Origin of the sequence: Geothrix sp. 21YS21S-2, assembly GCF_030846775.1 — a bacterium.
Taxonomy (GTDB): domain Bacteria; phylum Acidobacteriota; class Holophagae; order Holophagales; family Holophagaceae; genus Mesoterricola.
Genome location: NZ_CP132910.1, coordinates 838424 through 893417, shown reverse-complemented (window position 1 = coordinate 893417; position 54994 = coordinate 838424). Strand labels below are relative to the sequence as shown.

The window sequence follows — 54994 nt, the reverse complement described above, 5'->3', positions numbered from 1 at the left end:
CGGCATAGGCCGTGTTGGCCGCCACCACCAGGACGGCGAAGGTGAAGCCCTGGGTCAGGTAGTACATCAGCTTGGGCAGGCCGTGGGTCACGTCCCCGTAGATGGCCTTGCTCAGCTTGGAAAGAAGGGTCTCCGCCACCTGGCTGGCGTCGGCGCTGTGCGTGTAGACCACCCCGAGCCGGGAGGCCAGGAAGGTGATGCCCAGGAACATGATGCCAAGCAGCGCGATCATCCAGACCATGGTCTTGGCGGCGTTCTTGGCGGCGGGCTCGCGGAAGGCGGTGACGCCGTTGGAGATGGCTTCGACCCCCGTCAGGGCGGTGCACCCGGCGCTGAAGGCGCGCATGAAGATCCACACCATGGCGAAACTGCCCAGGTGCGTGGCGTGGCGCACGGAGTCATGCACCATGACGGGCGTGGGCCCGCCGATCAGGATGGCCCGCACGACGCCGGTGGCGAGCATCACCATGATGAGGAAGACGAAGCCGTAGGTGGGTACGGCGAAGAAGGCCCCCGACTCCTTCACGCCGCGCAGGTTCAGCACGGCGATGAAGCAGATGGCCAGGATGGTGATGGGCACGTTGTGCTCGCCCAGGGAGGGCATGGCCGAAGTGATGGCCGCCACGCCCGAGGAGACGCTGGCGGCCACGGTGAGGATGTAGTCCGTGAGAAGGGCGGCGCCGGCGGTCTGGGCCGCGAGCTCGCCCAGGTTCTCCTTGGCCACGATGTAGGCGCCGCCGCCGCCGGGATAGGCCATGACCGTCTGCCGGTAGCCGATGCCCAGGATGACCAGGAGGCCCGCGATGCCCAGGGCCACCGGGATGGACATTCCGTAAAGAGCGGCTGCCGCGGCGGCAAGGCTGACCCCCGCCAGGCCATGCAGGTTGCTGGACAGGCTGGCCATGATCTCCTGGGTGGCGTAGGCCACCGAGGAGAGCGCGTCGGAGCTGAACACGGAAAGCCCGACGAAATTGCTCACCTTGGTGTGCTGCGTCTCGTCACTGGCCAGTCGGCGCCCCAGGATGAGTCTTCGGAATGGCTGCATGGGGTGTTTCCTTGGCAGAGGTAAGTTATCAGACTATCCAGGAAGGGACCGCCATTCCACACCGGACAGGCCCGGACCTGCGGCACGGCTGCGTGGCGTTAAGATTTCGTATAGATTTGCCCTGGGTATCCCCAGGGGGGGCAGCCGCAACTTCCAGAAATGACTATCCCATCGCCTTGAGCACCAGGTCCGGAAAGCAGCGCACCACGGTCTCCCGGTCACCGGCGCCCAGCACGGCCAGGAAGGCCATGCCGTCCACGGTGGCCGTGGCTCCGTGGGTCCCGCCCCGCAGGTAGGCCCCCAGGTCCACGAAGCCCTGGGGCAGGCTTTCGGGGGTGACGGTCTCCACGCCTTCCCCCCGCTCCAGGCGCAGGGCCCCGGCCATGAGCTGGTGCAGCTCCCCGGCGGGCTCGCCCTGGCGGAAGAGTACCTCGCCGTCCTGGGCCATCCGCCGGCCCGGGTTCAGGGCGAACCGCGCCTGGAGCCTCGACAGGGACTGGAGGGTCTCCTGGAGGCGCCGGGAGAACTGCATGCAGATCACCCGGGTGAGCATGGGGAAGCCTTCGATGATGCGGTCGATGTGGGCCGGTTCCAGGCGCAGCACCCGGCTCATGCCGGCGCTGCGCACCGAGGCGGTGCGCCGCAGGGCGCCCAGGTAGGCCATCTCGCCCACGATGGCCACCCCGTCCTCGGCCGTGAGGCAGGCCAGGACCGCCGGAGGGCCGCCGGGCAGGGCCGGGGCCCGCTCCACCACGAGGCCGCCGGTGAGGAGCACGAAGATCTCCTGGGATTCCTCGTCCTCCCGAACGAGGAACTCGCCGTCCCGGTAGACGCGCGCTTCGATGTCAGGGGCGCTCGCGAGCAGCTGCCCGATCTCCGGATGCAGATCCAGAGGGGTGCCGGCGAGGTCGAAGGGCTCGGGCATTTAGTCCTGGGCGACGGATTCCGCGGGGGGGTGGGCCAGGCGATGGGTGCGCTCGAAGCGGGCCACGTCCGACAGCGAGCACTTCTGCAGCTCGTTGTAGATCCGGGTGCGCTCCTCGGTCCAGAAGGCGTGCACGGGGCAGGCGCGCTCGTCGGAACAGACGGTCAGGCCCAGCAGGCAGCTGGTTCTCCACTCGTCCCCGTCCATGGCGTTGGCGATCTGCTCCAGGGTGATCTCGCGGGCCGGGCGCACCAGGATCACGCCGCCCTTGCGGCCGCGCTTGGTGTCCACGAGCCGGGCCTTGCCGAGGGCGTGGAAGACCTTGGAGAGGTAGGGGCCGGGAGCGCCGATCCACTGGGCGACGTCCTGGACCATGATGGGCTCGCCTCCGGGATCATCGAGGCAGCTGAGGGCGAGAATGGCGTAACCGGCGGATTGGGAAAGTGGGTGCAAGGTCGAGTCCCGGGAAGGAGGCGTGAACGCCTAACATAAACGATGGGAGCGTCCTCATTTGGATGCAAGGACTTCTTAGCGGAATAATCCCTTTCCCATACGGGAATTTCCCCACCGAAACGGCTCCGGCGCGCTCGGGACTACTTCATTTTCACCAACTTGCCTTCCCGGCGGGCCTTGGCGAGGGCCCACTGGGTGAAGACGGCCCCGGCCGCCAGCCAGGGAAGCAGGGTGGCCAGGAAAACCACGGGTTCGGCGGGGGCCTGCCCAAGGGTCGACTTGAGGAGGTTGAAGGCGTGGGTGGTGGGCAGGATCTGCGCGAAGGCCTGCACGGGCCGGGGGAACACGGTGACGGGGTAGAAGACCCCGCTGAGCACCGCGATGACGTCCGGGAAGGCGAAGATGAAGGCGAAGGCGTCGCCCCGCTTCAGGAAGGCGACCCCCATGCTGAACACCGCCAGCACCAGCCCGCAGGCCGCACAAGCAAGCAACCCGACGAGTGTGGCGAGGGGCGCGCGCACCGTGAAGCCGAACAGGATGCGGCCCAGGAGCAGGAAGGAGAAGGCGATGACGAGGATCTTCACGACGGCGCTGACGGCCCCGCCCAGGACGAACTCCCACCACTTCAGGGGGGCGATCATCACGTGCTCGATCATCCCCTGCCAGTAGTTGTCCATGTAGAGCTGAACGGCCTCCATCTGGAAGTGGTAGATGATCCGCCAGCCCAAAGCCCCCAGCACCACCAGGCCGATGACCCGGGGATCCTTCGTGAAGGACTGGGCGAAGAGCCCCATGCTCAGGAAGAGGACCAGGGGCCACAGGGTGACGTCCAGCAGCCGGAACGCGTCCCGGCGCATGCTCAGGGTGATGTGGTAGGCGTGGGCGTAGACGCGCCGGCAGGGGGCTTTCAGCTCAAGCACCTTCCACCTCCAGGGTCTGGCGGGTCAGGCGCAGGAACACGTCCTCCAGGGTCGGCTCCGGCAGGCCCGGGCCGCGCACCAGGGCCTTGAGGGCGGCCGGGGCGCCCTCGGCCACGATGCGGCCCTCGGCGATGAGGGCGATGGTGGAGCACAGGTCCTCCGCCTCGCGCATGTAGTGGGTCGTCAGGAGGATGGTGCAGCCCTGGCGGTTGATGTCGCGCACCAGCTCCCGCACGGTGAGGGCCGCGTCCACGTCCAGGCCCACGGTGGGCTCGTCCAGGAAGAGCACCCGGGGCCGGTTGATGAGCCCCTTGGCGATGAAGAACCGCTGGCGCCAGCCGCTGGAGAAGTGGGCCACCTCCTGGTTCCGCCTTTCCCAAAGGCCCGTGAGGCGCAGGACCTCCTCCACCCGGGCCCTGGGGGCGTCGTACAGGTGGGCGTAGTAGGTCAGCAGCTCCCGGGCCGTGACCTTCTCGATCACGCCGCTGAAGCCCCGCACCATGTTCACGAGCATCTGGACGCGATGCAGGTGCCTGCCCACGTCCAGCCCGCACACCTCCACGGTGCCCTCGTCGGGGGCCGTGAGGCCCACCATCGTGGCGATGAGGGTGGTCTTGCCGGCCCCGTTGGGCCCCAGGAGGCCGTGGATGGCCCCCTCGCGAATGGTGAGGTCCACCCGCGAAAGGGCCCGGCGCCCCCTGGCGAAGGACTTGGAAACCTGTCGTGCCACCACCGCATCCATGGAACTCCCCGATAGGAACGATCCTACCTGGGTGCGGAGAAGGCGCCTCGGGTTCCTAACGCGTCCTCCTCCCCACATGGATGGCCCGGAAGGCCTTCCCCACGGCCTGCATCTCCGGGCCGCCGTCGCCGTAGAGCTCTTTCGCGCTCTGGAGCGCGCCCTCCCGGGCCTGGCGGTAGCCGCTGGCGGGGGTGAGGCGGGTGCTGAGGGTCCGCCACCAGATGCGCAGGGCCTTGTCGTTGCCGATGCCCTCCATGCCCCCCGGCAGCCGCGGGCTGAAGGCGGGACTGTCCGGATCCGCGCTGGCCCCCTGGGCCAGGAAGTAGAAGGCCCGGTTCATGGGGCCCGAGGCGTGGTGGGGGTCCAGGTCCTTGAGGCCGGGGCTCCACTCGTCGGGGCTGTGGCCGTCCAGGCTGGGGCGGTCCAGGTGGCGGAAGGGGGTGTCGCCCAGGTCGGCGCCGATGGTCCAGGGGCCCCGGGTCTCCGGGACCCGGGAGCCGAGGCCCTGGCCGTCCCGGCCGTAGAAGCGGATCAGCACCCCGAAGATGTCGGAGTTGGCCTCGTTGAGCCCCCCGGACTCGCCCTGGTAGTCCAGGTCCGCGGTGGCCGTGCACAGGCCGTGGGACACCTCGTGGCCCACCACGTCCAGGGACGTGAGCACCCCCAGCCTCAGCCCGTCCCCGTAGGTCATGCAGAAGCAGTCGTCGGACCAGAAGGCGTTGTCGTAACCCTCGGCGTAGTGCACGTAGTTGACGGGCGCCGTGCCCTTGCCGTCGAGGCCGTCCCGGCCCAGGACCTGCTGGTAGAAGTCCCAGGAGGTCTGCAGGCCGTAGTGGGCGTCCACGGCCGCGGTCTGGCCGTTGGGGGAGGCCGGGCCCCGCCCGGGGTCGTAGTTCCGGCCGTCGCCCCACGTGCGGGTCGGATTCCTGAAGGGCTCCCCCGGTCCGGAGGTGGACCCTGCCAGGTTGCGGGTGGCGAGGCCCCCCCGGGTGGGGTCGGTCAGTTCGAAGCCGTCCAGCGCCTGCATGATGTGCAGGGGCACCAGGCCGCTGTACTGGGAGTTCCCGAGGCCGTGGGCAGGGCGCCCCGGCAGGGCGGCGGAGCGCCTGCGCCGGGCCGTGAACAGCGTGGACCAGGCCTTGAGGACGGCCCCGGTGTGGGCGTCCACCAGGAGATCCTCGCTGCGGGTCTCCCCGGGGCCGTTCTCCAGGGCCGCGTGGAGGTGGTACGCGAGGTGGTGGCCCAGCACCACCTGCGCCACGGAGGGGTCCGTGGCGTCCGGCGCGTCCCCGGCGTCCGCGGGCGTCGCGGTCTCGGACCAGATCACCAGCTCCGCCCGGGGCGGGTCCGCATAGGCGCCCTCGGGGGCCAGGCGGTCCTGGGCCACCGCCAGGGCCTCCGCGGGGGCCAGGTTCGGGGTGGGCTCCACCCGTATCCCCCGCACCAGGGCGTCGGTCATGGGCGGCGCGTCCCCCGCGGGGGCCATGTGCACGATGGCCTGGCCCCCCCATACCGGGAGCCCGCGGTAGGTCTGCCGGAGCCGCACATGGACCTGCCCCAGCTCGTCGCGCATCTCGTCCTTCACGACGAAGTCGTCGGACGCCCCCAGCCCCAGGGCGGACCGTGCCTCCCGCAACCGGGCGATGACCTCGCCGGAGACCTCCGCGGCGCGGGAGGGAAGGGTCCCCAGGGCCAGAATGGGGAAAAGGATGAAGAAGGACTTGAGCATGCACACTCCTTCCTGCCCGGGTGGCCAAGGCGGCCGGCCTTGATTCGGGTGAGCTGCTGTTCTGATGCCCGGGCGCGAGGTCCCGTGCCCAAAGGCAAATCCATAAATTGACGGTAGTTATATTCACCATTCCTAATCAATCCTGGCTTCAGGCGCCGGCCTGGATATCCTTGAACCCATCAACAGGAGGGAGTTCTCCATGTGCCTGGGCATCCCGGGGAAGGTCGTGGACGTGGAGGAGGGCCCCCTGCGGCTCGGGCACGTGGCCTTCGGGGACGTGGTCAAGGAGGTCTGCCTGGCCTTCGTGCCCGCGGCCCGTCCCGGGGACTACGTGGTCGTGCACGCGGGGTCGGCCATCGAGGTGATCGACGAGGAGAAGGCCCTGAGGGCCTTCGAGGCCTTCAGGCTCATGGAGGGCCCTTGAGGTTCGTGGACGAGTACCGGGACGCCGCCGCGGCGCGGCCCTGGATCGAGGCCATCCGGGCCCTGGTGACCCGCCCCTGGGCCATCATGGAGGTGTGCGGGGGCCAGACCCACAGCATCGTGCGCTTCGGCATCGACGAGCTGCTGCCCCCGGAGATCCGCCTCATCCACGGCCCGGGCTGCCCCGTGTGCGTCACGCCCGTGGAGCTGGTGGACAAGGCCGTGGCCATCGCCTCGCGGCCGGACGTGATCTTCTGCAGCTTCGGCGACATGCTGCGCGTGCCCGGCAGCGGGTCGGACCTGCTGGAGGTGAAGTCCCGGGGCGGCGACGTGCGCATCGTTTACTCGCCGCTGGACGCCCTGAAGGTCGCCCAGGACAACCCCCTCAGGAAGGTGGTGTTCTTCGCCGTGGGCTTCGAGACCACGGCCCCCGCCAACGCCATGGCGGTGGCGGAGGCCCGGCGGCGGGGGCTGTCCAACTTCTCCGTCCTGGTCTCCCACGTGCTGGTGCCGCCGGCCCTGGAGGCGGTGCTGTCGTCCCCGCAACGGCAGGTGGACGGCCTCCTGGCGGCGGGCCACGTGTGCGCCATCATGGGCACCGGGGAGTACGAGCCCATCGCGAAGCGCCACAGGGTGCCCATCGTCGTCACCGCCTTCGAGCCCCTCGACCTGCTCCAGGGCATCCACATGGTCATCCGGCAGCTGGAGGAGGGCCGCCACGAGGTGGAGAACCAGTACGACCGGCTCGTGCGCCCCGAGGGGAACCTGCCGGCCCGCGAGCTGGTCCGGGAGGTCTTCCGGGTGAAGGATCGCGCCTGGCGCGGCATCGGCGTCATCCCCATGAGCGGGCTGGGCCTGCGCGAGGCCTACGCCGCCTTCGACGCGGAGCGGGTCTTCGACGTGGAGGGCGTGGGCGGGCCGGAGTCCCCCCACTGCCGCAGCGGCCTCGTGCTCCAGGGGATCATCCGGCCCCGGGAGTGCCCGGCCTTCGGCACCCTGTGCACGCCCGACAACCCCCTGGGGGCCACCATGGTCAGCAACGAGGGGGCCTGCGCGGCCTACTACCGCTACCGCCGCCACGCCACGGACTGAGGACGGAGAACGCATGGACTTCCAGCTGAACTGCCCCGTCCCCCTCCGGCACGACACGATCCAGATGGCCCACGGCGGCGGGGGGCGGATGATGCGGGACCTGCTGGAGGCCGTGATGCTCCCGGCCTTCCGCAGCGAGGCCCTGGACGCCCGCCACGACGCAGCGGTCCTGTCGGTGGACGGCTGCCGCCTGGCCTTCACCACCGACACCTACGTGGTGCGGCCCCGCTTCTTCCCGGGCGGGAACATCGGGGAGCTGGCGGTGTACGGCACCGTCAACGACCTGGCCATGGCCGGCGCCCGGCCCCTCTACCTCAGCGTGGGGATGGTGCTGGAGGAAGGGTACGCCATCGAGGAGCTGCGCCGGGTGGTGGCCTCCATGAAGGCCGCCGCGGACCGCTGCGGCGTTTCCATCGTCACCGGGGACACCAAGGTGGTGGACCGGGGCAAGGGGGACGGCCTCTACCTCAACACCGCCGGCATCGGCGCCGTGCCCCGGGGCCTCCAGGTGGGACCCGCCCAGGTGCGGCCCGGGGACGCCGTGCTCGTCAGCGGCGACGTGGGCCGCCACGGCGTGGCCGTCATGTCCGTGCGGGAGGGCATCGCCTTCGGCACGCCCGTGGAGAGCGACTGCGGGCCGCTCCACGGGCTCGTGCGGGCCCTGCTGGACGGGGGCGTTGCGCCCACCTGCCTCCGGGACGCCACCCGCGGAGGCCTGGCCGCCGTGCTCAACGAGATCGCCACCGACGGGCGCGTGGGCGTGGAGGTGCTGGAAGCCGACATCCCCGTCATCCCCGGCGTCGAGGGCGCCTGCGAGATGCTGGGCCTGGACCCGCTCTACGTGGCCTGCGAAGGGCGCATGGTGGCCTTCGTGCCCGGCGACGCCGCGGCCCGCGCCCTGGAGATCCTCCGCGCGACCCCCGGCGGCGAAGGCGCGGCCCGCATCGGCACCGTCACGGAAAAAGGCCCCGGCACCGTGATCCTGCGCACCCGGCTGGGGACGAGGCGGATCCTGGACCTGCTGTCGGGCGAGCAGCTGCCGAGGATCTGCTGAGGCACTACACTGGGTCATGCGCCTTCCGGTCCTCCTGCTTTTCGCATCCCTCCTCCAGGCCCAGTCGATCGCCCTCAGCTTCGACGACGGCCCCGCCCCCGGGCAGAAGGTCGCCCTGGACGCGGCCGGGAAGAACCGGGCGATCCTGGCCGCGCTGGAGGCCGCCAAGGTGCCCTCGGTCCTCTTCGTCGCCGGGAGCAGGTGCCTCGATGACCCCGCCGGGCGGGCCCTGGTCAGGGCCTGGGGCGAGGCGGGGCACCGCATCGCGAACCACAGCTACGCCCACGCCTACTTCCACGCGAAAAAGGCCACGCTGGAGGCCTTCGAGGCCGACTTCGAGAAGAACGACGCCTTGATCCGGGGGCTTCCGGGCTACGCGAAGTGGTTCCGCTTCCCCTACCTCAAGGAGGGCGACACGGCCGCGAAGCGCGACGGCGCGCGGGCCTTCCTCAAGGCCAGGGGCTACCGCAACGGCCACGTCACCATCGACGCCAGCGACTGGTACTACGACCAGCGGCTCCATGCCAGGCTCGCCAGGGAACCCGCGGCGGACCTCGCCCCCTACCGGCGGGCCTACCTGGACCACCTCCGTGACCGGGCGGCCTACTACGACGGCCTGGCCCGCAGGGTCCTGGGCCGGGACGTCCGGCATGTCCTCCTGCTCCACCACAACCTGATCAACGCCCTCTTCCTGCCGGACGTTATCGGGATGTTCAGGGACCTGGGGTGGACGTTCATCTCCCCCGCGGAGGCCTACGCCGATCCCGCCTATGCCCTCGAACCCGGTGTCCTGCCCGCGGGCGAGAGCCTCGTGTGGTCCCTGGCGAAGGAGAAGGGCGTCCAGGACTTGCGGTCCCCGGGCGAGGATGGCGCCTACGAGCAGCCCAAGCTGGACGCGCTGGGGCTCTAGGAAAAAAGCGGGACAGGGTGTATGCTGGATCCCCACGAACGACAGGACCGCGCATGCCCCTGGATGGCCAGACCAAGACCCCCGACCGCCACCTCCGCCTCGAAGGCGTCCGCAATTTCAGGGACCTGGGCGGCTACCGGGCCCATGGCGGGAGGACCGTGGCCTGGGGCCGGCTCTTCCGGTCGGGGCGCCTCTCGGGCCTCACCGGCGGGGACCGGGCCCGGGTGGGGGCCCTCGGGCTGGACCTGGTGGTGGATTTCCGCCAGCGCTCCGAGTGCGACCTGGAGCCCTCGGCCTGGGCTTCCGGGGCCGCCCCCCGGACCGAGAACCTGGAGATCGTCCCGGGCAGCCTGGAGGGGTTCTTCGCCCCGGACGGCACGGCGCGGACCGCGGCCTTCATGGAGCAGCTCTACCGGGTCCTCGCCCTGGAGCACGCGGAGGTGTACCGCGCCATGTTCGCCCACATCCTGGCGATCCCCGACGCCCGCGTCCTGCTGCACTGCGCGGCGGGCAAGGACCGCACGGGCTTCGGCAGCGCCCTGCTGCTCCTGGCCCTGGGCGTGTCGCGGGAGGACGTCATGGAGGACTACCTGCTCACCTCCCGGTGCCTGGATGTCGATGCGGAAATGGACACGGTGCTGGCCGTGGCGCCGCACCTGCTGAAGCCGCCCATGACCCGGGAGGGCGTCCGGCCCATGTTCGAGGTGCGCAGGAGCTACCTGGAGTCCGCCTTCAGCGCCATGGGCGGCGTCGAAGCCTACCTGGAAGGACACTTGGGCCTGGGGCCGGACGAGCGCGACAGCCTGCGGGAGCGCTACCTGAGGGCCTGATCCCCCCGGGATTTTCCAGGCTGATACACTGGGGCATCCAAATCACAAGGAGCCACCATGGAGTTGGTGTCAGGGATTCCCGTCTTCCAGATCCTGGCCTGGGCCGTCGCGGCCCTGGTGCTGCTCCTCCTGCTTTCCAAGACCGTGCGCTACATTCCCAACACCCGCGTGGGCATTGTGGAGAAGCTCATCAGCAACCGGGGGTCGGTGAAGTCCGGCTTCATCGCCCTCTCCGGGGAGGCCGGGTTCCAGCCCGAGGTGCTGCGCGGCGGCTGGCACCTCTTCATGCCCTTCATGTACCGCATCCACAAGGTGCCCCTGGTCACCATCCCCCAGAGCAAGATCGGGTACGTCTTCGCCCGGGACGGCCATGACCTGCCCCCCACCCAGACCCTGGCCTCCAACGAGGCGACCGACGGCTTCCAGGACGTGCGGGCCTTCCTGAGCGCGGGCGGCCAGAAGGGCCCCCAGCGCGGCCTTCTGCGGGAAGGCACCTACGCCATCAACCTCGCCCAGTTCGTGGTCCTCACGGAGGACCAGATGTACTACCTCCCCATGGACCGCAGCGAGCTGGACTCCTTCACCAAGATGTCGGCCGTCATCGCCGAGCGCGGCGGCTACCGCCCCGTGATCATCCGCGGCACGGACGACGCCGTGGGCATCGCCACCGTGCACGACGGGCCCTCGCTGCCCTCCGGCGAGATCATCGCGCCCACCGTGGGCCAGGACCTGACCAAGACCGCCAGCTACCACAACAACTTCCAGGACGCGGACAAGTTCCTCAAGGCGGGCGGCTTCCGGGGCCGGCAGTACCAGGTCCTGGTGGAAGGAACCTACTACATCAACCGCCTCTTCGCCACGGTGGAGCTGATCCCCAAGACGGTGGTGGAAGTGGGCAACGTGGGCGTGGTGGTGTCCTACACCGGCGAGGCCGGCCTGGACATCAGCGGCACGGAGTACCGCCACGGCGAGCTGGTCACGCCGGGACAGCGCGGTGTCTGGAGCGAGCCGCTCCTGCCCGGCAAGTACGCGTTCAACACCTACGCCGGCAAGGTCCTCGTGGTGCCCACCACCAACTTCATCCTCAAGTGGAACAAGTCCGAGGTGGGCTCCCACAAGTACGACGAGAACCTCTCCGAGGTGAGCCTCATCACCAAGGACGCCTTCGAGCCCAGCCTGCCGCTGTCCGTGGTGGTGCACATCGACTACCGCAAGGCGCCGCTGGTCATCCAGCGCTTCGGCGACGTGAAGAAGCTCGTGGAGCAGACCCTCGATCCCATGGTCAGCGCCTATTTCAAGAACATCGGCCAGACCCGCACCCTCATCCAGCTCATCCAGGACCGCTCGGCCATCCAGGACCAGAGCGGCGTCCAGATGAAGGAGAAGTTCGTCCAGTACAACCTCGAGCTGCAGGAGGTCCTCATCGGCACCCCCACCAGCGGCGCCGCGGGCGGCCAGATCGAGCAGATCCTCATGCAGCTGCGCAGCCGCCAGATCGCGAACGAGCAGGTGGAGACCTACGAGCGCCAGGAGAACGCGGCCGTCAAGGAACGGGAGCTGCGCGAGGCCGAGGCCAAGGCCAAGCAGCAGACCCTGCTCACCGAGTCCGAGATCGCCATCAACGTGCAGAGCAACGCCGGCAAGGCCGACTACGCCCGCGCCCAGCAGCAGGCCGCCCAGATCCAGACCCTGGCCTCGGCCGAGGCCGAGAAGCTCCGCCTCATGGGCGAAGGCGAGGCCAAGCGCATCAAGTCCCTGGCCGAGGCCGAGGCCGAGAAGGCCGCCCGCGTGGGCATCGCCCAGGCCATGGCCATCGAGGAGCAGGTGCGGGCCTACGGCGGCCCGCAATTCCAGCTGGTCCAGCAGGTGATGAACCGCTTCGCCGAGGCCATCCAGTCCTCCCAGGTGGACGTGGTGCCCAAGATCAACATGGGCGGAGCCGGCGGCGGCGGGAACCTCATCGAGAGCCTCCTGGGCGTGCTGCTGTCGGACAAGGTGGGCGAGATCGTGGGGGTCGCCCCCACCGCCCCCCGGGACCCGGCCGCCCTGGCCCTCAAGGAGGAAATGATGAAGAAGATGGGGAAGAAGGACTGAGCCCGAAGGCCCTCTTCAACAATCTTTTCTCGGCGAACCTCGGCCCCTCGGCCACCTCGGCGAGGAAAGCGGGACGGGCCTTCTCAGGCCTTTTCCGCCAGGTGGGCGAACTCCGCCCGGAACGCCTCGTAGGAGGGCAGGGGGTCCTCCCGCTGCAGCTTCCACCCGGTGGTGATGGGCTCCCAGCCCAGGTGCGCGTAGTAGTCCCTGGCCAGGGGCGAGGCCGAGAGCACCCACTGGATGCCCGGGCCCAGGGTCCGGGCCTCCTCCAGCAGGCCCCGGCCCACCCCCCGGCCCTGGTAGGCGGGGTGCACGGCCAGGTCGCAGATGTAGCCGTCGAAGGCGTGGTCCGTCCAGCCCCGGGCCAGCCCCACCAGGCGCTCCCCGTCCCAGGCGGAGATCACCACGTTGGCATGGTCGAACATGGCCCCGAGGCGCGCCGGGTCGCCGATGGGGCGGCGCAGGGGGGAGGCGGCGTAGAGCGCGGCGATGGCGTCCAGGGCGGGGCGGGGGTCGTGCTGAAAGCGGATCACGTGAGGACCTCCAGGCGGTCCTTGCCAGGGTAATGGACCCGGCCCGGGGCCGCCAGGGCTTCCCGGGCGCGGGTCCGCCCCGGGTCAGTCCCACGCCCTGGAGATCTGGATCACCTGCGTGGTGGCCGTGCCGAAACCGGTGGCGTCCGTGAGGGCGGGGCCCTCCCAGCGGGTGCGGTCGCCCTCCGCGCCGAAGACGTAGGCGTGGCCGTCGGGGCCGTGGAACCGTCCGGACCAGGTCTGGAGGTCGTCGAAGGAGGAGGCCCAGGTGACCGCCAGGGGCACCGGCACCAGCGCGGGCGCGGGCGGCGGCGCTCCGGTGGGGACCATGAAGGTGCGCATGTCCACGGAAATCTGGACGAGGGTGGCGGTGATCTCGCCGATCTTCACGCCGCGGTCGAAGGAGTCGGCCTCGTCGAACCTGGCGCCGGGGTTCTCGTGGTACCAGATGGTCCAGGTGGCCTTCTGCTGCATGACGAGCTGGGCGCCCTGGGGCACGACGGAGGGAAGGCCGTCCCGCTTGAAGCGGAAGGTGAAGTAGGCGCGGGTCTCGGGGGACTCGGCCCCGTCCTTGAACATGGGGCCTGGGTACCCGGCCAGGTAGGTGAAGTAGCCCAGGCCCTCGCCGCCGTCGGCGGTGATGCGCTGGGTGAAGGCCATGGCCACGGCGTTCCCCCGGGTCTGGGCGATCACCTTGGCGCGCCACGGGGCCCAATCGCCCTGGCCTCCCAGGAGGATGCTCCCGCCCGCCGCCAGCGCGATCGCGATTCCGGTCATCCTGCGGTTCCTGCTCATGTCCTGCCTCCTTGGGGGGGCGCCACGGGCGCCCGGATCCTTCGGCAGCAGGGTCGGCCCGGCCCCCCGGGAAAGCCTGACGAAAGTCTCCAGACTTTCTGAAGCCGCATGGGAAAAATGCTATATTCATGGAATGCCCGCAGGACAAATTCAGGGGGAGCGGTTCCGCATCGGCGACCTGACGCTGGACGTCGCCTGCGGCAGCCTGCAGAGGGCCGGAGAACGGGTGCCGCTGGCCCCCAAATCCCTCCAGCTCCTGGCGGAACTGGCGCGCCAGTACCCGAAGGTGGTGCGCCGCATCGACCTCATCGAGGCCGTGTGGGCCGACGAACTCATCACCGACCAGACCCTCTCCCAGCGCGTCTCGCTCCTGAGGCGGGAACTGGGGGACACCGCCGGCGAGCCCACCTACATCGGCCGCGCCTGGGGATGCGGCTACCACCTCATCGCCCCCGTGGAGGCCATCGCCGACGGCGAAGTCCCGGTCCCGGCCAGGACCACGGTGCTGGTCCTGCCCTTCGACCACCTGGGAGCCGAAGGGGACCCCGGGTTCGGGGAAGGGCTCGCGGAGGAGATCACCGCGGGCCTCGCGGCCCTGGGGGGCCTGGCTGTGGCCTCCCGGACCACGGCCCTCCAGGCCAAGCGCCTGGACCGGCCCCTGCGGGACTTCTGCCGGGAACTGGGCGTCGATTTCCTCCTGGAAGGGACGGTGCGCTGGGCCCCGCTGCCGGCGGGGGGCCTGGAGGGGCGGTTCACCGCCCAGCTGATCCGGGCCGCCGACGACACCCACCTCTGGGCCATGCACCTGGACATCCCCCCGGGGCCCATCCTGGAAGCCCAGGCCTCCCTGGGCCAGCGGGTGATCCTGAAGGTACGGGAGAGCGCCGCGGAGGCGGCCGTCACCGCGGGCGGCCTGCGCCTGGCGGTCATGCCCTTCCGGGGCGAGGGCGCGGCCCCCGGGGACGCCTGGCTCGAAGCCTGGCTCGCGCACGCCCTCGGGTTGGAGGCCCGGGACCGGGGGGCCGCCCTGCCCGGGTCCCATTCCGCCGTCGCGAACCTGCTGCCCGTGCCGGGCGGGGACTGGGCCCCGGAGGACCTGGCCCGGGCCGCCGGGCTCCTGGAGGTCCAGTGGGTGGTCTCGGGGAGCTTCGTGCGCATCTCCGGGGGCCTGCGCCTCACGCCCCGGCTCTACGACGCCGTCTCGGGCCGGGCCTACGCATGGGAGCCCCTGACGGGCACCTGGGACGACCTGGGCGGGCTGCTGGCCCGGGTCATGGACCGGCTCCAGGAGGCGGTCCGCGGACCGGGGCGCGATACGGGGCCGGACCGGCTGGGGGCCTTCGAGGCCTATGCCAGGGGCAGGAAACGGTTCTTCGCCAAGGGCAAGAACGCCCTGGAAGAGACCCGGCGGAACTTCCAGCAGGCCCTGCGCCTGGATCCCGGCTACGCCATGGCCCACTCCGGCCTGGGTTCCGTCCTCGCCCTGGGGTACATCCAGCGCACCGACCCCGCCTGCCTCGCCCAGGCCGCGGACCACCTCCACCGGGCCCTCGTCCTGGATCCGGAGATCACTGAGCCCTACCCCTGGCTCTGCTACGTGCTGATGCGCCAGGGGAACCTGGAGGAGGCGGTGCTGATGGGCCGCAAGAGCGTCCTGCTGCAGCCGGACTATGTCTACGCCCACTACTTCCATGGCCTGGCCCACCTGGTGCTCGCCGAGCGGGATCCGGGGGGACTGGAGGAGGCGGAAACCTGTTTCCGCGCGGCGGTGGAGGTGGACGCCACCCACATCCCCGCCTGGATCTGCCTCTCCTCGTGCGCCCTGCAGCGGGGCGACTACGCCGGGGCCCTGGAGACCGGGATCCGCGCCACCGCCCTGGAGCGCGGCGGCGTCACGGTCAGCCTGTTCCCCGGCAACGAGGCCTTCCTGGGCCAGGTCCACCTGCGCCTGGGCGACCTGGACACCGCCGAGCGCTGCTTCCGCACCGCCGCCGAGGTGATGGAGCGCACCGACCACGCCCTCCGCGAGGCCATGCTGGGCCTGTGCGCCTGCGGCGTGGGGGAGGCGCTCCTGCGCAGGGGGGATCCCTCCCGGGCCCTGCCGGCCTTCCGCAAGGCGTGGCAGCTGGCCTCGGAATTCCCCTCCATGCTGGGCGCCGGGCGCCTCCGCCTCCTGGCCGGCGCCGGCCTGGCCTCGGCCTACGCAATCACCGGGTCGCGGGACAAGGCCCTCGGGCTTCTGCGCGCCGCCTCCGTGGAGGAGGTGCGGCCCGAGACCTGGCTCGCCGGGGCCGGCAAGGCCCAGATCGCCTACGGCCTGGCCCTGGCCTGGCTCCGCTGCGGCGAGACGCAGGCCGCCCTTGACGGCCTGGCCTCGGCCGTAGCGTGCGGCTGGCGGGACCAGGCGTGCCTGGCCGGGGATCCGGACCTGGCCCCCCTGCGCGGCCTGCCGGGGTTCCCCGGGGGCCTCCTGAATACGTAGACAGGCTCCCTAGATCATCGGCCTGACGCCCTCCCAGGTCGTCACGAGGCGGTCCGAGATGGCGCGGATGCGCTCCACGGCCTCGGCCACGTCGGCCAGGGAGAGGTCGCGGTGGGTGATGAAGCGCAGGGCGCCGCCCACGGGCAGGACGCGGACCTTGGCCTCCTCGAGGATGGCCAGGGCCGAGGGCGCGTCGGGCACGGGGACCAGCAGGATGTTGGTCTCGGGCACGGGCACCTGGAAGCCCATGGACCGCAGGCCGTCGGCGAGGACCCGGGCCTTTTCGTGGTCCTCGGGAATGCGGGGCAGGTAGTCCAGGGCCTCCAGGCCCGCCGCGGCCATGACGCCGCCCTGGCGCACGCCGCCGCCCAGCATCTTGCGCAGGCGCCGGGCGCCTTCAACCGCGTCCCGGCTGCCGCAGAGCACGGAGCCCATGGGGGCGCCCAGGCCCTTGCTGAGGCAGACGCTCACGGTGTCGGCGCCCCAGGCCATCGCCTCGAGGGAGGCGTTCTGCGCCGCGGCGGCGTGCCAGAGGCGGGCGCCGTCCAGGTGGACCTTGAGGTCGCGGCCCTGGGCCTGCTCCACCAGCGCCCGGTGCTCGGCGGCCGAAAGGCAGGTGCCCCCGGCGAAATTGTGGGTGTTCTCGAGGCAGAGCAGGGAGGTGCGCAGCGAGTAGTAGGGCCCGGGCGCGCCCGCGGCCTTCCAGACCTGCATGGGGGTGATCCTGCCGGGGCCGCCCTCCCAGGGCAGGGCCTCGGGCATGCCCTGGGCCAGCCAGGCCGCGGTGCCCAGCTCGGAGCCCAGCACGTGGGCCTGGGCGGGGGCCAGGAACTTCCCGCCCCGCCCCAGGTGGAGCATGAGGGCGATGGCGTTGGCCATGCAGCCCGTGGGCGTCCACAGCCCGGCCTCCTTGCCCAGGAGCCCGGCCACGCGGCGTTCCAGGCGGTCCATGGTGGGGTCGCGGTCGAGGACGTCGTCGCCCACCTCCGCTTCGGCCATGGCCTTCCTCATCCCGGGGGTGGGCCGGGTCACGGTGTCGGAGCGGAAGTCCAGGGATCTCATGGTCCCGATTGTAGCCCTTTTTTTTGCTACCCTGGACGCTACGGAGCCTCCATGACCCTTCTCATCGCGATCCTTCTGGGCCTCATCCAGGGCCTCACCGAATTCCTGCCCGTCTCCTCCACGGCCCACCTGACCCTCGCGGAGAACCTGCTCCTCAGGCAGAGCATGCCCCTGGCCTTCGACGTGCTGCTCCACGTGGGGACCCTCCTGGCGCTGATCGTCTACTTCCGTTCCGAGATCCTCCACATGCTCCGCGGCATCGCGGGCAAGGATGCCGAGGGCCTTCGCCTGGCGGGGTGGATCCTCCTGGCCATGGTGCCCACCGTGGTCTTCGGCTTCGCCACGCGCCACCTGAAGGAGACCGCCAAGGCCCACATCTGGGTCTACGGCGTCTGCCTCCTGGTCACCGCGGCCCTGCTCTTCGCCGCCAACAACCTCAGCGAGAAGAACGACGAGGCCCGCGGCCTGGAGGAGATGGGCCCCTGGGACGCCCTGGCCGTGGGCACCATCCAGGGCATCGGCGGCGGCTTCGGGCTCTCCCGCAGCGGCTCGACCATCGCCATGGGCGTGTTCCGGGGCCTCAAGCTGCCCAGCGCCACCCGCTTCAGCTTCCTGCTGGGCATGCCCACCATCCTGGGCGCGGCGGTCCTCGAGGGCACCCACATCCTCAAGCCCCTGCTGCGCCACCAGCCCCTCCCCGCGGAACTCGCCTTCCCGGCGGGCTCCATCAGCCCGGCCGTGGCCTGCGCCGTGGGCGTGGCCGTGTCGGCCGTGTCGGGCTACTTCGCCATCGGGCTCCTGGACCGCTTCACCCGCAGGCCCCGGCTCAACCCCTTCGCGTTCTACTGCCTCTGCGCCGGCGTGGCCCTGATCATCCTGGGGACGGTGGGGAGCAAGGGCTTCTTCTACGCCCAGGGCGTCTCGCTGCCCTGAAGTGAGTCAAGCATGCTTGACATGCCCCGCGGATGAGCCTAGCTTGGTGTCAAGTTGAGTTGACACTTCCCGGGAGCCCCATGGCACGTTTCGTCGTGCACAACCGAGTCCGCGAGTCGAGGCAGAACCTCGGCATGACGCAGCAGGACCTGGCCGACGCCGTGGGGGTCTCCCGCCAGAGCATCAATTCCATCGAACAGGGGAAGTACGTCCCCAGCCTCCCGCTGGCCCTGCACCTGGCCCGGGTCTTCGGCGTGGCGACGGACGCGCTGTTCGAACTGAAGGAGAGCTGACGATGTTCGACGAGCGCATGATCCTCCACCGGTACAAGGCGACGAGCCACGCCGCCATGGCCGGCGCCCTCGCCACCGGGTTCCTGTATTTCCGCAGCTACTACCGGGGCGAGGGCTTCCGCAAGGACCTCTTCTTCATCCTCTGCGCCATGGCTGTAACCAAGGTCGCCGCCCTCGTCTACTTCCGCCTCAGGGACTAGAGCCCCTGCTAGAATTTCCGCAACCTGAACCCCGAAACAAGGAGATGGCTTGATCCAGATCACGGACATCTATAAATCCTTCTATGTCAAGGACAAGAAGTCGCGATCCAAGATGCGGATCGAGGCGGTCCGGGGCATCTCGCTCACGGTGAAGCCGGGCGAGATCTACGGCCTCCTGGGCCCCAACGGCGCGGGCAAGTCCACCACCCTGCGGATGATCGCGGGCCTCATGGTCCCCGACGGCGGCACCATCGAGGTGTGCGGCATCGATTCCACCCGGGAGCCCGAACGGGCGCGCTCCACCATCGGATACCTCTCCACCGACCTGAGCGTCTACAACCGCTTCACGCCCCGGGAGCTCCTGAAGCTGTTCGGGGAGTTCCAGGGCGTGGACGCGGCCGTGGCCGAGCGCCGCGGCCTCCACCTCCTGGACCGCCTCCACATGGCGGAGTTCGCCGACGTGAAGATGGAGGGCTTCTCCGGCGGGCAGAAGCAGAAGGTGTCCATCGCCCGGGCCCTGCTCCACGACCCCAAGGTGGTGATCTTCGACGAGCCCACCACGGGCCTGGACGTGCTCACCGCCAAGACCGTGCTCGACCTCCTCCGGATCATGAAGGCCGAGGGGCGCTCGGTCATCGTCTCCACCCACGTCATGCCCATGGTGGAAGCCATCTGCGACCGCGTCGGCATCATCTTCGAGGGCACGCTCCACGGCGACGCCTCGCCGCGGGAGATCCTGGACCGCTGGGGGGTCAAGACCCTCGACGAGGTGTTCTTCCAGCTTGTGGCCGACAAGGAAAGGGGCGTGGCATGAGGGGGGCGCTGCTGATCGTGAAAAAGGAGTTCATGGAGCTGTCCAAGGACCGCAAGACCATGTTCTTCACCTTCGTCATGCCCCTGGTGCTGTTCCCGCTGCTGTTCGGGATGATCGGCAAGCTCGGCAAGAGCGACAAGGCCGAGCGCACCGGGCGCCCCAGCCGGGTCTGCGTCCTGGACGCCTCCGGCGCCCTCGCCGCCGTCCTGGGGGCCAGCCCCAAGGAGTTCCAGGTGGTGGAGCGGCCCTCCGGGGACGTCAAGCAGGCCATCCGCGACCAGAAGCTGGAGATGGCCCTGGAGATCGAGCCCCAGGCCGCCGACAAGCAGCGCCGGCAGGAGACCTGGTCCGTCAAGGCCGTCTACGACCGCAGCGACGAGTCCTCCGCCCTGGCCCTGGACCGGCTGAAGAAGGCCGTGTCCAGCCGGGACAAGATCGTGGTCCAGGAGCGCCTCAAGGCCATGGGCGCCTCCGCGCAGCTCGCCGTGCCCACCCGCATCGAGCCCGACGACGCCGGGGGCGCGAGCCGCGCCCTGGGCAAGGCCCTGGGGTCCTTCCTTCCCTACATGGTCATGATGATGATGTTCGCGGGGGCCATGCAGCACGGCATCTACGCCACGGCGGGCGAGAAGGAGCGGGGCACCCTGCTCAGCCTCCTCTCCACCAGCATCCCCCGCAGCCAGATCATCATCGGCAAGCTCCTGTACGTCTTCTCCATCGGCATCATCGTGGCCATGATCAACCTCCTCAGCATGGCCTTCGCCGTGACCCGCCTGGTCGCGGCCGAGGCGGCCTCGGCGGGGCAGGCCGGTCACGCCATGCCGGGCCTGGGCGCCCTGGCGTCGCCGGCGACCCTGGGCCTGACCTTCATCCTGATGGTGCCCCTGGGGCTCTTCTTTGCGAACTTCATCATCCTGGCCGGCATCCAGGCCAAGAACACCGTCGAGGCCGGCACGGCCATCATGCCGGGCATGGTGGTGGTGATCTTCCTGGGGGTCTTCTCCATGGCCCCCGGCATCGAAAAGATGGCTTTCCTGCCTTACGTGCCGGTGGTGAACGTCAGCCTCGCCATCCGCAAACTCTTCAGCCAGCAAGCCAACTACTGGGAATACACGGTTGCGCTCCTCATGACCATCGGTCTGGCCTGCCTCATGACCTGGCTATCCACCCGCCTGCTCAAGCGCGAATCCGCTATATTCAAGGTTTAGGGTATAGTTGAATTCCGTCGATCATTCCGAGGTATCAAGCATGGCAACAAAGCCCAAGACATCCGAAAGCCAGGCTCCCGTGAAGGACGCATCGCTTGACGTGTTGCTCGCCAAGGCGCTGGAGCAGTTCAACGCCGGCTCGCTGAAGGAGGCCTCCGCGGCCTTCGGGACCCTCCTGGAAGAGGCGATCAAGCGGGAGGAGCTGCGGCTCGGCCGCACCGCCCAGGGCTACCTCAAGGCCATCCAGGCGCGCCTTGAGAACCTGGACGCCAGCCTCCCCCAGACGGCCGAGCTGTCCGTCCAGGTGGAGCTCAACCGGCGCGAGCCGGAAGCGGCCCTGACCCTGGTCGAGGAGGGCCTCAAGGCCCACCCCGGCCACGCCGGCCTCCACTACCTCAAGGCCCTCGCCCTGGCCCAGCTGGACCAGGCCCAGCCCGCCGCCGACGCCCTGACCCAGGCCACCACCCTGGAGCCGGGCCTCATCTACCAGTTCCGGCTGGAAGCGGACTTCGACGGCCTCCGGCACAGCGCCCCCTTCGCCGCCTTCAACCGCGGCTGATGCGCCCGTGGAAGGCGGGAGGGGCCTCCACGCCGACCAGCCCCTGAAGGTCGTCGCCATCGGGGGCGGTACGGGTCTGGCCGCCCTGCTCCGGGCCCTGAAGCCCGAGGCCGGCCGCACCCGGGACCCCTGGCGGCTCACGGGGATCGTGACGGTCTCCGACGACGGCGGCTCCAGCGGGCGCCTCCGGGACGAACTGGGCGGCATCCCCCCCGGGGATCTGCGCAACTGCCTGTCGGCCCTCACCCGCGAGGAGTCGGTGCTCTCCGAGCTCCTCAACTACCGGTTCTCGGGGGACGGGTCCCTGGCCGGGCACTCCCTGGGCAACCTGATGCTCCATGCCATGGCCGACCTCACCGGCGACTGGGTGCGGGCGATCCGGGCGCTCTCCAACGTCCTGGTGACGGTGGGCCGCCTCTACCCCTCCACGGTGGTGCCGGTGGTGCTCAAGGCCGAGGACATGGAGGGCCGCCGCTACACCGGCGAGACCAACGTGAACTCCTGCACGCCGCCCCTGGCGCGGTTCTGGGCGGAGCCCCTGGACGCCGAGCCCCTGCCCGAAGCCATCCTGGCCATCCTCCAGGCCGACCTCATCCTCCTGGCCCCGGGCAGCCTCTACACCTCAACCATCGCCTCCCTCCTGGTCACCGAGCTCCGGGAGGCGGTCTTCCGCACCGGCCACCCGGTGGTGTACATCGCCAACCTCATGACCGAGCCCGGGGAGAGCGCCGGACTGGACCTGGAGGCCCACCTCGCCGCCATCCAGTCCCATGCCCACCTGGCCGTGGCCGCCGTCATCGCCAACACCGCGCCCCTGCCGCCCAACCTCATGCGCCGCTACCAGCAGGAGGGCGGGACGCCCCTGGTCGCCGACGCCCGCGTCATCTGCGGCGTGCCGGTTTTTGCCTATGCCCTCCTGGACCCGGAGGCGGAGATGGTCCGGCACCATCCCATCCTCCTCAACCGGGCCCTGCGGGACGTCATCGCAACTTTGTAGCCGCAGGCCCGAATACAGATAACATTGGGTACCGGAGTCGAGGAATGGGCATAAAAGGCGATCTTTCCACCATGGGCCTGGAGGACATCCTCCAGTGGCTGTCGGTGGGCAAGAAGACCGGCATCCTCGAACTCAAGGGCTTCCTCCACACCAAGCGCGTGGCCTTCTCCGACGGGCGCATCACCAGCGTGTGGTCCTCCGACCCGCGGGAGTACCTCGGCCAGTACCTGCTGGCCTACAACCGGATCACCGAGGAGCAGCTGCGCGAGGCCCTGGCCACCCAGGAGGACGAGAACCAGCTCCTGGGCCGCATCCTGGTCAACCGCCAGCTGGTCACCGAGGCGGAGATCCGCCGCATCGTCCAGCTGAAGGTGGAGGAGTCCGTCTACGACACCTTCCTCTGGGACACCGGCACCTTCGAGTTCCATGACGGCCAGCCCCCGCTCCAGAAGTCCATGCTGCTCAGCCTCGAGGTGACCGGCATCGTCCTCGAGGGCGCGCGCAGGACCGACGAGTGGAAGCGCATCCGCAAGGCCATCAAGGGCGGGGACGCCGTGGTGGTGGGGGTCTCGGAGGCCATCGCCGAGATGCTCCCCCTGGCGCCCGAGGATGCCGACATCCTCACGCGCATGGACGGGCACAAGACCATCGACCAGCTCGTCATCGAGATGCGCGTGCCCGAGTTCAAGGCCAACAAGCTGATCTTCGACCTCTCCGAGAAGGGCATGGTGCGCATCCTCCACCCGGGCGGCAAGCTGGGGGAGCAGTCCAGCCTGCAGCTGCAGCGCGCCCGGCAGCTGGTGGAGCGCCAGAAGCTGCAGGAGGCCCAGGTCGAGCTCCGCAACCTCCTGGCCGAGCAGCCCCGGCTCCAGGAGGCCACCCGCATGCTGCAGGTGGTCGAGCACATGATGGAGGAGAACACCATCGACGAGACCCTGGTGCCGGAGCTCGCCGTGAGCATCGAGGAGCTCATGCAGGCCCAGCTGGGGCCCAACGAGGCGTTCCTGGCCACCCGCGTGAACGCGGTGTGGAGCATCCATGACATCATCTCCATCTCCCCCTTTCCCCACGACGAGTGCCTGGCCATCTTCTCCAAGCTGCTCAAGCGTGGGATCCTGAAAGTGCAGAAATCACCTGGGGGCGCCCAGCCCGGCTACCGGCGCTAGGTCCCCCGAGCCCCGGAGGCCCTGTGCGAATGCCTAACCCCTGGATCTACGCCATCCTGGCCCTTGCCCTGTCCGTGCCCGCGGCCGCAGCCAAGCCCAAGCCCGCCCCCAAGGCCAGCCCGGCCCAGGCCCAGATCCGGAAGCTCACCCAGGAGCGGGACGAACTCAAGGAGCGCCTCGCGGCCACCGAGAGCATGCAGGAGGACCTCGCGGCCGCCAAGAAGAGCCGCGACCTGGCCCGCCAGGAGACCGAGGCCGTCAAGCGGCAGCTGGACCAGATCAAGGGCGCCCTCGCCGAGAACCAGGGCAGCTCGGACACGATCCTGAAGGAGCTGCAGAAGGCCAAGGATGAGGCCGCCGCGGCCCAGGCGACCATCGAGACCCTGAAGGACGAACTGGCCAAGGCCAACGAGCGCAAGGCCGCCGACGCCAGCAAGGCCGTGGTGCCCATAACCCCCGACATCACCCCCGCCAAGCCCATGAACCTCAACAAGGTGACCCCGTCCCCGAAAAAGGTGAGCGGCGTGGTCGTGGTGAACGTCCTGGTGAGCGAGAACGGCGAGGTGCTGGACACGCGGCTTCTGCAGGGCCTGCCCGGCGAGGGCGAGTGGGTGACCAAGGCCCACGAGGCCTGCCTGGAGGCCGCCAAGCGCATCGTCTTCGACCCCGCCCGGGGTGCCGACGGCACGACCCGCGTGCGGGTCTGGCAGGGCGTCGGATTCAGACTGGACTAGCCCTCCCGGCGATCCCCGGCCACGCGGCCATCCAGGTGGAAATAGCCCAGGGCCCGGAGGCCCAGCCGCTTCCTGCGGCAACCCCGGCCCACCAGGCGCAGGCCGGCCTTTTCCGCGAGGCGGATGGAGGCCACGTTCTCCTCCTGGACCAGGTACCAGAGGGTCCGACCGCCGTGCCGGCGCAGGATCGCTCCCAGGGCCAGCAGTCCCAGGCCCCGGCCCCTCAGGGCGGGATGGGTCCAGAGGCCGGCGATCTGCAGGTCCCCCGCGGCCATGAACGGGAACCGGAAATGGGCCGGGAAGAGGCACGCCCGGTGCACCAGCAGGCTCCCCTGGGAGATCAGGAGGACGCTGAAGTCGCGGTTGGCGAAGATGTGCAGGAGGTGGAGGAGGCTCCAGGCCAGGAAGGGCAGCATCGGCAGGGCAGGGTGCAGGAGCTGGCTCCAGGAGGGTCGCCAGAACTGCAGGCGGAACTCGCCCGCGGGCTGTGGAGGCGGCGCTTCGGCTGCCTGGTAATAGCGATAGCTTGGAGAGGAGGCCGACATTCCCGAACCATCGGCCGCTCACCCCGTTCATTAAAATTTGACCCAACCGGATGCCGCCGGGCGGGCTATTCGACCTTGCAGGTGACATCCCCGCTGGCCCAGGCCTGGCAGCCCAGGCGCTGTCCCGGCGCGGCCTTGAGGACCTTGAGGATGCGGGCCTCGGTTGCGCCCACGGGGGACAGGTGCTCGGCCCCCTCCTCCACGGTGACCAGGCAGGTCCCGCACCGGGCGTGGCCTCCGCAGGTGTGCGTGAGGGGCACCTCCCCGCGGGCCGCGGCGGCCAGGATGGAAAGTTCGCGCTCCAGGTCGATTTCGACCGTCTGCCTGCCTCTTAATGTGACCTTGAACATGGTGCTCCGGAGCATGGGGGAAGGCAGGGATAAGTCTATGCCTGTGCAATTCTAGGCTGCGGACGGGGACGGGGGAAGACCGCATGTCCGAACATCGTTTTCGGAACGGGACGTGGCGGCTTCAAGGCAGGCGTGCCGGCAGCCCCGCCCAGGTTCCCTTTACGAAATCTTAATGTTTCGCAATGCAACGTTAACGCTCCATTGACGGCGGGTCTTCCACCCTCAGGTGGGAGGTTTCCATGACAGCCATCCAGATCCTCGCGGCGGTCCTGACGCTTGGGCTTCTCATCTACCTCGGCATCGCCCTTCTCGTTCCGGAGCGCTTCCAATGACGGCCAACAGCATCATCCAGTTCGCACTGTTCCTGGGGGTCCTCCTCCTGGTCTCCAAGCCCCTGGGCGAGTACATGGGCCGCGTGCTGGACCAGGAGACCACGTTCCTGGATCCCGTGGCGGGCCCCGTGGAGCGCGGCATCTACCGCCTGGCGGGGATCGCCTCCGACGAGCGCATGGACTGGAAGCAGTACGCCGCCGCGGTCCTGGTGTTCAGCCTCCTGGGCCTCCTGTTCCTGTTCGGGCTCCAGCTGGTCCAGCACCGGCTGCCCTTCAACCCCCAGCGCCAGCCGGCGGTGCCCTGGGGCGTCGCCCTGAACACGGCGGTGAGCTTCGTCACCAACACCAACTGGCAGGCCTACGCCGGCGAATCGACCATGAGCCACCTCACCCAGATGCTGGGGCTCACGGTGCAGAACTTCCTTTCCGCCGCCAAGGGCATCGCGGTGCTGGCGGCCCTGGCCCGGGGCATCCGGCGCCGGAAGGCCACCTTCCTGGGGAACTTCTGGGTGGACCTCACCCGCATCACCCTCTACATCCTGCTCCCCCTGGCCACGGTCTTCGCCCTGTTCCTCGTCAGCCAGGGCGTGGTGCAGACCCTGGGCCCCAACCCGGTGGCGCACTTCCTGACGCCGGTGGCGGGCGCCGACGGCAAGCCGGTGCTGGACCAGGTGATCGCCGTGGGCCCCGTGGCCTCGCAGGAGGCCATCAAGATCCTGGGCACCAACGGCGGTGGCTTCTTCAACGCCAACTCCGCCCACCCCTTCGAGAATCCCACGGCCCTCACGAGCCTGGCCCAGGTGCTGGCCATCCTCCTCATCCCCGCCGGCCTCTGCCACGCCTTCGGGCGCATGGTGCGGGACCGTCGCCAGGGCTGGGCCATCCTCTCGGCCATGACGGTGATCTTCGTGCTGGCGCTGGGTGCCCTGCACCTGGCCGAACAGAAGGGGAATCCGGCCTTCCGGTCCCTGCCCGTGGCGCAGGCGGCCGTGTCCACCCCCGGCCTGGAGCAGTCCGGCGGCAACATGGAGGGCAAGGAGGTGCGCTTCGGCATCACCGGCACCACGCTGTTCGCCACCGCCACCACCGCCACCTCCTGCGGGGCCGTCAACGGCATGCACGACTCCTTCACGCCCCTGGGGGGCATGGTCCCCATCCTGCTCATGGACCTGGGCGAGGTGGTCTTCGGCGGCGTGGGCTCGGGGCTCTACACCATGCTCATCTTCGCGATCATCGCGGTGTTCATCGCCGGCCTCATGGTGGGCCGGACCCCCGAGTACCTGGGCAAGAAGATCGAGGCCTTCGAGACCAAGATGGCCTCCCTGGTGATCCTGATCCCCGCGGCCTCGGTCCTCGTGTGCACGGCCCTGGCGGTCACCCTTCCCGCGGCCGTGTCCAGCCTGTCGAACCCCGGCCCCCACGGCTTCAGCCAGGCCCTCTACGCCTTCAGCAGCGCCTCCAACAACAACGGCAGCGCCTTCGGGGGGCTCGGCGCCAACACGAACTTCTACAACCTCGCCACGGGCATCGCCATGCTCCTGGGCCGCTATGGCACCATCCTGCCCGTGCTGGCCGTGGCGGGCTCCCTGGCGAAGAAGAAGCGCACGCCCCCGGGGGCGGGGACCCTGCCCACCCACACCCCGCTCTTCGTGGCCCTCCTGGTGGCCGTGGTGCTCCTGGTGGGCGCCCTGACCTTCATCCCCGCCCTGGCGCTCGGCCCCGTCGCCGAACACCTCTCCCTGCTCTAGGTGACACCCATGCGCACCTCCACCTCCTTCGGGGAACTCCAGCCCAGGCCGCTGTTCGAGCCGGCCATCGTTAAGCGCGCTGCGCTGGCCGCCTTCGGCAAGCTCAACCCCGTCCACCAGCTCAAGAACCCCGTGATGTTCACCGTGTGGGTGGGCAGCGCCTTCACCCTGGTCCTGTGGGTCCAGGCCCTCCAGGGCAGGGGGGACGCCCCGTCCGGATTCATCCTGGCCATCTCCCTCTGGCTCTGGTTCACCCTGCTCTTCGCCAACTTCGCCGAGGCCATGGCCGAGGGCCGGGGCAAGGCCCAGGCCGACAGCCTGCGCAAGGCCAAGCGCGACGTCACCGCCAAGCTGCTCAAGGAACCGAAGTACGGCGCCCCCTGGGAGAGCGTGGGGGCCTCCTTCCTGCGCATCGGCATGCCCGTGCTGGTCGAGGCCGGGGACACCATCCCCGGCGACGGCGAGGTGATCGAGGGGGTGGCCTCCGTGAACGAGGCGGCCATCACCGGCGAATCGGCCCCCGTGATCCGCGAGTCCGGCGGGGACCGCTCCGCCGTCACCGGCGGCACCCAGGTGCTGTCGGATTGGCTGGTGGTGCGCATCGCCTCCAACCCCGGCGAGACGTTCCTGGACCGCATGATCGCCATGGTGGAAGGCGCCAAGCGCAAGAAGACCCCCAACGAGATCGCCCTGGACATCCTCCTGGCCGCGCTGACCATCATCTTCCTTCTGGCCACCGCCACCCTGCTTCCCTATTCGGTCTACAGCGTCAAGGCCGCGGGGCAGGGCAGCCCCGTGTCTCTCACGGTGCTCGTGGCCCTCCTGGTGTGCCTGATCCCCACCACCATCGGCGGGCTCCTCAGCGCCATCGGCATCGCCGGCATGGACCGCATGGTGCAGGCCAACGTCATCGCCACCTCGGGCCGCGCGGTGGAAGCCGCGGGCGACGTGGACGTGCTGCTCCTGGACAAGACCGGCACCATCACCCTGGGCAACCGCCAGGCCGTGGCGTTCGTGCCCGCCGAGGGCGTGGACGTCGCGCACCTGGCCGACGCCGCGCAGCTCAGCAGCCTCGCCGACGAGACCCCCGAGGGCCGCAGCATCGTGGTGCTGGCCAAGGAGCAGTACGGCCTGCGGGAGCGCGACATCCACGCCCTGGGCGCGAAGTTCATCCCCTTCACCGCCCAGACCCGCATGAGCGGCGTGGCGCTTGAGGGCCGGGAGATCCGCAAGGGCGCCGTGAGCGCCATCGAGGCCTGGGTGGAGTGCGCGGGCGGCGAGTTCCCCGCGTCCCTGCGGGTGGCGGTGGACGGCATCGCCCGCAGCGGCGGCACCCCCCTGGTGGTGGCCGAGACCGACGGGAACGGGACCCGGGCCCTGGGCGTGATCAACCTCAAGGACATCGTCAAGGGCGGCATCCGCGAGCGCTTCGCCGAGCTGCGCGAGATGGGCATCCGCACCGTCATGATCACCGGGGACAACCCGCTCACCGCCGCGGCCATCGCCGCCGAGGCCGGGGTGGACGACTTCCTGGCCCAGGCCACCCCCGAGGCCAAGCTCAAGCTCATCCGCGACTACCAGGCCGGGGGGCGCCTGGTGGCCATGACCGGCGACGGCACCAACGACGCCCCGGCCCTGGCCCAGGCGGACGTGGCCGTGGCCATGAACACCGGGACGCAGGCCGCCAAGGAGGCCGGGAACATGGTGGACCTGGACTCCAATCCCACCAAGCTCATCGAGATCGTGCGGATCGGCAAGCAGATGCTCATGACCCGCGGCTCGCTCACCACCTTCAGCATCGCCAACGACGTGGCCAAGTACTTCGCCATCATCCCCGCCGCCTTCGCCGTCACCTACCCCCAGCTGAAGATCCTCAACGTCATGGGCCTCCACAGCCCCGGCAGCGCCATCCTCTCGGCGGTGATCTTCAACGCCCTGGTCATCGTCTTCCTGATCCCCCTGGCCCTGCGGGGCGTGGCGTACCGGCCCCTGGGCGCGGCCGCGGTGCTCCGGCGCAACCTCCTGGTGTACGGCGCCGGCGGCATCGTGGTGCCCTTCATCGGCATCAAGCTCATCGATCTCGCGCTCGTCGCAGCCCATCTGGTCTGAGGTCCGCCATGTCCCTGCTCCGTCCCGCCCTCGCCGTCACCGGCTCCCTGGTCCTCATCACCGGCCTGGCCTACCCCCTCGCCCTCACCGGGGCCGGCCGGGCCCTCTTCCCCGGCCAGGCCCGGGGCAGCCTCATCGTCCGGGACGGCCGGGTCCTGGGGAGCCGCCTCATCGGCCAGCACACCGAGGATCCGGCCTTCTTCTGGGGCCGGCTCTCGGCTGCGGCCTTCCCCACCGACGCGGCCAATTCCTCCGGCTCCAACCTCGCCCCGTCCAACCCGGCCCTCAAGGCCGCCGCGGAGCGCCGCATCCAGGCCCTGCGCCAGGCCGATCCCGGCAACCCCCTCCCGGTGCCTGCCGACCTGGTCACGGCCTCGGCCAGCGGGCTGGACCCCCACATCACGCCGGCGGCCGCCGACTACCAGGTGCGGCGCGTGGCCCGGGTCCGGGGCCTGCCGGAGACCGAGGTCCGCGCCCGGGTGGCCCAGGCCACTTCCGGCCGGCTCCTGGGCCTGTTCGGGGAACCCCGGGTGAACGTCCTGGAGCTCAACCTCGGCCTGGGGGAGCGCAAGCCATGACCGGACTCTGGTTCCTTCCCATGGCGATCGCCGTCGGGGTCGCCGGCACCCGGACCTGGCTGCAGGTGCGCCACTCCCTCAGGATCGCCAGGGACAGGGCCCCCTGGCTTCTCCCTGTCCTGGCGTGGCTGCCCCTCGTATGCTGGATCCTGAGCAGGTTCGTGACCCAGGATTGAGATGACCCCAGCCGGAACGCCCCGATGGATGTGGCTTGCCGCGGCAGGCGCGGTGGCCGTCACCACCGCGTGCGGTTTCGTGGTGAACCGCTACCTCCAGCTGGCGGACCTGGTGGTGCTCTACATGCTGTGCATCACGGTGGTGGCCACCCGCTTCGAGAAGGGGCCGGCCTTCCTCGCCACGGCCCTCAGCGTGGGCTGCCTGGACTTCTTCTTCATCAAGCCCTATCTGACGTTCTCGGTGCACGACGCGAGGTACATGGGCACCTTCGGCATGATGATGGGCGTGGGCTGGATCGTGGGGAACCTGGCCGGGCGCATCCGCGCCCAGGCCCGGGAGGCCGTGGAGCGCGAGCGGCACACCACGTCCCTCTACCGCCTGGGGGGCATCCTGGCCGAGGGGGGCGACGCGGCGGCCATCCAGGAGCGGGTGGAGACCTACCTCGGCCGGGAGCTGGGCGGCCCGGTGCTGATCCTCCTGCCGGGTCCGGGGGGCGATCTCCGGGCCCGGAGCGGGCTGAACCCGGACGAGCTGGGCGTGGCCCAGTGGGCCCTGGCGAACCGGAAGGCCTCCGGCGCGGGCACCCCGAACCTGCCGGGCTCCCGGGCCCTGTTCCTGCCCATGGGGAGCCCGAGGTTCGCCGAGGGGATCCTGGCCGTGTTCCCACCCACCACCGCCGCCCGGGACCTCCTGGAGAGCATGGCCGCCCAGGTCTCGCTCGCCCTTGGGCGGGCGCGCCTCGCCTCCGAGCGTACCGAGGCCCGCATCCGGGCCGAACAGGAGCACCTCCGCAGCATCCTCCTCAGCACCATCTCCCACGACCTGCGCACCCCGCTGGGCACCATCACCGGCGCCTCCAGCACGCTGCTCGACCCCGGTCCCGAGGCCACCGCCGAGGACCGGCGGATGCTCCTGGCCACCATCCATCAGGAGTCCCGCCGCCTGGAGAAGCTCGTGGACAACCTCCTGGACCTCACCCGGCTGGAGTCGGGCCAGGTGCAGGTGAAGAAGGAGTGGGTGCCGGTGGAGGAGATCGTGGGCTCGGCCCTGAACCGCCTCGAGGCCCAGCTCGAGGATCGCGCCGTGGCCCTGGACCTCCGGGAGACGTGGATCCCCCTGGACCCGGTGCTCATGGAGCAGGTGCTCCTGAACCTCCTGGACAACGCCCTGAAGTTCAGCCCCCCCGGCTCCACCCTGGACATCGCCTGCAGGGCCGACGGGGACGCCGCCACCCTCGCCATCACCGACCACGGCCCCGGCCTGGAGCCCGGCGAGGAGGAGCGGATCTTCGAGAAGCTCTACCGGGGCAGCCGCTCCGCCTCGGCCCCCGGGGCCGGCCTGGGCCTGGCCATCTGCCGGGGCATCATCCAGGCCCACGGCGGCTCCATCACCGCCCGGAGCGCCCCCCAGGGGGGCACCCGGATCCTCATCACCCTGCCCCTGGAGGGCGTGCCTCCCGCGCTGGACGACTGCCCATGACCCAGGACCACCCCCTCATCCTCGTCATCGAGGACGAACCCCCCCTCAGGCGCTACCTGCGGGCCACGCTCCAGTCCTTCGGCTACCGGGTGGAGGAGGCCGCCACCGGCGCGGAGGGCAAGGGCATGGCCGCGCGCCTGAACCCCGACGTGGTGCTCCTGGACCTGGGCCTGCCCGACATGGACGGCCTGGACCTGGCCCAGGAGCTCCGCGGCTGGAGCAGGGTGCCCATCATCATCGTCAGCGCCCGGGGCAAGGAGGAGGACAAGATCCGCGCCCTGGACGTGGGCGCCGACGACTACCTCACCAAGCCCTTCGGCTCCGGCGAGCTGCTGGCGCGCATCCGCGTGGCCCTGCGCCACGCCGCGGAGGTGGCCGGCGCCGCCCCGGAGGCCGTGGTGGAGATCGGCCCCCTGAGGATGGACTTCGCCAGCCGCGAGGTCACCGTGGAGGGCGTCGAGGTGCACCTCTCGCCCAACGAGTTCGCCCTGCTGGGCGTCCTGGCCCGCCACGCCGGCAAGGTCCTCACCCACCGCCAGCTCCTGCACGAGGTGTGGGGCGGCGTGGCCTCGGCCCAGCCCACCTACCTGCGGGTCTACATGGCCAACCTGCGCAAGAAGCTGGAGCCCGATCCGGCCCGGCCCAGGCTCCTGCTCACCGAGCCCGGCGTCGGCTACCGGCTCAAGGCTTGACCAGGGACGTTCTCCTCAGGAAGATCACCCCCGTCTCGCGGACCAGGTTCCCCTGGGGGTCCAGGAGGCCGTTCAGCTCGGAGGCTTCCACCTTGTACGGTTTGCGGGCGTCGTCGTTCACGTACCAGCCGTCCGTTCCACGGATCGCGGCCCACATGTGGCCCCGGTTCCTGAGGGTGAGGGCCGTGGGGATGAGGCCCATGGTCCCGATGCGCCTGGCGGAGCTGCTGGCCTCGTCCACCTGGTAGAGGGGGAGCCCCACGCGGGGGCTGAATTCCAGCGCCCGTTTCGGGCCCATGTGGACGAGCTGGATCCTGGCGGTGGACGGTACCTTGTAGGGGTACTGGTTTACGTGCATGCCGCTGGTGGCGAGGGTTTGGGTGGTGACATGGCTGATGTAGGCGTCAAGGCTCACCTGGCCGGAAGGACCGGAAGGGGTGATTTGCCGATCCGGGGACACGACCAGGCTGAAGGGGTGATCCTGCCAGAAGGGGATGGGGGATCCGCCGTCGCGGGTGCTCCGGTCCTTGATTCTGATGTCGAACTTCCCCTTGAGTCCGAGCACCTCGAGGATGTCGTTCAGGACGAGGTCGTCGAACCCCCCCGCCCCCTGGGTGTCCGACACATGATGCCTAAGCTTCGGGTGGTGCTGGAACGCGTCGATCAGCCCCCGCATGGGATCCTGGGCATCGGCGGGGCGCCTGTCGCCCAGGCGGATGTAGTTGAGGGTGAACCGGAGCTGCCGGCGAACGCCCGCCATCGCCGCGTCGTCGCCCGGGTGATCCCGCAGACTGTCATCCACCTCCTTGAGGCTGGCCAGCACCTTGATGGCCGCATTGAGGAAGCAGGACGACCCGGTGTTGGTCAGGCCGGGCCAGTTCTTGACCTGGCCCCGGTTGAAGGGCGCCACGTCGACGGCCGGATCGAAGTGGGTCTCCCCCGCGATGAACTCTACGGGGCTGGCGGCCTTTCCCGCCCTGCAGTGGACGCCGACCGGCCCCGACTTCGCTCCCGCCGGCACCAGCACGCTGATGACCCCGTCCGTCTCCAGGAAGTCGGTGGCTTCGACGCCTCCGAAATGCACCTTGGTGACGCCCTCGAGGTGGGTTCCCTCGATGGTGACCTCGTCGCCGGTGCGTCCCAGGATCGGATGGAGACTGGAAATGACCGGCGCGTCGGTCCTCGGGGAGGGGTCCGCCGGGACGGGACGGGCCACGGAGACGGGAGTCGAGGGGGAACCCCCGTTCCCCTTGCAACCAAGGGCGAGGATCGACAGAGCGGAAAGGGCGAAGGGAACGGGTCGGTAGGTCATACGGAGGATAAATGGTGAATCGAGTTGACGGGTTCCCAGGAAAATCGACCGAATCCTCCTTGTATTTCCCAACCCAGGGCGCAGGTCCCCGGCGGCCCGCCGTTTGTGGATTCCGGCGCTGTCGGGCTAGAATCGGAACGGCCCTATAGCTCAGCGGTCAGAGCTGGCGGCTCATAACCGCTTGGTCCAGGGTTCGAATCCCTGTGGGGCCACCACCAAGACCCCCGTCACCATTAGGTTTCGGGGGTCTTCATTTTTGGAAGGACCTTCGACATGTTGACTTTCGATGATGTGTCAACATGGTGTAAGTGTTGAAAATCTGGGTCAAATCAGGAAGGAATCCCCATTTGATCCCCACGGATTTTCCGGAGTTCTTCTGGCGTCCATTCCCTCGAAACGGCATCAGCTGCGTCAAGCGCGGCGGCCCTGGCGGAGGGATCACTGGAGCGCGAAATCATCTGGATTGTGGCCCGGTCATTGGTTTTGACGGCCGTGAGCAGGGTGAAGACCCAGAGGGGCAGGTGGACTAGCATGGCTTCTCCAGGCCCCATGTACCGGGGCAATGGTTGGAATGGGCCGAAGGCCCTGGACTCGGGACACTCAGACCGCGCAACGCAACGGCCCAGCGTATTTCCACATGGGTTTTGTATTCCGCCGGAATCCCGAGGAGGGATGTCCCGCTGCGGGCGGGTCCGGCGTTGCTGGGTTCTGAGGCCCAACCCCCATGCTAAGAGGATTTTTTCCCCTGAGTAGAAGGAAACAAGTTGGTAGACAGAAAATGTCTATACCGAAACCGATCAGCACTCCTATACGACTGTTCAAGGGTTTTAATTGACGGATCAAAGGTTCTGGTGATAAGTGGGGCATAGATTATGGAGGTTCGCTATGGCCATCTCGAATACGGCGAAGGTGTTCCTGATTGGAGGCGTGGGTTTTGCCGGCCTGATTGCCCTATCCTCGTATACCGCCGATGTTGAGAAACGAACTGCGGCAGAGGCCAAGGCGAAGTCGGACGCAATCATCAAGAAGCAGGAAGATGATCGCCTCGCCAGATTGCAGGCCATGACCCCGGCCGGTCACCTTGCCGAAATCCAGCAAGCCTACGATCTCATGAAGATGGCCTTTCCCCAAATTGAGAACCAAGTGGAAGGTTAGTCCTCGGTTAAATTGGGGGCAAAAAGACCGCCAAGCCGCAGGCTTGGTCGGGTTCATGATACCTTCTCCGCTGCCTGGGTGGAGGATAGAGCGCCGGAGGGATCCGACTCGAGCGCCATCCCAGGGGCCTGCACTGCAGGAGCAAGGGGGCCGCGTGCGGTCCTCTTGCTGACCGCGGGTAGGCCCCAAGGCGGTAAATCCCGGGGGTCCGGGGGCAGAGCCCCCGACTTGGAAAGCCGGGCAAACTCCCTGGGCGTATAGAATCCGAGGCTGGAATGCGGGTGGCACTCGTTGTATCGCTTGCTGAAGGCCTTGATGATGACGGCGGCCTCCCGCACGCCGTGGAAGGTTTCCTGGTTAAGGCATTCGTCCCGGAACCTGGCGTTGAAGCTCTCGGCGTAGCCGTTCTGCCAGGGCTTGCCGGGGTCGATGAGGTGAGTGTCGATGCCCAGGTCCCCGATCCATAATTTCAGGTCGATGGCGATGAACTCTGAGCCGTTGTCGCTGCGCAAGAACTTGGGTACGCCGCGCTCCTGGAAGACCCGGGCCAGCACGCCACGGACCTGAAGGGAATTGAAGGTGTGCCCAACCTCGATGGCCAGCGACTCCCGAGTGAACTCGTCTTCCAAGGTCAGGAACTTCAAGGAGACGCCATTGAACGACCAGTCGAAGACGAAGTCGTAGGTCCAGACATGGTTGATGAACTCGGCCTTCCGAGGAACGCTGTCCCCGGTCCTGATTTTCTTCCGCCTTGGCCGCCGAGAAACCTGAAGGCCGTACTTCTGCCAGATGCGGTTCACGGCTTTGATGTTGATGACGACGCCGCTGCGCCGGAGCAGGGCCCAGACGCGGTTCTGCCCGTAGCGAGGGTGTTCGGCGCTCAGGGCCTTGATCAGGTCAGCCTGGTGGTCCTGGGGCTTGGGCCGGGCTTGGTAGCGCTGCCCAGTCCTTGTGATGCCCAGAAGCACAGCGATCCTGCGCTCCGAAATCCCTTCAGCCTTCAAGAGCCTTACCCCCTCGCGTTTCTGAGGAGCGCTCACCATTTTTTTGCGAGCAGTTCCTTCATGGCGTCGATCTCGACGTCCCGCTGCCCAAGGAGCCGCAGGAGGCGAGCGTTGTCCTTCTCCAACTGCTTGAGCTTCCGGACGTCCTGCACGGTGTTCCCGGAGAACTTGTTCCGCCACCGGTAGAAGGTCACCTCGGAGACGCCGGCCTTTTTGCAAAGCTCGGTGATGGTGTTTTCGCCTCGTTCTGCCTCACGCAGAAGGGCGACGATCTGCTCGTCGGTGAGCTTGGGCTTGCGCATTCAGGGTTCTCCTCGTTCAGGATGAGCCCTAACGTTTCATTTGGTACTCAGATTTGGGGAAAGGCCAAAGAAGAACGGCTATGCACCGGAGCAGGCGAACCGAATTCGGACCCATGTGGGCTTCATCCCAAAGGAAACTCCGGAGTTCTCCAAGGCGGCGGCGCTTGCAGGCCAGATCGGATCGCTGAAGAAGGTGGCCGATGCCAAGCAGGCGGAGGCCGCGAAGGAGGCTGAGAGGAAACTCCACGCCGCATGGAGGAAGGAGGGCGTTCGCATCGGTATGCCGGCGGAACGGGTCCGGTACTCGAGTTGGGGCCGGCCGGACCATATCAACCGGAGCGTTTACCGTGACGGTGTCCGCCATGAACAGTGGTGCTACTCCAGCGGGTCCTTCCTCTACTTCGAGGACGGCATCCTCACCGGGATCCAGAACTGAAAAGGGAGGGGGCCATCCTGTGGCCCCCATCTGGTTCCCACAATCTCCAGGCCTCACACCATAGGCACCTCCTCGGAATCGAACTGACGGGGGTCGAGTGTCGCCTCATATTCCGCCTCCAGGCGCCGGGACTCGCGGATCCGCGCGACCATCCGCTCCGCGGCGCGCAGCTGGGCGCGGGTGGGCTTTTCGACCGGCCTGCTCATGCCATGGTGTCCTCGATCAGGCCGCCGACGATGGCCGTGGCGCTGTCGTAGTAGCGGAAAAACTTGAACGTGATGTGGGCTGCGGCGCTCTGGTTGCCGAGGCCAGCCACTCCGAAATGCGTAGGGGTGAACGCCGGGTTGTAGGCATAGTCGGTCCAGGTCTCCCCATCCCAGCTCGTGCCCCAGTGGTAGTTGCCGCTCGCGCGCCAGATGCGGAGGTATCGGGCCTGCTCGGTGCGCAGGAAAAGGTTGCTTGAAAAGCTGTTGTAGCCCGTCCAGGTGTAAAGCCATGTGGTGAAATAGTTGTAGGTCAGGCTGCCGAGAATGACCTGGTTGCCGGCCCCCGCGGTCACGCCATCGGCCAGGAGGATGCCAAATCCAGCATTGCTCCCGGTGGCGGCCTCGGACTGGACGCCCCCCTTCATGACGATCATGAAGTCCCCCGGGGGGATGGGTTGCATCTTGGATGGAAGAGTCGCCCCCGTACTGGTGCATTTCATATAGAGGGCACCGGGCACCGTCGTGTTCACGTTCACGACGCTAGGGGCCGTCCAATTGACCGTGGTCCATTTGCTATCCAGGGTGGTCCCGCTGGAGTATTCATCATTCAGCGCACTGGGCGTGGTGGGAGGTCGGTCCGGATCCCAATGCGTCCACGTGGTCCCACTACCGCCGCCGCCGGACGGGGGGTCGGCCCATTCGATGTTGTAGTCGGTGTTGTCCACCTTGCGGGGAATCTGGTGCGTGGTTCCACCGGGGGGAAAGCCCACGGGCGGATCCGCCCAAGCGCCCCCGCCTTCCACCCTGGTCACCACCTGCCCGAGCGTCCCGCCCGGGGGGAGGCCGGAGGGGAGGGTCATCCAGGCTTGGACTCCTCCCACCTTCCCAATTACTTGACCCTCTGTGCCACCCTCCGGTGTGGACATTTTATTATTCGAAAGGGACCAGAGCAGGGCGTCGATGGCATCGAAGTTGTCGTTGATCTGCAGGCCCCAGGTGTGGCCGTTGATGATGCCATCGCCCTCGAGGGGTTGGTAGAAGTTGAAATGGGTCGTGTACGTGGCCATCGGCGCCTCAGTTCAGATCCGCGATCTTGGTTTCGCCCCGCCAGAGCGTGGGCGTCGGGTCCTCGGCGCCCTCCAGGTGCACCACCTCACCCGACGAATCCAGGTAGCTGAAGATGCTGTAGGGGTGGGCTGCCGCTGTATCTGTGGACTGCAGGACGTAGAACGCGCTGTAGTCCAGGGGCTGCCCCTCGCGGTGGAACACCACCGCCTCTCCAGCCGTGCCCCAGAGACCCACCATCTCATCGCTGCCCGTGGCCAGGGATGGCGGGGTGCGGACCCGGTACCGGTGGTCCCGATCCACGAGGTAATAGCCCCGGGATACGGCTCCCGTGGATGACTCCTGGTCCCACTCATCCAGGATCGTTGTGCTGCCCCAGATCAGGGCATAGATGCACTGGGCGTTGTAGGTCACGGGATGGGCGATGTAGGGCTCCAGGTAGTAGCCCCCGCCCCACGTGTGATAGAGGTTAATTCGTACGCCGGACTGGACGAGGTGCGCGACGCCGAAGCACGAAGGGTCCCAGTCGCCAGTGGAGACGAGTTCGTGGGAGGTGACCCAGGGAGCCCCGCCCTCAAGCCCTCGGTAGGTGATCTCGTAGGATGCCCGGGCATGAACCGAATACCAGTCCCCGGGGTTGTCCACGGCCCGCTGATCCCCCACGTAGGTCATGAGGGTCACGATTCGGTTCGTGAAGGTTTCCACGTGCTCCAGGCGCCAGTTGGTCAATCCGTGACCGTAAGCCGTCATGGCCAGGGTGCCGGTGAGGGTGGACCGAACCGGGAACGTGTAACTCCCGCCATAAACCGCATAGGGCCCATAGAGGGTCTGCATCTGCCCATTGACCCACCCATAGGTGTAGCTCGGCACCCAGGCAGAGGTCTGCAACTGGCCGGCGGCATAGTCGGATTGGACCCACTGCCCGGAACTCGGGGCCTGGTCGGGGATATCCTCCGAGGCAACCAATGAAAACACGCCCACGCCATCCTCGCCCACGCTGTCGAGGTGGTAGAGCACGGACCGCACTGGGCAGCGCAGCATATTGGTCGTGGCAAATTTCGGCGTGCAGGTGAGGTAGATCTCCCCGTCCACTACCAGGATTCCCGCGTCCGTGGTGAGGTCTCCAGCCTCGATGATCTGGTCCAGGCGGGCATACGCCTGGAACGTGTGGTTGACCCGATCCAGGAGGTCCCTGCGCTGGATTTCCGCAGTCCAGGAGCCCGATGGGTAGCCCGCGAGGCTGACGATCTTGAGGTTGTAGAGCCACCGGGCGCCCACGATGGGCCCGGGCACACGCGAGGAATCCCAGGTGTAATAACTCCACTGGCCATAGCTCCAACCGGTGGGATACGAGTTGGGATCGGCCGAAGCTCCACCCGCGGAGCTGGTTGCCTGCAGAATCAATTGAATTCCCCGGTGAACGATTCCCCGGGTGTCTTGGATCCCATGGGTGAAGTCGAAGGCCTGAGCCGAGAAGGTCAGGACCGTCAGGCCCAGGATCGGCTCCACAACCACCGGGTAGATCTCCGACCCGTTGACGATTTCCCCCACGGCATCCAGGGTGGGAAGTTCCACCTGCGGGCCCCAGGCGCCATCCGTCCACGCCTCCCGGAAGGAGGTCAGCCCGGTGTCCCAGGCCAGGTTCAACTCCAAGCGGAAGCCACGATGCGCCCAGGCCCGGGCATGGCCTGCACCGCTCCCGAGTTCGTGGAGGCGGCCGTCCGGGATCCACCGGATCTTCCGCCCCTCCCGGGTCGAAGCCTGGAGGGTCCACCTCGCCACAGGCAACCCGACCCCCGAGAGGACGGTGATCCGGGTTGGCTGCGTGGCATCGTAAACCGTGCTCACAGGGAGGCCCAATCGGGGATGGGCCCGGGAATCGTGGCGATGAGGCTGAGAGCCAAGGAGGTGTGCACCACCCGCTTGAGGTCCTGGAGTTCCAAGGCCTTCGTCGGATCCGGCTGGGCGCTGAAGCTGTAGGCCTTGTCCAGGTGCGGTTCAACCAGGCATGGGGCCTGGAAGGCATAGGTGAAGATCAGGCTCAAAGCGGTGACAGTCAGGATGGTGACCGGGGGACCCCAGGCCCCGCTGGTCCAGGTTTCCCGAATGCTCTCCACCCCTCGGTCCCAGCTGATATCCAGGCGGGGGCGGAATCCACGATGGGTCCACTGCTTGGCCCACTGGGCTCCGCTGCCGAGATCGTGGGGCACACCTTCAGGGGGGAAGGACAGTTTCAGGCCCTCCCGCTGCTCCTTCTGGAGGGTGATCCGGTACAGAGGCGTCGTGCCGTCCGCGGCATAGAGCGTGATCCGGGTCTGATTCAGGCCGTACACGACCCAGGTCATGCGCCACCTCCAGGGATTTCCAGCAATTCAACGTCCGCGCTCCGCAGCTCGGGGGACCAGTTCAACTGGGTCAGCTTCCAGGTCCGGCCTGCTGCGGGAACCCGGTCCCCGACCTGATAGGCGGCCCAGAACGGGGGCGCCATGGCGGCCTGGAGGCCGCGCGCGGGATCAACCCAGGTTGCGGTCCTGGCGGCCGCCGGGACCCCCCAGTGGGCCGCCATGGAATCGCCAATGGCCTGCGACTGGGCAGGGCTGCTCAAGACCTTGGAGAGGTCCAGTTGCAAGACCTTGCCTCCGGTCCAGGCCGGCAGGGATACGGTGGTCTCGGTCGTACCCGCGATCTGATCCTGAAAACCCACCTCGACCTGACCCGTCCAGATGCCCACCGGGCAGAAGGTCACGTTGCCCTCGGCGGCCGGGGATACGGAACCACGCAGGGTCCCGGACCTGCGGGAGACCATGGCGATGCTGCCATCGGGCAGCTGGACTCCGGTGGCCATGAGGGCTTGGCCGAGCTGCTCCATGTAGTCCAGGGAAGACAGGTCCGAAAGGCTCACCCTCTCCAGGACCTGGGACACCAGGTTGTCAACAAGGAACAACCGTCCGCCCAGCAGGCCCACGCATCGATCCCCCTGGCCCGTGCGCACCATGCGCCCCAGGATGCTGCCGCTTGCAGGGACTGGATTTGCGATCAGGCTTCCTCGGCTGAAGTTGACGGATTTGTCCAGGGGGGCCGCCGGGTTGGGCTCGGGAGTGCCATTGGCCACCTGCAGGTTCCCGTCGAGCTGGATCAGGCGCGCCCGGCGCTGGACCTTGCCGTCGTCGTCCTGGTAGCTCTCAAGGCCCAGGGCGACCCACCCGGAGATCCGCCCAGCGACGATGGAAAGGGGCTGCACGGTCCCCGGGATGATTTCAACCGTTGAGAGGTCGCTTGTCACCACCGTCCCGCCATCCACCAGCCACAGGCGCGTGTGGGGGTAGACCACGCCCGAGAGGGTCTCGGGGTAGGTGCACATGATTAGGCCTCCGCCGATAGCCCACGGGCCGGCCTGGGGGGTTGTGAGGGAGCTGGTGGCCCGGACCGTGAGGGCTCCGCCGGATGCGATGCTGAGGAGGCAGGCCGAGGCAGCGGTGAAGGGCCCCGATCCAGAGACCCAGAGGCCCAGGATGGCCTCCTGGTGGGTCCCAGAGGAGGCATAGGCCCCCATCCCCAGTTGGAGAATGGAGCCCGTGGGCAGACCGGTGGGGGTGACGGTTGAGCCTGATCCCAGGGTGCCCGCGCCGGAATGGGCCTCGAAGGTCCAGGTCCCACTGGTGACCGTGTAGCGCCCCGGGGCGAGGCTCTGGGCGGAGTAGTGGATCACCTTGGTGGGAACCCGGCCCGAGGCGGCCTGACTGGACCAGGACAAGGCCGTTCCGGACCAGGTGAGGCCGATGGAGGCGGGGATCTGATCCGTGATGGATTCGGAGCTCCGGGCGGACCGGCGCCACCCATTGGGCGGGATGGTGGCCCCTGAACTCAAGTCCCCATCGATCCAAAGGGACGGAGGAAAGAGCGAATTGGCACCGCCGGGCCACTGGTTGAGGTTGCCTACCTGGCGCGCAGTGATCGCGGCATCAGAGGAGGCAATCCAGGACCAGGAGGTATCAACGGTCCCCTCCCACACGCCGGCGGATGGGCTGGCCCCGGTCCCATCGGTCCCGCCCCGGCGGGAGATGCGCACCTTGCCGGCCCGGTCCAGGGGCTGAATGTCCGTGGCCCCGTAGAGGTCCGGCGTGGCCTGCAGGGGTAGCCACGTAAGGCAGGGGGCGGTGGTGATGGCCGGCAGGAGGTGACTGGTGTCCACCGACCAGGGAGCGACCACCTTGCGGAGCATTGACACGCCATCCACCAGGACCGGATCCTGGCTGTTCCTCCGAATCCGGATCACATTGGCCATGGTGAGGGCATTTTGCAGGGGATCCTTGAGCCAGACCCGGTTGCGCTCCCCGTCCACGTCGATGGCGGTCCATTCGGTGGAGGCGGTCCTGGAATTGCTGTCCTTGTAGGTCACGGTGAGCTTGTCCCCGGCGACCAGCTGCCCCACCGCTCGGAACCGGACCCAGGCTTGGCCATCCGCTCCGGTCGCGGGCGCCGGGATGTCCTCGGCCAGGACGTAGTGGCTGAGCTCGGCCTCCGAGGCGTTCCAGGTGATGGTGCTGCCCACAGACAGGACCCCGGCCAGGTTGGGCGTGCCGGCGAAGGTGTAGCGGAAGGGGCGCCACAATAGGCCCTCGGAATCCGAGGCCGAGATGCTGGGGTCCCAGGACACTGAGGCCACAGCGTAGGTTTGCCCCGCGATGGTGGCCGTCAGGGCCGGGGCCGCCGGAGGATCGTAATAAACGGCGTGACCGCCCAGATCCAGGTTTTCCCGGGCCACGGCTGCCCCGCCCGCGAGGGAACCGCCGGCCCAGAGGGCCTGTTCAAGGGCGAGGGCGTTGGACCGGGGCGTGTAGGCGCTCACCACGGCGTGGAGGGCGGCGTCCGCCGTGGTCACGGTGAGGGGCGAGGCGGCCGCACCGGGAACGGAGGGATACGGCCGCAGGATGGAGGAGATGTCCTGGAGTTTCCGCTCGGCGAGAAGCTGGGAGGAGGCATAGACCGTGAAGGTGGTGGTGGCATCCATCTCCGACCACTGGATGGTGGTCTCGTCCAGGTACCCGAAGAACCGAACCTCGGAATTGGTGCTCCACTGCTCGGTGATGGTAATCCAGGGCCCGGCGTAGCGGGATGAGGTGGCCAAGATGGTGCTGGAGGGCCCCAACTGCGTGGCCAGGGACCCGTCCGGATCGGCCAGGGAGATGGATACCTGGCCGATGCTCGCGCGAAGGAGGTCCCGCTCCATGGACTGGGAGATGGCGTCCATCGGCATCCCGTTGGGCGTCAGGTCCAGGGTGCGCAGCGCGGCTACATCCGAGGCGGTGGGTCCGAAGATTGAAATCCAGGACGGATCCGGCGTCCCGAGGCGCTCGGTCGCGAGGGCATGCCAGGTGGACACTAGATGCCTCCCAGGACGGATCCGGGCCGCAGGACGACCCCGCGCGTGCCCTGGGCGTGCGCCAGGGTCTTCAGGACGTAGTTCGCGGCCCGGGTCATCCCGGCTTTGGAGGTGTCCATGATGATGGCACCACGGAACATGCCATCCGCGTTCAGGACGGTTTGGCCTCCCCCGCCCGCATTGGGGGTCGAGGCGTAGCTCGAACCCAGGCGCTGGTAGCCCTGGGCCTGCTGCTGGGAGGCGAGGACGTTGGCGGAAAGGTTGTAGGCCCAGTCTTTGAAATCGTGCTCGGGCGCCACCAGCTCCGGGCCGGCCTCGCCCATGAGGGAGAGGGTGGGCTTGTTGATGAGCCCGCCCACCGCGTGGGCCGTGATGGAGTTCATCACCGCCATCATGACGGCGATGCCGGCCAGGGCCATGGCGATTCCGACCCAGGGAATGCCGGCGTAGGCGCTGAAGAAGCCCGAAGTGGCCTTGCCAATGTTCGCGCCAGTGGCGGTCGTAGAGGCCGCGGCTTCCGTGCCGGCGGCGGCCGTGGTGGCCACGGATCCGGTGACGGTGGCTGCGGTCTTCTCTGCCTGCAGCCCGATCTCTTCCTTGGTCGAGATCCTCCGCCAGAGGGCCATGGCTTTCTCCAGGCCCCAGTTCATGACCTGTTTCGCCATGACCTTGGAGAGTTCCCCGATGATCGACTGGGAAATGCCCTTCCATATGGAGCGAAGGCCGTCAGCCAGTTTCATCTGGAAGGTGAGGATGCCCGTGAATCCGCTGGCGAAGGCATTCTCCACGCCATTGATGACGCCGGTGACCATATCCTTCCATCGTTTGAAAGCATCCTGGCTCTCGATGAGGTATTCGTCCACCGCCCGGGATGCACCCGCCTTCCCGGTGTAGCCGAAGATTTGGGAGGCCGCCTCGTGGTCCTTCCTGATTTGCTCCGCCTTCCTCTTTTCCTCATCCTCCATTTCCTTGATCAGCCAGGCGTTATCCTTTCTCCGCTCTTCCTGGCCGCGGAGGACATCCGCCGAATCGATGGCGGCCATCCGTTGATAGTGCCGGAGGCGCTCTGCCTCGATGGCTTTGCGGACCTTCTTCTCCGCATCCACCGCTTCTCGGCCCGACCCCGTTTCCGCATAATTACCGCCACCCTGAAGGGCGACCGATTTCTTCTGGGCCGCCTGGAGTTCGCCCCAGCGGGTCATCTGCCGCATGGTGTAAGCGTCGCCGATCTCGTTCAAGGCGTTGACCGTGTCCTGCCAGTGGACCGTGAGATCCTTGTTGGCCAAGGCCCATTCCCGTTTGAATCCCGGAATCCCTCCCGTGAGGAACCCCCAGATCGGGTTGAGGATGGCCACGGCCGTTTCGTAGATCGCCCGGATCACACCCACCAGGCCGACCGCGAACATCTTGAACCCCGACCAGATGCCATCGAGGATCTCGAAGACGCTGCGCAGAGCGCCCCCGAGAACCTTCAGGGCGCTCGGACCTTCCTCCGCAGCTGCGTTGTTGAACTGGGTCATGACCGGCATCAATTCCTGGCCGATCCTGATCTTGAGGGCCTTCAGTGTAACGTCCAGCTTCTCACTGGCGGCCCGGTAGTCGCTGGTTGCTTGGACTGCATCACTTCCAACGATGAGGTTGAGACGCTCCGTTTCCTCACGCGCCGACCGGAGGGCCTCTTCGTTGATTTTCAGATACTTCTGAACCTCCAACCAACCCTTTCCGAAAATTTGGGTAGAGGCCACGTTTCGGTCCGTCCCGATTTTCATTTCGGAAAGTGCCTTGAAGGTATCCAGCATCACGTCCCTGGAGTTCCGAAGGTGACCAGAGCTATCCCGTGTGGAGATCCCCAGGTTATGGAAGGCCTCCTCATTCGAATTGAGCGTCCGGGTCATTTTTGCGGCGATGCTCAGGAACGTGTCCGCGTCCCCATAGACTCGCGAAATGGCCATTCCGAAGACAGAGGCCTCTTCGGTAGTGATCCCCAGCGTGCGGGCCAATTTCGAGGCCTCGATGGTCCAGTCCTTCGTTTCCGCCACCGTCCCCTTGAGAAACGACGTGCCCCCCACAAGGCCCGCGAGGGCGATGAGGGGGGCTTGGATGTTGCCGAGGACCTTGGACATGCTGGTCCCCATCGCATTCACTTCAGAGGCGAACCCCTTCAGGCCGGCAGTGCTCTGGTGGAGCGTATCGAAGAGGCTCTTGGCATCTCCGGTGATTTCGACCTTGACGGGGTTGGCCACTGTTCATTCCTCAGGCGGTGGGGGTGGGTCGGGGGCCTTCTCGGCCATCGCGAATCGGGTTGCCCAGAGCTGCAGGGACCGCTCCCATGCAGACCACCTGCGCTCCTGGAGGAGCCTCCATGCCCATGAAAGCGCTTCATCAGCATCCAGGACGCAGGCGGCGTCGTGGCCCCCAGCTTCGGGGGCCAGGAGGTGGATCAGGATGTCTGGCCCTGGGCTTTCAGCACCTTGGTCCTGATTTCTTCGGTGATGGCGGGCAAAGAGCCGATGGTGTCGGCTCTGTACCGAAGACATCGCTCGAAAAAATCGGCCACGATCCCGGCGGCCTCCTCGGCGTCCATGTCCCCGGCCTGCTCCAGGAGAGAGTCGAGGACCGAGGGGTTCGTCTTGGCCTTCCGCAGGATGTCGGGAGAAGCGAGGTAGACCGCCACCATTTCGACGTCGGCCCCTTCATCCACATTCTGGATGCGGTCCAGGAGCTGGAGACCCCTGGTGAGGTGGAGGAGGCTGAGCTTCTTGATCTCCATGGTCTACCTCACAGAGCCGCGGCGTTGGCGAAGTCGAAGGCGTGGGTGCAGTACTCGCCGTTGATCGGGCTGATCAGGGAGGTCTCCGCCTGGCTGGAGAAGGAGATCTTCATGTCCACGTCCTTGCCCTTGGCCAGGGACAGGTCGGTGTCCACGCTCAAGGTCACCCGGGGGATGATCATGTGGTCGAATTCGCCCAGGAACTTCACGCTGGGCATGCGGTAGATCAGGATGTACTTGTTCAGGATCCGCTCCGAACCCTGGCCCATGCGGATCCGACCGGCCTTCCCGGTGGCGGCGGCGATCGAGATCATGTTTCCGGCCGGCGTGGAGAAGGCATCCGCCAGGTGATCCGCGTTGAGATCCTGGAACGTGAACTCGCCCCCGATCAGGGTGTCCATGGCCGCGAGGGTAAACTTGGGGCCGTCGTTGCCGTCGACCTCCACCTTTTCCTGGGTCATCTTGGGCTTGAAGCCGTCGGCGGTCAGGAAGCCCCAGGGGGCCACGAGGGGGTTGAGCACCTTGCACGTGGTCGGATCCACGTAGAGGCGCTGCATGAAGCCTTCCAGGTAGTCCGCGAACACGGGCGCGGCCGGGGGGGCCAGCCACCGCAGGGGGCCCGAGGCCAGGCCCAGGGCAGGGGTGAGGGTGGCGCCGGTGCCGCCGGTGGCCGTGCAGGTGGGGGCCGTGGTGTAGCCCGCGCCGGGATCGGTGATGAGGACCTGGGTGATGATGCCCGAGGGGGCCACGATGGTGCCCTGCGCCTGACGGGTGGGCGTGCCGCCCCCGGCGAAGGTGACCGCGGTGCCGGTGGTGAACCCGGTGCCGCCGGCGGTGACCGTGACCTTGCCCACCTCGTGGGCACAGTCGTAGTACGGGAGCACGAAGAGCTTACCGACGCCGGTTCGGAGCCAGTTGTTGTCCGCGGCCGCGAGACCGCCAAAGTTGCTGCCCATTAGAGATTCTCCTCATGGGTGGGGGCGGGGGCCTCGCTGAGGGCCGCCGGGGGTTCAGGGGTGGGTTCCGGCCCGGGGCCCGGGTCGGGGGTGATGGAGGGGGCCTCCAGCCGGCGAACGCCCTCGAGGGGGAGCAGCTGGTCCAGGACCTCGGGCGCCACATAGACAGGGATTCCGGCCGGGAGCAGGACATCCTGGTCCGGGAACTGGTAGCTCCGCCCGGTGGCGATCACATTGGGATCATTCATTGATCTGCTCCGTGAAGTCCTTGTAGATGGATTCGAAGTCCAGGTCCGCGCCGGCCAGGCGCACATTGGACGGGCTCCCGAAGGGCTGGAAGCCCATGAAGGTGGTGGAGCGGACCAGCCCCCCCAGGGAATCGTCCTGGAGGACGGTGGTCTTCACCCAGTTGCGGATCTCCGCCGTTGCGGCCAGCATGGGGCCGATCGCGCGGATTTCCACCCGGACCGCGGCGGCCCGCCAGTCCCAGCCATGATCGTTCAGGACGGAATGGAACTTGTCATCGGCCAGGTACACGCCGAGGACCGGGAGTTCCTCCTCCGCCACGGGGAGGAGATCGTGATCCAGGATCCGATCGGCTCCCTGGAGCGCGGCAGGCCGGGAGGGGGAGGAGGTGAGGAGGTCCAGAAACCTCTGGACCACCTCATCCGGCGTGGTGGGGGGCCCGGCGCTCATGGGACCTCCAGCCAGAGGAGGGTGATGGCCCCATCGTCCTTGAGGGACGGGAACCGGACCTTGTAGGAGACCTGGCTGCCCTGTGGCCCCACGGCCAGGACGCTTCCCTTCTTGACGCCAGGGAGACTGCCCGTGGCGATCGTCAGGGCTTGGGACATGCCCGCGGCCTGCAGCTGCCCGCCGAGGTCCTGGAGGTCCGTCTCGGCATCGAACAGGCCCCAGGTCGTGGAAGTCTGAAACGACACCTGGACGGCTCCGGGCAGGCCGCGGAACATGTTCGCCAGGTCACCTGCAAGATCAAGCATGGATCATCCCTTGAGGGCCAGGAGCTCGGCGGCCTCTTCGGCCGTCATGGATTCGCCCTTGGCGGTGAGTTCGGTGATGCGGGCGTCCTTCGCGGCCTGTTCCTCGGCGGCCTTGGCTTCGAGGAGGGCATCCCCGGCCTTCTTGGCCCGGAAGTCCAGAAGGGCCTGGATGAGGTCCTCCTTCTTCTTCCGCGCGTCGAGGTTGAGGCCTTCGCCCTTGGCCAGGGTCGCGATCTCCTTGGAGGTCAGGCTCTCCAGGGGGATTTCGGCCAGGTCCACGGACTCCAGGAGCAGGGGGCTGACCTCGCCGTCGTAATCCACGGTTTCCCCGGCCCGGAACTCGATGGGGCGGAGGATCTCGTAGCGGCCGTCCTCGAGGAGGGCCAGGTTCTGGATGCGATCCGCGGCCTGTTCCTCGGAGAGACCGATGATCCCGGTTGCGAACCGGGCCACGATCCCTTTGACTTTCAGAATTGGCATTGTTCCTCCGAAGGGGGGAGCGATTCGCACCGCTCCCCCCGGGAAAGGGCCGTTTAGGCCATGACCACCTGGCACGCCATCTGCCAGTAGCCGTAGCCGACGTTCCGCCACGTATCGACGCCGAACTGCCAGGCGTCGTTGTCGAACTCGAACTCGGAGCCTTCGGCCTTCGCCTTGAGGGCGATGGGGGCCTCCTCCTGGCGGATGATGGCCTTGACGCTGCCGTCGGTCCGGAACACCACGAAGGTGCTGGTCCAGGAGTTCAGGCGGGCGTTCATGGCCACGCGGATGGTCATGCCCTGCAGGTTCGGGATGAGGTTGATGGCGTTGCTGGTGAGGACGTTGTTGTTCACCGCGGCCTGGGCGACCAGATAGAGGCTGGTGGGGACCATCACCAGGAACTCGGCGGCGTTCTCGTTCATGGGCTCGCCCTGGTCATCCTTGAAGCTGATGATCTGGGCGATCGCCTTGAGGATGCACTGCTGCATCTCTTCCGCCGAGGGAGCGGCGGCGGTTCCGTGCACCTGGCAGGGCAGGCCGGAGAGAGTGACGCTGAGCTTGTTGCTCTGGGTCCCCGAATTGCCCTCGGAGTGGCTGGTGGAGAAGTAGTACTGGGTGTCGTAGCAGACCGTGCTGGCCCCGTTGAGGATCAGCTGGGACGCGAGGCTGGCCCAGTGGGCGTTGGTCCGGTCCGCGAGGTCGTTGATGCGCACCTTGATCTGCCCCGTCTTGTCCCGGCGCGCGTCCTTCTTCAGGATCTCGATCGTGGACTCGAAGTGCAGGTTGGTGATGGTGAGCTTGTTCTCGAGGAAGCCCTTGGCCTGGCGGCCGCCCACCCACAGGCGGAGCTGAGGCGACATGCCCAGCCAGGCGTAGGTCTCGGCGTCCTGGTCCGAGGTGAAGTAGTTGGTGGCCGCGTCGATCCAGCCCGTGCCAACGGACTGGTCGAGACGCGCGTAGTAGAACCCGCAGATCGCGCGGCTAGAGAGAAGTTCCGCACCCATGGGGATGTCTCCTTATTTGAGCATCCGCTGCATCTGGATGATGGCGGCAGCGAGGGATGCGAAGTTGTTGTTGAGGGTGGCCTGCACGAAGGAGGCCGTGACGTCGGCGATGGCGGTGGCGGGCGTGCCGACGCTGTACGTCAGCTCGGTGTTGACGCCCCCGAACTCGGACTCGTAGGCCACCACGGCGATGCCGGTGGCGATCCAGCGGGACACCCGTCCGATGTAGGTGTTGGAGCCCTGGGTCAGGGTGAAGGTGTTGTCGTCGGAGGCGAACACCGGCTTGCCGAGGTCGGTGATGGCGACGCCGGAGATGGCCAGCTGGACCTTGCCCTCGTCGATGACGCGGACGGTCTTGTCGCCGGCGGCTCCGAGGGTGTTGTCCACCTTGGCTTCGGAGAAGCCCACGAAGGTGTCGCCGGCCACCAGGGCGCGGGCGTAGCCGGTCGCCGGGTTGATGCCGACGGCGGAGCCCTCGTAAACCACGACGGCCGCGGTGAGGGGGAACTCGTTGCGATCGCCCTGCTCGAAGGCGCGGGGGGAGTTGTTGGTGAGTGCCATGGTCGCGGCTCCTTATTTCTTGCCGAAGATGCGGGCCTGGCCGTTGGCTTCGGCGCGCATGTAGGCGGTGAAGACGTCGAGGGTCCCGAACTCCTCGCGGACCTCGGGCTTCTTCTCCCATTCGGCCTTGCACCGGTCCTCGAGGGGGAGGTGGTCCAGGGCGGCGTCGGGAGCCTGGGGGGCGGGGGCGGTCGCGTGGGGCAGGGGGGCGGGGGCATCCGCCTCGATGGTCCGGGCCATCACTTCGCGCTTGCCGCGCTCGGCCTGCAGGACGGCCATGGCGGCCTCGGGGCCGGTGGTCTTGCCGTCGAAGGCGAGGGTGTTGATGAGGGCCTCGTGGCCGGGAAGCCCGGCGGCGAGGACGGCCTTGATGCGGGCGAGTTCGGCGGTGGCACCATCGGCCCGGCCCTCGGCCTTCAGGGCCGCGGCAGCCTCCGGATGCTCCGCCAGGATCTGTTCTTTCGTGAGGGACACGTTGGTCTCCTGTGGTTGGGGTTGAGGTTGCAGCGCAGCACCGGCGCTTTTGCAGGGATCGGGCATACTGCCCTGGGACAGCTGAGCGATGAGTTCGTCCAAGGTGGAAACACCGTCCACCAGGCCGGCCTCGATCGCCTGTTTGCCGACGAAAACGCGCCCGTCGGCCATGTCGGAAAGGACGGTTTCCGGATCGCAGCAGCGATTCCGAGCCACGTCGTTGACGAATGCGGTGTAGAGGGCGTCCACCCGGCCCTGGAGCATGGCGAGGCCATCCTCAGACAGGGGCGCATACTCATGGGCGATGGCCTTGTACTTGCCGGCGGTGACCGGGGTGGTCTTCATTCCCTTCATCGCCTGCGCCCCGGATTGATCCGTGTGGGAGGTGATGACCCCGATGGAGCCCACCAGGGTGGTATCCCCGGAGATGAACAGCTGGTCGGCCGCGCTGCCGATCCAGTAGGCGGCAGAGGCCATCATCCCATCGGTGAAGGCCACGACCGGCTTGGTCCCCCGGGCGCCGGCGATTAGTGAGGCCAGCTCCTGGGTTCCGTCCACGGCCCCACCGGGGGAATCGATGGCCAGGATGATCGCCTTGACGTTGGGGTCCTGGAGGGCGAGGGAGAATTGCTGGCCGACGTAGCTGCTGGAGGCCCCGCCGGAGATCTGGGAGAGCAGGGTCATGCGCTTGGCGATCACGCCCTCGATGGGGAGGATGGCCACGCCCTGCTCGATGCAGTAGGGGCTGGGCTCGTTGGCCAGGGGCCGGCCCAGGGAGGCCTCCAGCCCCCTGATGTCGATCTTTTCGCCGCGGCAGTGCCGCTCATAGATGCCCATCACTTCCGCGTGCATCTGCGGCGTGATGGCCCAGGGGGCGTAAACCAGGTCCGCGAGTCTCATTCTTCCCCCGGGGGAACGTTGGTGGTGGGCTTGCCGGTGATCGCCACTGGGGCATCCGTGACCAGGCCGAGTTCCTTCCGGCGTGCTCTTTCCTTGCCCTGCTGGACGGCGTTCTCCTCCCAATCGCCCCCGTTGGCCGCGATCGTCTCGGCCTCGAGGGTGCTGGTCCCGGTCTCGATGCGCAGGGCCGCGGCCTCGCCCTCCTTGACCGGATCGATCTGGCTCTGGGCGTCTCCGATCCAGAGGCACCCGAGGTAGGCCCGCCGGATGGCGGGATCATCGAAGAAGCCGGGGGCAGCGATGCGGCCCGAGGCCACGGCCTCTTCCATCCAGGCCTCGTAGACCGGGGCGCAGAAGGACTTGACCAGCCACCGCCGGCGGATCTTGAAGAAGCGCCAGGCCTCCTGGAGGGCGGCCCGGGCGGCGGTGTAGCTGGAGGTGAAGTGTTTCACCAGGACTTCGAAGGGAAGCTCCAGGGCCACGCCGATCTGGCGCAGGATGGCCATCACGAAGGGATCGAAGGCTTGGTTGGGCCTCTTCGGGTCCGCGATTTCGATCTTCTCCCCGGGGAGAAGATCCACGATCGAGCCGGATCCGAGCTTCACCTCGTTGTCCTTGGAAGGGCTGCTCGAATCGTCGTTGAGGGAGACGGAATTCAGTCCGTTCCCGTCGGGCGATGTCACGAAGACCGAGAACATGCCGTTCAGGACCGCGGCCATGACCTCCGCATCCGTGTAGTGGCCCAGCTGCTTGAGGAGCTCGATCACTGGCGATAGGTAGGGATACCCGCGGGTCTGCCCCGGCCGCCGGCGGTCGAAGTGATGGAGGATTCGGCGCGTTCCCCGGGGGGTGTAGGCCTGAACCCTGTCCCAGACGCGCGCGGAGGGTGCGATGGATCCAGGGTGCTGGCGCAGGATGTGGTAGGCCACCGGGGCCCCATCCACATCCATCTCGACCCCGCCGGCGAAGGTGTCGGTTTCCCTCTGGCTCTGGGGGTTGCAGACCCGATCGGCCTCGATGACCTGGATCTTCAGGCCGTAGGCCTCCTTCCCGAACTTCTTTCGGGGGAGGAGTGAGAAGACGTCCCCACTCTCCAGCGCGGAGCGGAAGACGATGCCCTGGAGGCCATAGCCATCATCGTTCCGGGTGATGTCGCAGTCGGTTGATTCGAAGAAGAGCTCCCATTCCCGCCGGGTGTTCTTCTGCCAGGCGTCGGCCTCCTCCGGGGTCATGCCCAGCAGCTCCGCGTTGATGCGGGGGCGTGCTTGGATTCCGGTGCCGATCACGTTGGTGACCACCGTGTTGATGGCCCCGCAGGCCAGGGGCACGTTCCGGCCCAGGTCACGGGAGCGATCCCGCATGGTTTCCAGGTCGTACAGGAGGTCCGCATCGGCGGAACCGGTGGGCGTGTTCCATTCCGCCGTGGCCCGCCGCGACCGGGAACCGCCGTTCCAAGAGCCGATCATGGCCACGGTCGCGCGGTTCTGGATCCGCTCCCGCTTCAGCCGGGGGCTGAAGAAGCCGATGGCCTCGTCCAGGAGGGTCGGCTGGACTGCGGCCTTGATCGCCTCGATGGTCTGCCGGCGGCTCATCGGGGCACCCCGTTGCGGACGCGCATGCCGGTCCTGGACAGACGAACGACCCAGGAGTTCCAGTATGTGATGTTGTTCTGGATCTCGGCGGCGTTCGCGCGGGTCATCTTGCGCCCGTGAATTTCGTAGGCCTGCCCGGAGGCGACCGCGGAATCCGCTGCCATCCATTCTGCGAGCTTCGATTGGGCTTGATCGAGGGTTATGCCAGCCATGGGCAAAGAGTCGCGCTCAGGCCCCTATGTTTTTTGGCGTAACGTTTCGGCAAATCGTTTCAGGTGATGCCGGCGCTGCGCACCCGGCGGGTCCTGTGGCCCGTATTTCCGGACGGAAGTGCAGCCGGGCCGGAGCCCTGGGGGCGGCCAACCTGCTCCGCGAGGGCCTTGAGGACACGCTCAATGTCATCCGTCCCCACGGAAATGATCTCCCAGGCCGCCATGGCGTAGACTTCGCAGTCCAGGGCCTCGTTCCGCGCGTCCTCGGTGACTTTCTTGTAGGAGCGCCTGGTCGCGCCATTGCGGGTCTGGTACACGACCTTTTCAGCTGTGATCTGGTCGAAATAGTCGTCCAGGAGGTTGTCCGGCCAATGGACGAACCCGGGCCCGGGGCCCTGGACGCGCAGGCATGCGAAGAACGTGTCCTTGAGGGCGATCGTATCCAGACGCCACAGCTTGGTCTTCTTGTTGGAACGCATGACGGGCTTCTGCAGGGCGGTGCTCGCCCCCTGGATGGCGAAAATGCGTCGGTTGCTCCGTGGGCTGCAGAAGGCCTTGACCTGTTTGGAGTAGTGGCCTCCCGAGTCCAGGCAGGCGCTGGTGATGCGCATGGGGTATCCGGACACGTGGCGGAACTCTCCTGAGAGGACCTGATCCACATCGGCCCAAAATGTCTCCATGGCGGGGTTGCCCAGGACCATGCCGCGCTTGATGAGCCAGGATTCCCCACCGTGGCCCCAGCCCCGGACGATGTACTCCCAGCGGTCGTCCTGCATGTCGCCGCCCAGGGTGAGATAGGCCACGCCAATGGGGACCTCGGCGGCGTAGTGCTCCCGGCGCGCCTTGAGGCCCTGGACCTGGAGACCTTCCCCGTCCCGGGGGTCCCAGGGCTCGCCCAGGGAGGTGTTCACCCACACCATGAGGGACATCGGGCCGCCGGCCTTGGCCTCGAGGAAGGCCTTGGCCACATCCCCGAAGGTTCGCCAGGGGCTGTAGAGCTCGTTCAGGTTGAACCCGGCGTGCCCCTTCACCTCGGGGCGGCCGGCGATCCATTCCCCGGCTTCCAACATCTTGTGCTTGTGGGCGTCGGTGATCACGCCGCCGCACCGGTCGCAGACGTAATAGGCCTTCTCGGGCTCCTCGGGTTCGTGGGGCCAGATCACCCGGTAGGTTCCATCGGGATCCTTCCAGCGGAAGGTGATCCGTTCCCCGCAATGGGGGCAGGGCATGAAGTACCGGCGCTGGTCCGACTGCTCCCAGCTCTTGAAGATGCGGGAGACCCCCTTGATGCCGGGCGTGCTCACCCAAACGTGCTTTCGACGGCCCACGTACGTGGTGGTCCGCTTCTTGGCGAGGTCTAGGATGTCGCCCTCGGTGCCGGCCGAGGCCTCCATTCGGTCAATTTCATCCCCGAAAACGTACTGGATCGGCTGGGAGGCCAGGCCGCTGGGGGCGTTGGACCCGACGATGAAGAGCAGGCCTTCCGGGAACTGCTTCTCCAGGATCGTGTTTCCGGTGTCCCGGCTCTTCGGATCCGCCACCTTCCCCTTTAGGCGCGGAGTGTCCCGGAGCATGGGGGCGAGGCGGGTCTTGCTCCACTTCTCCGCGGCCTTCTCGGTCGGAGCCACCCACAGGGCCGGCCCGGGGTAGAGGTCGATGATCCAGCCCAGGCCGTTGTGGCAGATCTCGTTCTTGCCCACCTGGGCCGAGCTCATGATGGTGACCGTCTCGATCAGGGGATCCGAGATGGCATTCATCGGGCCCCGCTGGTAGGGCGCACGCGCTGAGTTGAACCGGCCGGGCTCTGCGCAGTTCTCCGCGCTCATCTGGCGGTAGGTGTCGGCCCATTCCGTCACGCTCATCCGGGGCGGGGGGGACCAGGCGCGGCGCGCGCGGCGAAGCACGGTACGGGCCCGGTCCAGGTGCTCGGAGGTGGCCAGCTTCACCAGGTTCATGCGGTCGCGGCCTCATCCTCGCCGCGCTCCAGCTCCGCCATGGCCGCGAAGATCCCCTCATCGATCAAGGCCTTGCGCTCCTGAACGGTCATTCCGTCCATGAGCTGGACGGCGACCCGGGGGCTGATGGATCGGAGCTTGGCCTTGGCGATGGCGATGTGTTCGGACCAGATCACCTCGACTGCGGCCGCCTCCAACAACCCTCCCTTCATCGTTTCCGCTT

58 protein-coding genes and 1 tRNA gene (2 of these 59 cut by a window edge) are annotated in these 54994 nt (G+C 67.9%); 26 read left to right on the top strand and 33 right to left on the bottom strand.

Annotated features, from left to right (window positions below; translation table 11 throughout):
• The 6 genes from RAH40_RS04075 to RAH40_RS04050 all read right to left on the bottom strand — a co-directional run.
• Positions 1–1045: the 5' portion of an APC family permease gene (locus tag RAH40_RS04075; RefSeq protein WP_306600802.1), read on the bottom strand. Its footprint begins 899 nt before the window's first position; the window shows 1045 of its 1944 coding nt (coding positions 1–1045); its start codon is at positions 1043–1045; its stop codon lies off the left edge, out of view.
• 163 nt (positions 1046–1208) lie between these two features.
• Positions 1209–1970, bottom strand: coding sequence for a cyclic nucleotide-binding domain-containing protein (locus RAH40_RS04070; protein ID WP_306600801.1), 762 nt, complete (start codon positions 1968–1970; stop codon positions 1209–1211).
• On the bottom strand, positions 1971–2423 hold the full coding sequence (locus RAH40_RS04065) for an Rrf2 family transcriptional regulator (RefSeq protein WP_306600800.1): 453 nt from the start codon (positions 2421–2423) through the stop codon (positions 1971–1973). It abuts the gene before it with no gap.
• Between the two features lie 140 nt (positions 2424–2563).
• On the bottom strand, positions 2564–3343 hold the full coding sequence (locus RAH40_RS04060; protein ID WP_306600799.1) for an ABC transporter permease: 780 nt from the start codon (positions 3341–3343) through the stop codon (positions 2564–2566).
• Positions 3336–4073: an ABC transporter ATP-binding protein gene (locus RAH40_RS04055; protein ID WP_306600798.1), complete on the bottom strand. Its 738-nt coding sequence runs from the start codon at positions 4071–4073 to the stop codon at positions 3336–3338. Before RAH40_RS04055 ends, RAH40_RS04060 begins: the two co-directional genes overlap by 8 nt.
• 67 nt (positions 4074–4140) lie before the next feature.
• Complete coding sequence (locus RAH40_RS04050; protein ID WP_306600797.1) at positions 4141–5814, bottom strand: M4 family metallopeptidase; 1674 nt, start codon at positions 5812–5814, stop codon at positions 4141–4143.
• Between the two features lie 199 nt (positions 5815–6013).
• On the opposite strand from RAH40_RS04050, the gene RAH40_RS04045 reads away from it, so the two are divergent.
• The 6 genes from RAH40_RS04045 to RAH40_RS04020 are packed head-to-tail and all read left to right on the top strand — an operon-like array spanning position 6014 to position 12217.
• Positions 6014–6238 (top strand): HypC/HybG/HupF family hydrogenase formation chaperone, encoded by a 225-nt coding sequence (locus RAH40_RS04045; RefSeq protein WP_306600796.1) that lies wholly within the window; start codon positions 6014–6016, stop codon positions 6236–6238.
• On the top strand, positions 6235–7329 hold the full coding sequence (hypD, locus tag RAH40_RS04040) for a hydrogenase formation protein HypD (RefSeq protein ID WP_373432546.1): 1095 nt from the start codon (positions 6235–6237) through the stop codon (positions 7327–7329). Before RAH40_RS04045 ends, hypD begins: the two co-directional genes overlap by 4 nt.
• A 13-nt stretch (positions 7330–7342) precedes the next feature.
• On the top strand, positions 7343–8383 hold the full coding sequence (gene hypE / locus RAH40_RS04035) for a hydrogenase expression/formation protein HypE (protein ID WP_306600795.1): 1041 nt from the start codon (positions 7343–7345) through the stop codon (positions 8381–8383).
• 16 nt (positions 8384–8399) lie between these two features.
• Entirely contained in the window at positions 8400–9293 is an 894-nt protein-coding gene (locus RAH40_RS04030; protein ID WP_306600794.1) for a polysaccharide deacetylase family protein, read from the top strand.
• Between the two features lie 53 nt (positions 9294–9346).
• Positions 9347–10123, top strand: a complete 777-nt coding sequence (locus RAH40_RS04025; RefSeq protein ID WP_306600793.1) for a tyrosine-protein phosphatase — start codon at positions 9347–9349, stop codon at positions 10121–10123.
• A 57-nt stretch (positions 10124–10180) separates the two neighbouring features.
• Entirely contained in the window at positions 10181–12217 is a 2037-nt protein-coding gene (locus tag RAH40_RS04020) for an SPFH domain-containing protein (RefSeq protein ID WP_306600792.1), read from the top strand.
• Positions 12218–12300: 83 nt separating this feature from the next.
• Here the strand turns inward: RAH40_RS04020 and RAH40_RS04015 are convergent, their stop codons facing one another.
• Both RAH40_RS04015 and RAH40_RS04010 read right to left on the bottom strand, forming a co-directional pair.
• Positions 12301–12750, bottom strand: a complete 450-nt coding sequence (locus RAH40_RS04015) for a GNAT family N-acetyltransferase (protein WP_306600791.1) — start codon at positions 12748–12750, stop codon at positions 12301–12303.
• An 84-nt stretch (positions 12751–12834) separates the two neighbouring features.
• Positions 12835–13545, bottom strand: a complete 711-nt coding sequence (locus RAH40_RS04010) for a hypothetical protein (RefSeq protein ID WP_306600790.1) — start codon at positions 13543–13545, stop codon at positions 12835–12837.
• A gap of 133 nt (positions 13546–13678) precedes the next feature.
• Between RAH40_RS04010 and RAH40_RS04005 the strand changes: the two genes are divergently transcribed.
• Entirely contained in the window at positions 13679–16027 is a 2349-nt protein-coding gene (locus RAH40_RS04005) for a winged helix-turn-helix domain-containing protein (RefSeq protein WP_306600789.1), read from the top strand.
• 9 nt (positions 16028–16036) lie between these two features.
• Here RAH40_RS04005 and RAH40_RS04000 read toward each other — a convergent pair whose 3' ends face one another.
• Entirely contained in the window at positions 16037–17089 is a 1053-nt protein-coding gene (locus RAH40_RS04000; protein ID WP_306600788.1) for a low specificity L-threonine aldolase, read from the bottom strand.
• 51 nt (positions 17090–17140) lie between these two features.
• Here RAH40_RS04000 and RAH40_RS03995 point away from each other — a divergent pair, with 51 nt between their 5' ends.
• The 9 genes from RAH40_RS03995 to RAH40_RS03955 all read left to right on the top strand — a co-directional run bounded on the left by RAH40_RS03995 (position 17141) and on the right by RAH40_RS03955 (position 23993).
• Positions 17141–18022, top strand: coding sequence for an undecaprenyl-diphosphate phosphatase (locus tag RAH40_RS03995; RefSeq protein WP_306600787.1), 882 nt, complete (start codon positions 17141–17143; stop codon positions 18020–18022).
• A 95-nt stretch (positions 18023–18117) separates the two neighbouring features.
• Positions 18118–18315, top strand: a complete 198-nt coding sequence (locus tag RAH40_RS03990; RefSeq protein WP_373432565.1) for a helix-turn-helix transcriptional regulator — start codon at positions 18118–18120, stop codon at positions 18313–18315.
• Positions 18316–18317: 2 nt separating this feature from the next.
• Positions 18318–18515: a hypothetical protein gene (locus tag RAH40_RS03985; protein ID WP_306600785.1), complete on the top strand. Its 198-nt coding sequence runs from the start codon at positions 18318–18320 to the stop codon at positions 18513–18515.
• Positions 18516–18564: 49 nt separating this feature from the next.
• Positions 18565–19329 (top strand): ABC transporter ATP-binding protein, encoded by a 765-nt coding sequence (locus RAH40_RS03980; RefSeq protein WP_306600784.1) that lies wholly within the window; start codon positions 18565–18567, stop codon positions 19327–19329.
• The gene (locus RAH40_RS03975; RefSeq protein ID WP_306600783.1) at positions 19326–20537 is read left to right on the top strand and encodes an ABC transporter permease; all 1212 of its coding nucleotides are present in this window, start codon (positions 19326–19328) and stop codon (positions 20535–20537) included. Before RAH40_RS03980 ends, RAH40_RS03975 begins: the two co-directional genes overlap by 4 nt.
• A gap of 40 nt (positions 20538–20577) precedes the next feature.
• Positions 20578–21096, top strand: coding sequence for a hypothetical protein (locus tag RAH40_RS03970; protein ID WP_306600782.1), 519 nt, complete (start codon positions 20578–20580; stop codon positions 21094–21096).
• Between the two features lie 7 nt (positions 21097–21103).
• The gene (yvcK, locus tag RAH40_RS03965; RefSeq protein WP_306600781.1) at positions 21104–22093 is read left to right on the top strand and encodes a uridine diphosphate-N-acetylglucosamine-binding protein YvcK; all 990 of its coding nucleotides are present in this window, start codon (positions 21104–21106) and stop codon (positions 22091–22093) included.
• A 44-nt stretch (positions 22094–22137) separates the two neighbouring features.
• A complete protein-coding gene (locus RAH40_RS03960) occupies positions 22138–23259 on the top strand; it encodes a DUF4388 domain-containing protein (RefSeq protein WP_306600780.1) in 1122 nt (373 codons plus the stop codon).
• A 29-nt stretch (positions 23260–23288) separates the two neighbouring features.
• Positions 23289–23993 (top strand): hypothetical protein, encoded by a 705-nt coding sequence (locus RAH40_RS03955; protein ID WP_306600779.1) that lies wholly within the window; start codon positions 23289–23291, stop codon positions 23991–23993.
• Here RAH40_RS03955 and RAH40_RS03950 read toward each other — a convergent pair.
• Entirely contained in the window at positions 23990–24538 is a 549-nt protein-coding gene (locus RAH40_RS03950; protein WP_306600778.1) for a GNAT family N-acetyltransferase, read from the bottom strand. The genes RAH40_RS03955 and RAH40_RS03950 overlap by 4 nt on opposite strands.
• 65 nt (positions 24539–24603) lie before the next feature.
• Positions 24604–24888 carry a 2Fe-2S iron-sulfur cluster-binding protein gene (locus tag RAH40_RS03945; protein WP_306600777.1) on the bottom strand — a complete coding sequence of 95 codons (285 nt, stop codon included), beginning with the start codon at positions 24886–24888 and terminating at the stop codon, positions 24604–24606.
• A gap of 239 nt (positions 24889–25127) precedes the next feature.
• On the opposite strand from RAH40_RS03945, the gene RAH40_RS03940 reads away from it, so the two are divergent.
• Genes RAH40_RS03940 through RAH40_RS03910 form a run of 7 tightly spaced genes read left to right on the top strand, consistent with a single transcriptional unit; the run spans position 25128 to position 32003 of the window.
• A complete protein-coding gene (locus RAH40_RS03940) occupies positions 25128–25220 on the top strand; it encodes a potassium-transporting ATPase subunit F (RefSeq protein ID WP_306600776.1) in 93 nt (30 codons plus the stop codon).
• Complete coding sequence (gene kdpA / locus RAH40_RS03935; protein ID WP_306600775.1) at positions 25217–26968, top strand: potassium-transporting ATPase subunit KdpA; 1752 nt, start codon at positions 25217–25219, stop codon at positions 26966–26968. The genes RAH40_RS03940 and kdpA overlap by 4 nt, the downstream gene beginning before the upstream one ends.
• Before the next feature lie 9 nt (positions 26969–26977).
• Entirely contained in the window at positions 26978–29077 is a 2100-nt protein-coding gene (kdpB, locus tag RAH40_RS03930; RefSeq protein WP_306600774.1) for a potassium-transporting ATPase subunit KdpB, read from the top strand.
• Positions 29078–29085: 8 nt separating this feature from the next.
• Positions 29086–29655: a potassium-transporting ATPase subunit KdpC gene (gene kdpC / locus RAH40_RS03925; protein WP_306600773.1), complete on the top strand. Its 570-nt coding sequence runs from the start codon at positions 29086–29088 to the stop codon at positions 29653–29655.
• Positions 29652–29831 carry a hypothetical protein gene (locus RAH40_RS03920; RefSeq protein WP_306600772.1) on the top strand — a complete coding sequence of 60 codons (180 nt, stop codon included), beginning with the start codon at positions 29652–29654 and terminating at the stop codon, positions 29829–29831. The genes kdpC and RAH40_RS03920 overlap by 4 nt, the downstream gene beginning before the upstream one ends.
• Before the next feature lies 1 nt (position 29832).
• The gene (locus RAH40_RS03915) at positions 29833–31311 is read left to right on the top strand and encodes an ATP-binding protein (RefSeq protein WP_306600771.1); all 1479 of its coding nucleotides are present in this window, start codon (positions 29833–29835) and stop codon (positions 31309–31311) included.
• A complete protein-coding gene (locus RAH40_RS03910) occupies positions 31308–32003 on the top strand; it encodes a response regulator (protein WP_306600770.1) in 696 nt (231 codons plus the stop codon). Before RAH40_RS03915 ends, RAH40_RS03910 begins: the two co-directional genes overlap by 4 nt.
• Here the strand turns inward: RAH40_RS03910 and RAH40_RS03905 are convergent.
• A complete protein-coding gene (locus RAH40_RS03905) occupies positions 31993–33219 on the bottom strand; it encodes an IPT/TIG domain-containing protein (protein WP_306600769.1) in 1227 nt (408 codons plus the stop codon). The genes RAH40_RS03910 and RAH40_RS03905 overlap by 11 nt on opposite strands.
• A 235-nt stretch (positions 33220–33454) precedes the next feature.
• Here RAH40_RS03905 and RAH40_RS03900 point away from each other — a divergent pair.
• Positions 33455–33530: transfer RNA gene (locus RAH40_RS03900), tRNA-Ile, on the top strand.
• A 670-nt stretch (positions 33531–34200) separates the two neighbouring features.
• On the top strand, positions 34201–34470 hold the full coding sequence (locus RAH40_RS03895) for a hypothetical protein (RefSeq protein WP_306600768.1): 270 nt from the start codon (positions 34201–34203) through the stop codon (positions 34468–34470).
• A 53-nt stretch (positions 34471–34523) separates the two neighbouring features.
• On the opposite strand, the gene RAH40_RS03890 is transcribed toward RAH40_RS03895, so the two are convergent.
• Together RAH40_RS03890 and RAH40_RS03885 are read right to left on the bottom strand one after the other, a co-directional pair.
• Positions 34524–35513: an IS3 family transposase gene (locus tag RAH40_RS03890; protein ID WP_306598848.1), complete on the bottom strand. Its 990-nt coding sequence runs from the start codon at positions 35511–35513 to the stop codon at positions 34524–34526.
• Positions 35507–35776, bottom strand: a complete 270-nt coding sequence (locus tag RAH40_RS03885; protein ID WP_306598849.1) for a transposase — start codon at positions 35774–35776, stop codon at positions 35507–35509. The genes RAH40_RS03890 and RAH40_RS03885 overlap by 7 nt, the downstream gene beginning before the upstream one ends.
• Before the next feature lie 40 nt (positions 35777–35816).
• On the opposite strand from RAH40_RS03885, the gene RAH40_RS03880 reads away from it, so the two are divergent.
• Complete coding sequence (locus RAH40_RS03880; RefSeq protein WP_306600767.1) at positions 35817–36212, top strand: hypothetical protein; 396 nt, start codon at positions 35817–35819, stop codon at positions 36210–36212.
• A 53-nt stretch (positions 36213–36265) separates the two neighbouring features.
• Here the strand turns inward: RAH40_RS03880 and RAH40_RS03875 are convergent, their stop codons facing one another.
• The 19 genes from RAH40_RS03875 to RAH40_RS03790 all read right to left on the bottom strand — a co-directional run.
• A complete protein-coding gene (locus tag RAH40_RS03875; protein WP_306600766.1) occupies positions 36266–36418 on the bottom strand; it encodes a hypothetical protein in 153 nt (50 codons plus the stop codon).
• Positions 36415–37485, bottom strand: a complete 1071-nt coding sequence (locus RAH40_RS03870; protein ID WP_306600765.1) for a hypothetical protein — start codon at positions 37483–37485, stop codon at positions 36415–36417. Before RAH40_RS03870 ends, RAH40_RS03875 begins: the two co-directional genes overlap by 4 nt.
• 7 nt (positions 37486–37492) lie before the next feature.
• Positions 37493–39136, bottom strand: a complete 1644-nt coding sequence (locus RAH40_RS03865; RefSeq protein WP_306600764.1) for a hypothetical protein — start codon at positions 39134–39136, stop codon at positions 37493–37495.
• Positions 39137–39327: 191 nt separating this feature from the next.
• A complete protein-coding gene (locus RAH40_RS03860; protein WP_306600763.1) occupies positions 39328–39828 on the bottom strand; it encodes a hypothetical protein in 501 nt (166 codons plus the stop codon).
• Positions 39825–42866, bottom strand: a complete 3042-nt coding sequence (locus RAH40_RS03855; RefSeq protein ID WP_306600762.1) for a hypothetical protein — start codon at positions 42864–42866, stop codon at positions 39825–39827. Before RAH40_RS03855 ends, RAH40_RS03860 begins: the two co-directional genes overlap by 4 nt.
• A complete protein-coding gene (locus tag RAH40_RS03850) occupies positions 42866–45109 on the bottom strand; it encodes a phage tail tape measure C-terminal domain-containing protein (RefSeq protein WP_306600761.1) in 2244 nt (747 codons plus the stop codon). Before RAH40_RS03850 ends, RAH40_RS03855 begins: the two co-directional genes overlap by 1 nt.
• A gap of 197 nt (positions 45110–45306) precedes the next feature.
• On the bottom strand, positions 45307–45636 hold the full coding sequence (locus RAH40_RS03845) for a hypothetical protein (protein WP_306600760.1): 330 nt from the start codon (positions 45634–45636) through the stop codon (positions 45307–45309).
• An 8-nt stretch (positions 45637–45644) separates the two neighbouring features.
• Positions 45645–46592 carry a hypothetical protein gene (locus tag RAH40_RS03840; protein ID WP_306600759.1) on the bottom strand — a complete coding sequence of 316 codons (948 nt, stop codon included), beginning with the start codon at positions 46590–46592 and terminating at the stop codon, positions 45645–45647.
• Positions 46592–46840, bottom strand: coding sequence for a hypothetical protein (locus RAH40_RS03835; RefSeq protein ID WP_306600758.1), 249 nt, complete (start codon positions 46838–46840; stop codon positions 46592–46594). Before RAH40_RS03835 ends, RAH40_RS03840 begins: the two co-directional genes overlap by 1 nt.
• A complete protein-coding gene (locus RAH40_RS03830) occupies positions 46833–47288 on the bottom strand; it encodes a hypothetical protein (protein ID WP_306600757.1) in 456 nt (151 codons plus the stop codon). Before RAH40_RS03830 ends, RAH40_RS03835 begins: the two co-directional genes overlap by 8 nt.
• Entirely contained in the window at positions 47285–47593 is a 309-nt protein-coding gene (locus tag RAH40_RS03825; protein WP_306600756.1) for a hypothetical protein, read from the bottom strand. The genes RAH40_RS03830 and RAH40_RS03825 overlap by 4 nt, the downstream gene beginning before the upstream one ends.
• A 3-nt stretch (positions 47594–47596) precedes the next feature.
• Complete coding sequence (locus RAH40_RS03820) at positions 47597–48073, bottom strand: hypothetical protein (protein ID WP_306600755.1); 477 nt, start codon at positions 48071–48073, stop codon at positions 47597–47599.
• Between the two features lie 53 nt (positions 48074–48126).
• The gene (locus RAH40_RS03815; protein ID WP_306600754.1) at positions 48127–49077 is read right to left on the bottom strand and encodes a Mu-like prophage major head subunit gpT family protein; all 951 of its coding nucleotides are present in this window, start codon (positions 49075–49077) and stop codon (positions 48127–48129) included.
• 12 nt (positions 49078–49089) lie between these two features.
• Positions 49090–49638, bottom strand: coding sequence for a hypothetical protein (locus RAH40_RS03810; protein ID WP_306600753.1), 549 nt, complete (start codon positions 49636–49638; stop codon positions 49090–49092).
• Positions 49639–49650: 12 nt separating this feature from the next.
• Positions 49651–51012, bottom strand: a complete 1362-nt coding sequence (locus RAH40_RS03805) for a S49 family peptidase (protein ID WP_306600752.1) — start codon at positions 51010–51012, stop codon at positions 49651–49653.
• A complete protein-coding gene (locus tag RAH40_RS03800) occupies positions 51009–52604 on the bottom strand; it encodes a phage portal protein (RefSeq protein WP_306600751.1) in 1596 nt (531 codons plus the stop codon). Before RAH40_RS03800 ends, RAH40_RS03805 begins: the two co-directional genes overlap by 4 nt.
• Positions 52601–52816, bottom strand: a complete 216-nt coding sequence (locus RAH40_RS23015; RefSeq protein WP_373432545.1) for a DUF6148 family protein — start codon at positions 52814–52816, stop codon at positions 52601–52603. Before RAH40_RS23015 ends, RAH40_RS03800 begins: the two co-directional genes overlap by 4 nt.
• 59 nt (positions 52817–52875) lie before the next feature.
• The gene (locus tag RAH40_RS03795; RefSeq protein ID WP_306600750.1) at positions 52876–54771 is read right to left on the bottom strand and encodes a phage terminase large subunit family protein; all 1896 of its coding nucleotides are present in this window, start codon (positions 54769–54771) and stop codon (positions 52876–52878) included.
• Positions 54768–54994, bottom strand: the 3' end of a protein-coding gene (locus RAH40_RS03790; RefSeq protein ID WP_306600749.1) for a hypothetical protein. Its footprint extends 265 nt past the window's final position; 227 of the gene's 492 nt are visible here — the last part of the coding sequence; its start codon lies off the right edge, out of view; its stop codon occupies positions 54768–54770. Before RAH40_RS03790 ends, RAH40_RS03795 begins: the two co-directional genes overlap by 4 nt.

Coding starts and splice junctions, on each gene's coding strand:
- RAH40_RS04070 (WP_306600801.1), bottom strand. CDS start 1,970: ATGCCCGAGCCCTTCGACCTCGCCGGCACCCCTCTGGATCTGCATCCG.
- RAH40_RS04050 (WP_306600797.1), bottom strand. CDS start 5,814: ATGCTCAAGTCCTTCTTCATCCTTTTCCCCATTCTGGCCCTGGGGACC.
- RAH40_RS04045 (WP_306600796.1), top strand. CDS start 6,014: ATGTGCCTGGGCATCCCGGGGAAGGTCGTGGACGTGGAGGAGGGCCCC.
- hypE (WP_306600795.1), top strand. CDS start 7,343: ATGGACTTCCAGCTGAACTGCCCCGTCCCCCTCCGGCACGACACGATC.
- RAH40_RS04030 (WP_306600794.1), top strand. CDS start 8,400: ATGCGCCTTCCGGTCCTCCTGCTTTTCGCATCCCTCCTCCAGGCCCAG.
- RAH40_RS04025 (WP_306600793.1), top strand. CDS start 9,347: ATGCCCCTGGATGGCCAGACCAAGACCCCCGACCGCCACCTCCGCCTC.
- RAH40_RS04020 (WP_306600792.1), top strand. CDS start 10,181: ATGGAGTTGGTGTCAGGGATTCCCGTCTTCCAGATCCTGGCCTGGGCC.
- RAH40_RS04010 (WP_306600790.1), bottom strand. CDS start 13,545: ATGAGCAGGAACCGCAGGATGACCGGAATCGCGATCGCGCTGGCGGCG.
- RAH40_RS04005 (WP_306600789.1), top strand. CDS start 13,679: ATGCCCGCAGGACAAATTCAGGGGGAGCGGTTCCGCATCGGCGACCTG.
- RAH40_RS04000 (WP_306600788.1), bottom strand. CDS start 17,089: ATGAGATCCCTGGACTTCCGCTCCGACACCGTGACCCGGCCCACCCCC.
- RAH40_RS03995 (WP_306600787.1), top strand. CDS start 17,141: ATGACCCTTCTCATCGCGATCCTTCTGGGCCTCATCCAGGGCCTCACC.
- RAH40_RS03985 (WP_306600785.1), top strand. CDS start 18,318: ATGTTCGACGAGCGCATGATCCTCCACCGGTACAAGGCGACGAGCCAC.
- RAH40_RS03975 (WP_306600783.1), top strand. CDS start 19,326: ATGAGGGGGGCGCTGCTGATCGTGAAAAAGGAGTTCATGGAGCTGTCC.
- RAH40_RS03970 (WP_306600782.1), top strand. CDS start 20,578: ATGGCAACAAAGCCCAAGACATCCGAAAGCCAGGCTCCCGTGAAGGAC.
- RAH40_RS03960 (WP_306600780.1), top strand. CDS start 22,138: ATGGGCATAAAAGGCGATCTTTCCACCATGGGCCTGGAGGACATCCTC.
- RAH40_RS03955 (WP_306600779.1), top strand. CDS start 23,289: ATGCCTAACCCCTGGATCTACGCCATCCTGGCCCTTGCCCTGTCCGTG.
- RAH40_RS03950 (WP_306600778.1), bottom strand. CDS start 24,538: ATGTCGGCCTCCTCTCCAAGCTATCGCTATTACCAGGCAGCCGAAGCG.
- RAH40_RS03945 (WP_306600777.1), bottom strand. CDS start 24,888: ATGTTCAAGGTCACATTAAGAGGCAGGCAGACGGTCGAAATCGACCTG.
- RAH40_RS03940 (WP_306600776.1), top strand. CDS start 25,128: ATGACAGCCATCCAGATCCTCGCGGCGGTCCTGACGCTTGGGCTTCTC.
- kdpA (WP_306600775.1), top strand. CDS start 25,217: ATGACGGCCAACAGCATCATCCAGTTCGCACTGTTCCTGGGGGTCCTC.
- kdpB (WP_306600774.1), top strand. CDS start 26,978: ATGCGCACCTCCACCTCCTTCGGGGAACTCCAGCCCAGGCCGCTGTTC.
- kdpC (WP_306600773.1), top strand. CDS start 29,086: ATGTCCCTGCTCCGTCCCGCCCTCGCCGTCACCGGCTCCCTGGTCCTC.
- RAH40_RS03920 (WP_306600772.1), top strand. CDS start 29,652: ATGACCGGACTCTGGTTCCTTCCCATGGCGATCGCCGTCGGGGTCGCC.
- RAH40_RS03915 (WP_306600771.1), top strand. CDS start 29,833: ATGACCCCAGCCGGAACGCCCCGATGGATGTGGCTTGCCGCGGCAGGC.
- RAH40_RS03910 (WP_306600770.1), top strand. CDS start 31,308: ATGACCCAGGACCACCCCCTCATCCTCGTCATCGAGGACGAACCCCCC.
- RAH40_RS03895 (WP_306600768.1), top strand. CDS start 34,201: ATGGCCATCTCGAATACGGCGAAGGTGTTCCTGATTGGAGGCGTGGGT.
- RAH40_RS03890 (WP_306598848.1), bottom strand. CDS start 35,513: ATGGTGAGCGCTCCTCAGAAACGCGAGGGGGTAAGGCTCTTGAAGGCT.
- RAH40_RS03885 (WP_306598849.1), bottom strand. CDS start 35,776: ATGCGCAAGCCCAAGCTCACCGACGAGCAGATCGTCGCCCTTCTGCGT.
- RAH40_RS03875 (WP_306600766.1), bottom strand. CDS start 36,418: ATGAGCAGGCCGGTCGAAAAGCCCACCCGCGCCCAGCTGCGCGCCGCG.
- RAH40_RS03870 (WP_306600765.1), bottom strand. CDS start 37,485: ATGGCCACGTACACGACCCATTTCAACTTCTACCAACCCCTCGAGGGC.
- RAH40_RS03860 (WP_306600763.1), bottom strand. CDS start 39,828: ATGACCTGGGTCGTGTACGGCCTGAATCAGACCCGGATCACGCTCTAT.
- RAH40_RS03845 (WP_306600760.1), bottom strand. CDS start 45,636: ATGGAGATCAAGAAGCTCAGCCTCCTCCACCTCACCAGGGGTCTCCAG.
- RAH40_RS03840 (WP_306600759.1), bottom strand. CDS start 46,592: ATGGGCAGCAACTTTGGCGGTCTCGCGGCCGCGGACAACAACTGGCTC.
- RAH40_RS03835 (WP_306600758.1), bottom strand. CDS start 46,840: ATGAATGATCCCAATGTGATCGCCACCGGGCGGAGCTACCAGTTCCCG.
- RAH40_RS03830 (WP_306600757.1), bottom strand. CDS start 47,288: ATGAGCGCCGGGCCCCCCACCACGCCGGATGAGGTGGTCCAGAGGTTT.
- RAH40_RS03825 (WP_306600756.1), bottom strand. CDS start 47,593: ATGCTTGATCTTGCAGGTGACCTGGCGAACATGTTCCGCGGCCTGCCC.
- RAH40_RS03820 (WP_306600755.1), bottom strand. CDS start 48,073: ATGCCAATTCTGAAAGTCAAAGGGATCGTGGCCCGGTTCGCAACCGGG.
- RAH40_RS03815 (WP_306600754.1), bottom strand. CDS start 49,077: ATGGGTGCGGAACTTCTCTCTAGCCGCGCGATCTGCGGGTTCTACTAC.
- RAH40_RS03810 (WP_306600753.1), bottom strand. CDS start 49,638: ATGGCACTCACCAACAACTCCCCCCGCGCCTTCGAGCAGGGCGATCGC.
- RAH40_RS03805 (WP_306600752.1), bottom strand. CDS start 51,012: ATGAGACTCGCGGACCTGGTTTACGCCCCCTGGGCCATCACGCCGCAG.
- RAH40_RS03800 (WP_306600751.1), bottom strand. CDS start 52,604: ATGAGCCGCCGGCAGACCATCGAGGCGATCAAGGCCGCAGTCCAGCCG.
- RAH40_RS23015 (WP_373432545.1), bottom strand. CDS start 52,816: ATGGCTGGCATAACCCTCGATCAAGCCCAATCGAAGCTCGCAGAATGG.
- RAH40_RS03795 (WP_306600750.1), bottom strand. CDS start 54,771: ATGAACCTGGTGAAGCTGGCCACCTCCGAGCACCTGGACCGGGCCCGT.